At 60.8% G+C, this 47,484-nt stretch carries 43 protein-coding genes; 28 read left to right on the plus strand and 15 right to left on the minus strand.

What is annotated here, in order from left to right; all coding sequences use genetic code 11:
• Nucleotides 1-78: 78 nt before the first annotated feature.
• The 13 genes from cmk to ACTO5E_RS01625 all read left to right on the plus strand — a co-directional run bounded on the left by cmk (nt 79) and on the right by ACTO5E_RS01625 (nt 13,391).
• Nucleotides 79-762, plus strand: a complete 684-nt coding sequence (gene cmk / locus ACTO5E_RS01565) for a (d)CMP kinase (RefSeq protein WP_482300970.1) — start codon at nt 79-81, stop codon at nt 760-762.
• Nucleotides 763-765: 3 nt separating this feature from the next.
• The gene (locus ACTO5E_RS01570; RefSeq protein WP_482300971.1) at nt 766-1,467 is read left to right on the plus strand and encodes a lysophospholipid acyltransferase family protein; all 702 of its coding nucleotides are present in this window, start codon (nt 766-768) and stop codon (nt 1,465-1,467) included.
• A complete protein-coding gene (locus tag ACTO5E_RS01575; RefSeq protein WP_482300973.1) occupies nt 1,464-2,471 on the plus strand; it encodes a S66 family peptidase in 1,008 nt (335 codons plus the stop codon). Before ACTO5E_RS01570 ends, ACTO5E_RS01575 begins: the two co-directional genes overlap by 4 nt.
• Nucleotides 2,472-2,502: 31 nt before the next feature.
• Nucleotides 2,503-4,500 (plus strand): bifunctional 4-hydroxy-3-methylbut-2-enyl diphosphate reductase/30S ribosomal protein S1, encoded by a 1,998-nt coding sequence (locus ACTO5E_RS01580; RefSeq protein WP_482300975.1) that lies wholly within the window; start codon nt 2,503-2,505, stop codon nt 4,498-4,500.
• Between the two features lie 143 nt (nt 4,501-4,643).
• Nucleotides 4,644-6,992 carry a protein translocase subunit SecF gene (gene secF, locus ACTO5E_RS01585; RefSeq protein WP_482300977.1) on the plus strand — a complete coding sequence of 783 codons (2,349 nt, stop codon included), beginning with the start codon at nt 4,644-4,646 and terminating at the stop codon, nt 6,990-6,992.
• Nucleotides 6,993-7,189: 197 nt separating this feature from the next.
• A complete protein-coding gene (locus ACTO5E_RS01590; RefSeq protein ID WP_482301044.1) occupies nt 7,190-7,411 on the plus strand; it encodes a DUF378 domain-containing protein in 222 nt (73 codons plus the stop codon).
• A 295-nt stretch (nt 7,412-7,706) separates the two neighbouring features.
• Nucleotides 7,707-8,147, plus strand: coding sequence for an acyl-CoA thioesterase (locus tag ACTO5E_RS01595; protein WP_482300979.1), 441 nt, complete (start codon nt 7,707-7,709; stop codon nt 8,145-8,147).
• A complete protein-coding gene (locus ACTO5E_RS01600) occupies nt 8,148-8,627 on the plus strand; it encodes a P-loop nucleotide/nucleoside kinase family protein (RefSeq protein ID WP_482300981.1) in 480 nt (159 codons plus the stop codon).
• A 131-nt stretch (nt 8,628-8,758) separates the two neighbouring features.
• On the plus strand, nt 8,759-9,787 hold the full coding sequence (pheS, locus tag ACTO5E_RS01605; protein ID WP_482300983.1) for a phenylalanine--tRNA ligase subunit alpha: 1,029 nt from the start codon (nt 8,759-8,761) through the stop codon (nt 9,785-9,787).
• A gap of 13 nt (nt 9,788-9,800) precedes the next feature.
• Entirely contained in the window at nt 9,801-10,076 is a 276-nt protein-coding gene (locus tag ACTO5E_RS01610) for a hypothetical protein (protein WP_482300984.1), read from the plus strand.
• Nucleotides 10,077-10,269: 193 nt separating this feature from the next.
• Nucleotides 10,270-12,633 (plus strand): phenylalanine--tRNA ligase subunit beta, encoded by a 2,364-nt coding sequence (pheT, locus tag ACTO5E_RS01615; RefSeq protein ID WP_482300986.1) that lies wholly within the window; start codon nt 10,270-10,272, stop codon nt 12,631-12,633.
• Between the two features lie 152 nt (nt 12,634-12,785).
• Nucleotides 12,786-13,037 (plus strand): IreB family regulatory phosphoprotein, encoded by a 252-nt coding sequence (locus ACTO5E_RS01620; protein ID WP_482300988.1) that lies wholly within the window; start codon nt 12,786-12,788, stop codon nt 13,035-13,037.
• A 21-nt stretch (nt 13,038-13,058) separates the two neighbouring features.
• Nucleotides 13,059-13,391 carry a hypothetical protein gene (locus ACTO5E_RS01625; RefSeq protein ID WP_482300990.1) on the plus strand — a complete coding sequence of 111 codons (333 nt, stop codon included), beginning with the start codon at nt 13,059-13,061 and terminating at the stop codon, nt 13,389-13,391.
• Between the two features lie 65 nt (nt 13,392-13,456).
• Here the strand turns inward: ACTO5E_RS01625 and ACTO5E_RS01630 are convergent, their stop codons facing one another.
• The 3 genes from ACTO5E_RS01630 to ACTO5E_RS01640 all read right to left on the minus strand — a co-directional run bounded on the left by ACTO5E_RS01630 (nt 13,457) and on the right by ACTO5E_RS01640 (nt 15,975).
• Nucleotides 13,457-13,699 (minus strand): hypothetical protein, encoded by a 243-nt coding sequence (locus tag ACTO5E_RS01630; RefSeq protein WP_482300992.1) that lies wholly within the window; start codon nt 13,697-13,699, stop codon nt 13,457-13,459.
• Nucleotides 13,700-14,038: 339 nt separating this feature from the next.
• The gene (locus ACTO5E_RS01635) at nt 14,039-15,424 is read right to left on the minus strand and encodes a cadherin-like beta sandwich domain-containing protein (protein ID WP_482300994.1); all 1,386 of its coding nucleotides are present in this window, start codon (nt 15,422-15,424) and stop codon (nt 14,039-14,041) included.
• Nucleotides 15,425-15,507: 83 nt separating this feature from the next.
• Nucleotides 15,508-15,975, minus strand: coding sequence for a metallophosphoesterase family protein (locus tag ACTO5E_RS01640; RefSeq protein ID WP_482300996.1), 468 nt, complete (start codon nt 15,973-15,975; stop codon nt 15,508-15,510).
• A 318-nt stretch (nt 15,976-16,293) separates the two neighbouring features.
• On the opposite strand from ACTO5E_RS01640, the gene ACTO5E_RS01645 reads away from it, so the two are divergent.
• The 3 genes from ACTO5E_RS01645 (at nt 16,294) to ACTO5E_RS01655 (ending at nt 17,514) form a co-directional block, all read left to right on the plus strand.
• A complete protein-coding gene (locus ACTO5E_RS01645; RefSeq protein WP_482300997.1) occupies nt 16,294-16,557 on the plus strand; it encodes a hypothetical protein in 264 nt (87 codons plus the stop codon).
• 71 nt (nt 16,558-16,628) lie between these two features.
• The gene (locus tag ACTO5E_RS01650) at nt 16,629-17,081 is read left to right on the plus strand and encodes a hypothetical protein (RefSeq protein ID WP_482300999.1); all 453 of its coding nucleotides are present in this window, start codon (nt 16,629-16,631) and stop codon (nt 17,079-17,081) included.
• 28 nt (nt 17,082-17,109) lie between these two features.
• Nucleotides 17,110-17,514 carry a hypothetical protein gene (locus ACTO5E_RS01655; RefSeq protein WP_482301001.1) on the plus strand — a complete coding sequence of 135 codons (405 nt, stop codon included), beginning with the start codon at nt 17,110-17,112 and terminating at the stop codon, nt 17,512-17,514.
• A gap of 304 nt (nt 17,515-17,818) precedes the next feature.
• On the opposite strand, the gene mnmA is transcribed toward ACTO5E_RS01655, so the two are convergent.
• Both mnmA and ACTO5E_RS01665 read right to left on the minus strand, forming a co-directional pair.
• A complete protein-coding gene (gene mnmA / locus ACTO5E_RS01660) occupies nt 17,819-18,925 on the minus strand; it encodes a tRNA 2-thiouridine(34) synthase MnmA (RefSeq protein ID WP_482301003.1) in 1,107 nt (368 codons plus the stop codon).
• A complete protein-coding gene (locus tag ACTO5E_RS01665) occupies nt 18,922-20,421 on the minus strand; it encodes a phosphohexomutase domain-containing protein (protein WP_482301005.1) in 1,500 nt (499 codons plus the stop codon). Before ACTO5E_RS01665 ends, mnmA begins: the two co-directional genes overlap by 4 nt.
• A 468-nt stretch (nt 20,422-20,889) precedes the next feature.
• On the opposite strand from ACTO5E_RS01665, the gene ACTO5E_RS01670 reads away from it, so the two are divergent.
• The gene (locus ACTO5E_RS01670; protein WP_482301006.1) at nt 20,890-22,023 is read left to right on the plus strand and encodes a DHHW family protein; all 1,134 of its coding nucleotides are present in this window, start codon (nt 20,890-20,892) and stop codon (nt 22,021-22,023) included.
• 121 nt (nt 22,024-22,144) lie between these two features.
• Here ACTO5E_RS01670 and ACTO5E_RS01675 read toward each other — a convergent pair whose 3' ends face one another.
• From ACTO5E_RS01675 to ACTO5E_RS01705, 7 genes are all read right to left on the minus strand, one after another.
• On the minus strand, nt 22,145-23,029 hold the full coding sequence (locus ACTO5E_RS01675) for a GNAT family N-acetyltransferase (protein ID WP_482301008.1): 885 nt from the start codon (nt 23,027-23,029) through the stop codon (nt 22,145-22,147).
• Nucleotides 23,026-23,541 (minus strand): CHAP domain-containing protein, encoded by a 516-nt coding sequence (locus ACTO5E_RS01680; RefSeq protein ID WP_482301010.1) that lies wholly within the window; start codon nt 23,539-23,541, stop codon nt 23,026-23,028. Before ACTO5E_RS01680 ends, ACTO5E_RS01675 begins: the two co-directional genes overlap by 4 nt.
• Nucleotides 23,542-23,544: 3 nt before the next feature.
• A complete protein-coding gene (locus tag ACTO5E_RS01685) occupies nt 23,545-24,111 on the minus strand; it encodes a DUF3795 domain-containing protein (RefSeq protein WP_482301011.1) in 567 nt (188 codons plus the stop codon).
• 31 nt (nt 24,112-24,142) lie between these two features.
• Nucleotides 24,143-25,042 (minus strand): radical SAM protein, encoded by a 900-nt coding sequence (locus tag ACTO5E_RS01690; RefSeq protein ID WP_482301012.1) that lies wholly within the window; start codon nt 25,040-25,042, stop codon nt 24,143-24,145.
• Nucleotides 25,039-26,751 (minus strand): peptidoglycan editing factor PgeF, encoded by a 1,713-nt coding sequence (gene pgeF, locus ACTO5E_RS01695; RefSeq protein ID WP_482301013.1) that lies wholly within the window; start codon nt 26,749-26,751, stop codon nt 25,039-25,041. The genes ACTO5E_RS01690 and pgeF overlap by 4 nt, the downstream gene beginning before the upstream one ends.
• A 51-nt stretch (nt 26,752-26,802) precedes the next feature.
• Nucleotides 26,803-28,632 (minus strand): translational GTPase TypA, encoded by a 1,830-nt coding sequence (gene typA / locus ACTO5E_RS01700; RefSeq protein ID WP_482301015.1) that lies wholly within the window; start codon nt 28,630-28,632, stop codon nt 26,803-26,805.
• A 514-nt stretch (nt 28,633-29,146) separates the two neighbouring features.
• The gene (locus tag ACTO5E_RS01705; RefSeq protein WP_482301017.1) at nt 29,147-30,547 is read right to left on the minus strand and encodes an NCS2 family permease; all 1,401 of its coding nucleotides are present in this window, start codon (nt 30,545-30,547) and stop codon (nt 29,147-29,149) included.
• 349 nt (nt 30,548-30,896) lie between these two features.
• Between ACTO5E_RS01705 and ACTO5E_RS01710 the strand changes: the two genes are divergently transcribed.
• Nucleotides 30,897-31,859, plus strand: a complete 963-nt coding sequence (locus tag ACTO5E_RS01710; RefSeq protein ID WP_482301019.1) for a PHP domain-containing protein — start codon at nt 30,897-30,899, stop codon at nt 31,857-31,859.
• Nucleotides 31,860-31,997: 138 nt separating this feature from the next.
• Here ACTO5E_RS01710 and ACTO5E_RS01715 read toward each other — a convergent pair whose 3' ends face one another.
• The 3 genes from ACTO5E_RS01715 to ACTO5E_RS01725 form a co-directional block, all read right to left on the minus strand.
• Nucleotides 31,998-32,813 carry a sugar phosphate isomerase/epimerase family protein gene (locus ACTO5E_RS01715; RefSeq protein WP_482301021.1) on the minus strand — a complete coding sequence of 272 codons (816 nt, stop codon included), beginning with the start codon at nt 32,811-32,813 and terminating at the stop codon, nt 31,998-32,000.
• A gap of 281 nt (nt 32,814-33,094) precedes the next feature.
• Nucleotides 33,095-33,568, minus strand: a complete 474-nt coding sequence (locus ACTO5E_RS01720) for a GNAT family N-acetyltransferase (RefSeq protein ID WP_482301023.1) — start codon at nt 33,566-33,568, stop codon at nt 33,095-33,097.
• A 59-nt stretch (nt 33,569-33,627) separates the two neighbouring features.
• Nucleotides 33,628-36,711, minus strand: coding sequence for a glycosyltransferase family 39 protein (locus ACTO5E_RS01725; protein WP_482301024.1), 3,084 nt, complete (start codon nt 36,709-36,711; stop codon nt 33,628-33,630).
• 227 nt (nt 36,712-36,938) lie between these two features.
• On the opposite strand from ACTO5E_RS01725, the gene ACTO5E_RS01730 reads away from it, so the two are divergent.
• The 10 genes from ACTO5E_RS01730 to nusA all read left to right on the plus strand — a co-directional run bounded on the left by ACTO5E_RS01730 (nt 36,939) and on the right by nusA (nt 47,447).
• Nucleotides 36,939-39,953, plus strand: coding sequence for a glycoside hydrolase family 2 TIM barrel-domain containing protein (locus ACTO5E_RS01730; protein ID WP_482301026.1), 3,015 nt, complete (start codon nt 36,939-36,941; stop codon nt 39,951-39,953).
• A gap of 169 nt (nt 39,954-40,122) precedes the next feature.
• Nucleotides 40,123-40,548: an RNHCP domain-containing protein gene (locus ACTO5E_RS01735; protein ID WP_482301027.1), complete on the plus strand. Its 426-nt coding sequence runs from the start codon at nt 40,123-40,125 to the stop codon at nt 40,546-40,548.
• 152 nt (nt 40,549-40,700) lie between these two features.
• Entirely contained in the window at nt 40,701-41,609 is a 909-nt protein-coding gene (locus ACTO5E_RS01740; protein WP_482301028.1) for a sugar phosphate isomerase/epimerase family protein, read from the plus strand.
• 132 nt (nt 41,610-41,741) lie between these two features.
• Nucleotides 41,742-41,912 (plus strand): 4Fe-4S ferredoxin, encoded by a 171-nt coding sequence (gene fdxA / locus ACTO5E_RS01745; RefSeq protein WP_482301030.1) that lies wholly within the window; start codon nt 41,742-41,744, stop codon nt 41,910-41,912.
• A gap of 72 nt (nt 41,913-41,984) precedes the next feature.
• Nucleotides 41,985-42,725, plus strand: coding sequence for a tRNA1(Val) (adenine(37)-N6)-methyltransferase (locus ACTO5E_RS01750; RefSeq protein ID WP_482301033.1), 741 nt, complete (start codon nt 41,985-41,987; stop codon nt 42,723-42,725).
• A complete protein-coding gene (gene rsmI / locus ACTO5E_RS01755; RefSeq protein WP_482301034.1) occupies nt 42,718-43,572 on the plus strand; it encodes a 16S rRNA (cytidine(1402)-2'-O)-methyltransferase in 855 nt (284 codons plus the stop codon). Before ACTO5E_RS01750 ends, rsmI begins: the two co-directional genes overlap by 8 nt.
• Nucleotides 43,569-44,378 (plus strand): phosphorylase family protein, encoded by an 810-nt coding sequence (locus ACTO5E_RS01760; protein ID WP_482301036.1) that lies wholly within the window; start codon nt 43,569-43,571, stop codon nt 44,376-44,378. The genes rsmI and ACTO5E_RS01760 overlap by 4 nt, the downstream gene beginning before the upstream one ends.
• Nucleotides 44,379-44,906: 528 nt before the next feature.
• Nucleotides 44,907-45,446, plus strand: a complete 540-nt coding sequence (locus ACTO5E_RS01765; protein ID WP_482301039.1) for a stage V sporulation T C-terminal domain-containing protein — start codon at nt 44,907-44,909, stop codon at nt 45,444-45,446.
• Nucleotides 45,447-45,613: 167 nt separating this feature from the next.
• The gene (gene rimP / locus ACTO5E_RS01770) at nt 45,614-46,123 is read left to right on the plus strand and encodes a ribosome maturation factor RimP (RefSeq protein ID WP_482301040.1); all 510 of its coding nucleotides are present in this window, start codon (nt 45,614-45,616) and stop codon (nt 46,121-46,123) included.
• Between the two features lie 172 nt (nt 46,124-46,295).
• Nucleotides 46,296-47,447, plus strand: coding sequence for a transcription termination factor NusA (gene nusA, locus ACTO5E_RS01775; RefSeq protein ID WP_482301042.1), 1,152 nt, complete (start codon nt 46,296-46,298; stop codon nt 47,445-47,447).
• Nucleotides 47,448-47,484 lie beyond the last annotated feature (37 nt).

The following is a 47,484-nucleotide window of genomic DNA, read 5'->3' on the forward strand; positions in this document are numbered from 1 at the left end:
GCAAAAAGACGGTGTTTTCGATTTTTCAAACGAGCCCTAGTTTATTACAGTATACAAAACGAAAGCGAGGAAACCGCCATGTTTGCCATTGCGATCGACGGACCCGCCGGAGCAGGGAAGTCCAGCGTTGCCAAGGCCGCGGCCAAGGCCCTGGGCTTTACCTATGTGGACACCGGCGCCCTGTACCGCACCATTACCTTATATATGCTGGAAAACGGGGTGGAGCTGAAGGACCCTGCCGCCGTAGCCGCAGCCCTGCCGGGGCTGAAGGTCTCGTTGGAATATGGGGACCAGGGCCAGCGCACCCTTTTGAATGGCCGGGACGTGTCAGAGGCCATCCGCACCGAGGAGGTGTCCATTGCCACCTCCCGGTGGGTGGCCCATGTGCCGGCAGTGCGGGCCTTTCTGCTGGACCTGCAGCGGGAGCTGGCCGCGCGCAGCAATGTGGTGATGGATGGCAGGGACATTGGCACGGTGATTCTGCCCGGGGCCCAGCTAAAGGTATTTCTCACTGCGTCGGCAGAGGAACGGGCCAGGCGGCGGACCCTGCAGCTGGAGCAGGCCGGGGAGTCTGCGGACTTTGCCCGGGTGCTGGAGGAGGTGGAGCGCCGGGACCGGCAGGACGCCCCTCAGCTGGAGCAGCTTCCCCCGGACGGCGTGACCCTGGACACCACAGGGCTGAGCTTTGACCAGGTGGTACAGCGGCTGACCGGCATGGCCCAAGAGCGGATGGACCGGAAGACGGAAGGGGAGGAGGGGTAAGAGGTGGCAAAAAAACCAGCGGTACGGCGCAAGGGACTTCTCTATATTATCGGCTGTTTTTTTCTTACTCTGTTCTATTATCCTGTGTTCCGGCTGAAGGTGGAGGGCCGGGAGAACATTCCCAAAACCGGGCCGGTGCTGCTGTGCAGCAACCACATGGCCAAGCGGGACCCGGTGATGCTGGGGGTGGCCGCGTCCCGGCGGCAGGTCTGCTATATGGCCAAAGAGGAGCTGTTTGAAAACTGGTTCATCGGCGGCCTGCTGCGGAGGCTGGGGGCCTTTCCCGTGCGGCGGGGCAGCGGCGGGGCCGACGCTCTGGCAGACGCCTATCGGATTCTGGACGGGAACGGCATGGTGGGGGTGTTTATTGAGGGACACCGCTCTAAGGACGGGCTGCTGCAGCGGCCCAAGACCGGCGCGGCTCTGCTGGCCTACCGGACCAAAGCCCCGGTGGTGCCGGTGTGCATCACTGCCGGGGACGGAGGCCTGCCCAAAAAATTCAAGCGGCATGTGGTCAAGTTTGGCAAGCCCATCTCTGCCAGTGAGCTGAACATTCCCGACGATTCCAGCATGCAGCTGCGCCGGGCCAGCCGCGTCATTATGAGCGGCATTTCAGCCCTGCGGGAGGAGACCCTTAAGGAGCTGGGCCTGCCCTCTCAGCTGGCGGAGACGGAGGAAAAGCCGCCCCGTCCCGCAGCGGAATGAAGGGGAAGGCTCTGCCTGCGCTCTGTCCCCCTCCTCTGCGGCCCGGGGACACTATTGGCCTGTTTACCTCCTCCTATCCCCTGGCCCAGGAGGCTCCGGAGGCCGCAGGGCTGGCCATGTTCCGGCTGCGGGCTTTGGGATATCAGGTCAAGCCGGGCATTCTCATGAACAGCAGGGACTGCTACCGCTCCGGCTCCATTCAGGAGCGGGCCCAGGAGCTCAACGCCCTGCTGGCGGATGACTCGGTGCAGTGCGTTATGGCCACTGTGGGGGGCATGGCGTCCAACTCCATTCTGCCGTATATTGACTATGAGCAGATCAGAAGAACGCCCAAAATCATCATCGGCCATTCAGACGTCACCGCCATTTTGCTGGGGGTGTACGCCATGACCGGGCTGGTCACCTACTACGGCCCCAACCTGGTGACTACCTTTGGGCAGTATCCTCCCCTGCTGGACGCTACGGAGCGCTGCTTTTCAGAGGTGTTGGGAGGCTATACGCCGCCTTACAGCTACCGAAAGCCTGAGGTCTACTCTCAGGAGCTGACCCTCTGGTCCCAGGGGCCTACCACTAAGGAGCCCCAGCCCAACCGCTGGGTCACCGTCAGGGGCGGCCGGGCCAGCGGGCGGCTGATCGGCGGGAACCTGAACACTCTCACCGGGATTGCCGGCAGTCCCTATATGCCGGAGATCAGACAGGGGGACATTCTGTTTTTGGAGGACACGGAGAAATTCGCCGCCCATGCGGAGCGTTACTTCTCCTGGCTGAAGCTGTGCGGGGTGTTCCGCCGGGCCGGCGGGCTGATTTTGGGCAAACACCGCCAGTTCGACAGCCAGGGGACCGGCAGAACGCCTGCGCAGATCCTTTTGGAGGTGATTGGCCAGCCGGATTTTCCCATTCTGGCGGACTTTGACTGCTGCCACACAGTCCCCATGCTCACCCTGCCCTTGGGGAAGCGGGTTCAGCTGGACGGGGACAGCCAGACGGTCACGCTTTTGGAATAGCTGAAATATTTTTTCAAAAAAGGAGGACGCTATGGAGATTGCGCTCGCTCCCTCCGCCGGGTTCTGTTTTGGGGCCCGGCGGGCGGTGGAAATGGTCTACAGCCTGGTGCATCAGGGAAAAAAGGCGGCTACTCTGGGGGCGCTGCTCCACAACCCCCAGCTGGTAGAGGACCTGAAGTCCAAGGGGGTGCAGGTAGTCTCCTCCCCCCGGGACACGCCCCCCGGCCATGTGCTGGTGCTGCGGTCTCACGGGGTGACGGTTCAGGTGGAGGCGGAAGCCAGGGCCCTGGGCCTGGAATGTGTGGACGCCACCTGTCCCTTTGTGAAAAAAATACACCGCCTGGCCGGGCAGGCAGGGGATGAGGGGCGGGTCTTTCTTCTTATGGGAGACCGGGACCACCCGGAGGTGCAAGGCGTTGTCAGCCACTGCAAAGGCCCCTGCTTTGTGTGCCGGGACCGGGAGGAACTGGAAAATTTGCTTCAAAAACACCCGGAATGGAGGGCTGAGCCTGTCGCGGCGGCGGCGCAGACCACTTTTTCGCTGGATGAGTGGCAAAAATGTTCGGAAACTCTGAAAAAAGTATGTACAAACGCCGCGGTTTTTGATACAATATGTAATGCAACAGCGAAACGGCAGAAAGAGGCGCTGGAACTGGCCCGCCGGTGTGACGTGATGCTCGTCATCGGGGGCAGGGACAGCTCAAACACGGCAAAGCTCCAAAGCATCTGCGCGGGGCAATGCACGACCTATCTCATCGAAAAGGCGAGCGAGCTCAGCAGTCTTCCCGCTTTTTCCGCCGGCCTGAGCGTTGGCATCACAGCGGGGGCCTCCACGCCCCCAAGTATAATTAAGGAGGTACTTGATACCATGGCGGAAGTGAACAGCACGGAACTGAATTTTGAGGAGATGCTTGAGGAGTCGCTCAAGAGCATGAATACAGACGAAAAGGTACATGGCGTAGTCGTTGGCATCTCCCCCACCGAGGTCTATGTGGACGTAGGCCGCAAGCAGGCGGGCTTTATCCCCGCTGCAGAGCTCTCTAACGACCCCTCTGTCAGACCCGAGGACGTGGTGAAGATGGGGGACGAGCTGGAGCTGCTGATTATGAAGACCAATGACCAGGAGGGCACCATTATGCTCTCTAAGCGCCGGGTAGACGCCATGCGCGGCTGGGACGACATTCAGGCAGCAATGGACAACAACGAGATTCTCGAGGGCAAGGTCATTGAGGTGGTCAAGGGCGGCGTGATTGTGCTGAAGGACGCCCTGCGCATTTTTGTGCCCGCCTCTCAGGCCACGGCCAACCGGGGCGACGACCTGAACGTGCTTCAGGGCCAGGAGGTCCGTTTCCGGGTGATTGAGGTGGACCGCAAGCGCCGCCGGGCCGTGGGCTCCATCCGCAGCGTGCTGCGGGAGGAGCGCAAGGCCGCTCAGCAGAAGTTCTGGGAGCAGGTGGAGGAGGGCCAGGCCTTTACCGGAAAGGTGAAGTCCCTCACCAACTTTGGCGCCTTTGTGGACCTGGGCGGTGTGGACGGCATGGTCCACATCTCCGAGCTCAGCTGGAACCGGGTGAAGCACCCCAGCGAGGTGGTCAATGTGGGCGACACGGTGGACGTGTATGTAAAGGGGCTGGACCGGGAGAACGGGAAGATCTCTCTGGGCTACAAGCGTCCTGAGGACAACCCCTGGGTGAAGCTGGAGCAGGAGTATCCCGCCGGCACAGTGTGCGAGGCCAAGATTGTGGGCATGACCGCCTTTGGCGCCTTTGCCAGCGTCATTCCCGGCATCGACGGCCTTATCCATATCTCCCAGATTGCCGACCACCGTATCGACAAGCCCCAGGATGTGCTGAAGGTGGGCGATATGGTAAAGGTGAAGATCACCGACGTGGACCTGGAGCGCCATCGGGTCTCCCTGTCCATCCGCGCGGCGCTGGAGGACGAGCAGGCTGCTGCGGACGAGGCTGCGGAGAACGCGCCTGAGGACGCGGTGGTGTTCAGCACCGAGGAGCCCGCTGCTGAGGAGTAATGCTGAATTTGAATCGTACAGACAGGGTAGTTTGTGCTGCCCTGTTTTGTATGTATATGGTCCTGTGACCAGAAAGTTTTTTTCTCAGCCGGGTAAATTGTGAAATCTGTATGAGGCGGCTGAGACATTGGAGGAATGTCAACATGAGGCGCGTTAAGAAACCTGTATTTTTTGTGGTGCTTGTTCTAATCGCCGCCCTGGTTTATACGTCCCTGTTCGGCGTATACGGGCAGAACGGCGATTTTAAGGTCACCTGGCTCAAGGGCGCCAGCGATATCCGCTGGGGCATCGACATCCGGGGCGGCGTGGAGGCCACCTTCAGCCCGGCGGGCGGGGTGGAGGCCACTGCCAGCGAGCTGGAATCTGCCAAGCAGATTATTGAGACCCGCATGGTCTCTCAGAACATCACCGACTATGAGCTCTACACCGACGAGGCCAACAACCGCATTATTGTGCGCTTCCCCTGGAAGTCGGACGAGACGGACTTTGACCCGGAGAAGGCCATCAGCGAGCTCTCCGCCACGGCCATGCTCACCTTCCGGGAGGGGGGCGAGTATGAGACCGAGACCTATGACGAGAACGGCAACCCTGTCTATATGACCCCGGCAGGCACTACCGCCGAGACCATTATTCTGGAAGGCTCCGACGTAGTCAGCGCCCAGCCCGGCGTGCAGCAGGACCCCACCTCTGGCGCGGCCCAGTATGTGGTGCAGCTGGAGTTCAGCGAGGCGGGCAAGGAGAAGTTTGCCGAGGCCACCGAAAGGCTGGTGGGCCAGACGATCTCCATCTGGATGGACGACGTGCGGCTCTCGGCCCCCACAGTCAACTCGGTCATCAGTGATGGCAAGTGCATTATTGAGGGCAACTTCACCAGCGAGAGCGCCACCACCCTGGCGGCGCAGATTCAGGCGGGCGCCCTGCCCTTTGCCCTGGAAACCTCTAACTTCAACTCCCTGGCCCCCACCCTGGGCAGCCAGGCCCTGAACGCCATGCTTATGGCGGGCCTTATCGCTTTTGGGGTGATTGCCCTGATGATGATTGTGGTGTTCCGCCTGCCCGGCGTGGTGGCGGTCATCTCTCTGGCGGGACAGATGGGCATCTGCTTTGCAGCGGTGTCCGGCTTCTTCCCCAACATGAACTCCTTCACCATGACCCTGCCCGGCATTGCGGGCCTGATTCTCTCCATCGGCATTGGCGTGGACGCCAACGTAATCACTGCCAGCCGGGTGCGGGAGGAGCTGAACAACGGCAAAAGCCTGGATGGGGCCCTGCAGAGGGGCTTCCAGAGCAGCTTCTGGGCCATTTTTGACGGCAACATCACCACTGCCATTGTGGCCGTTATGCTGATGATGGTCTTCGGCCCCAGTAATATTCTGTCCATGATCTTCGGCCAGTCCACCACAGGCTCTATTTTCTCCTTTGGCTTCACCCTGCTGGTGGGCATTATCGCCAACTTTGTCATGGGTGTGTTCGCCACCCGGCTGATGACCCTGTCTCTGGCTGGCTTTAAGTGCTTCCGCAAGCGCTGGCTGTTTGGCGGCACAGAGGAGGGGACTGCTCCCAAAGCAAAGCAGTTCAATTTCTTTGGCAGCAGCAGGACCTATTTCATGATCTCCGCCGTTATTCTGGTGGTGGGGCTGGTTGCCAGCATGGTCATGGGCCCCAAGCTGGACATTCAGTTTGCCGGCGGCGCCATGATCCGCTATTCTGTGGACGGCACAGGCTATGACGCGGAGAGCATTGCGGGCACCATCTCAGAGCAGATGGGCCTGGACAGCTCGGTCTCTGTTAACCAGGACATGGCCACTGGCCAGGAGAATGTGACGGTCTCCTTTGCGGGCAACAAGAGCCTGACCCCGGACCAGCAGGCCCAGGTAGCCACTGTGCTCAGCGACGCCTTTGACCAGGCCACCTTCACTCTGCTGGAGTCCAACTCGGTAGACGCCACTATGGGCGCGAAATTCTTCCAGAAGTGCATGGTGTGCTTTGTGCTCACCGCCATTCTGCTGCTGGTGTATATTGCCCTGCGCTTCAAGAAGATCGGCGGCCTCTCCGCTGGTCTGACGGCCATTGTGGCGCTGCTGCACGACGTGCTTATCGCGTTCTTCGTGTTTGTCATCTTTGGCATGTCCATCAACGACATTTTCATTGCCGTTGTGCTGACCCTGCTGGGCTACTCTCTGAACAGCACCATTGTGATCTACGACCGGGTGCGGGAGAACAAACGCAAGAACGGCCCCCGGGCCAATTTTGCCGACACCATGAACGAGAGCCTGAACCAGACCCTGGGCCGCACGCTGCTCACCTCTCTCACCACCTTCCTGGCGCTGGTGGTGGTGCTGGCTGTGGCGGGCGTGTTCTCCATCAGCACGGTGGTGTCCTTCTCGCTGCCCATGCTGGTAGGCGTGGCCGCTGGCTGCTTCTCCTCTCAGTTCATTGCGCCCAACCTGTTCGCCCTGTGGCAGGTGCGTCAAAAGAGCAAGCAGGCCTGAAAATTCCCATAAAATGAAAATCCAAAAGCCCTGGGAGGGATGCTCCCGGGGCTTTTTTGTTTTGCAGGGCATATTTTTTTGACGAACCGCGCAAAATATCGTTGACGCAGCTTGGCCGGCCTCGCCTAAGCAGGGCCGGCTGTGCGTTCACTATGGGATAGGGCGGAAGAAGCCTGGAAGGAGGGAACGGAATGAATATCATTGACCGGATCGCGCTGGCGCTGATTGTGATTGGCGGCGTAAACTGGGGCCTGGTAGGCGTGTTTCAGTTTGACCTGGTGGCCTGGATCTGCGGCGGTCAGGGCTCCATTGTGTCCAGGATTATCTACACGCTGGTGGGCGTGTCGGCGCTGTGGTGCCTGGCGCTGCTGTTCCGGGACTGGGACAGCGAACGGCATGTAGCCGCCAGCACCCGGTAGTCAAGCCGGGAAACGAGGAAGAAAAAAGAGCTGACTGACACTGGCTTGCCGCGCGGGAGAACCCGGACGGCAGGCCGGATTTTTTATTAGCCCCTGCCCCAGCGGACTTGCGCCGCAAAGCCTCTCCATGGTATAATGTGTTCTGGCGAACACAAGGAGAAGCCCTGAAGCGCGAAGCGCTTCTCTTTTGCTTCGCATGACTTGGCAATGCCAAGTCACAGTACCGGACCAAATAGATTTTATGGTATCATGCGCTCTCCGCTTCCCTACTCTAATCAAGAAAGCAGGTGCTTTCATGCCTACTATTATTTACACCCGGCCTGTCTACTATTATGAGACCGACCGCATGGACTGTGTCCACCACTCCAACTACATCCGCTGGTTCGAGGAGGCCCGTATTCAGTTTATGAGCCAGCTGGGCTTTCCCTATGAGGGTCTGGAAGCCGCAGGGATTGTCAGCCCTGTGCTCAGTGCCGAAGCCCATTACCATACCATGTGCCGTTTTGGCGACACCGTGGAGATTCTCACTGGGCTGGAAGGCTACTCCCGCACCCGCATTGCCTTTTTCTATCAGGTGCGGGACAAGGCCACGGGCCAGCTCCGCTGCGACGGGCGGACCAATCACTGCTTCCTCCTCCAAACCGGCCAGCGGGCAGGCCGGCCGGTCTCGCTGCACAAGGCCATGCCCGCCTATCATCAGCGCGTCATGGAACTGCTGGAAAAGGAGGAGAACTAAATGGCAAAGGTCATGTTGATTTGCGGCAAGATTGCCAGCGGAAAAAGCTTTTACTGCCGCCGGCTCCGGGAGGCCTCTCCGGCGGTGCTTCTCTCTGTGGATGAGCTCACCGCCCGGCTGGGCCCTCTGGGCGAAAGCCACGACCAGGCCAGCGCTGCCATACAGGACTTTATGCTGGAAAAGGCTGGGGAGATTGCTGCCGCCGGGGTAGATGTGATTCTGGACTGGGGCTTCTGGACCCGGGCATCCCGGCAGGAGGCCTCTGCCTTTTTTGCCGCCCGGGGCATTGAGACCCAGTGGCATTACATTGATGTGCCTGAGGAACGCTGGCGGGAGAATATCGCCCGGCGCAACGCCGCTGTGCTGGCAGGGGAAGACCCCAGCTATTATGTGGACGAGGGACTGCTGCAAAAGCTGAAGGAACGGTTTCAGCCCCCTGCGCCTCAGGAGATCGACGTTTGGTATTGTCTGGAACCGTAAGCCGCTTTTCTTCTGTGCCACGGTACTCCTCATTTTGACATTCCCCTTGAAACCAATGGCTGAAAGTGGTATAATCAGCAATTAAGGACTGTAAAACGATCACAGCGAATGCTTTGAAAGGACGTTGGAAAATGAAGGAAAAAATCGACAGCCTGCGCCAGGGCTTTGAGCAGGAGCTTGCCAAAGCCGCCAGCAGCGAGGCCGTGGAAAAGCTGCGGGTAGCTTATCTGGGCCGCAAGGGCTCTGTCACCGAGCTTTTGAAGGGCCTGAAGGACGTGGGCGCCCAGGAGAAAAAGGAGCTGGGCCAGCATATCAACCAGCTGAAAAAGCAGGTGGAGGAACGGCTCTCTCAGCAGGTAGAGGCCATCCGCGCCGCCGAGGAGCAGCGGGAGATCGACTCTGCCCAGCAGTATGACGTGACCCTGCCTGTGGGCGGGGCTCTGGGCTCTTACCACCCCATTACCGTGGTGCAGCGGCAGCTGGAGGAAATTTTTGCCTCCATGGGCTTTATTGTGGAGGATTATAACGAAATCGTCACGGACTACCAGTGCTTTGAGGCCGTGAACATCCCCAAGGACCACCCTGCTCGGGACATGCAGGACACCTACTATCTGGAAAACGGCCAGCTGCTGAAAACCCACACCTCCGCCGCCCAGAACTTCATTCTGCAAAAGTACGGTGCGCCGGTGCGGGCCATCTTCCCTGGCCGGTGCTTTCGCAACGAGGCCACCGACGCCAGCCACGAGACCACCTTCTTCCAGATGGAGGGCATTATGGTGGACAAGAACATCTCTATCTCCAACCTTATCTACTTCATGAAGACCATGCTCTCTGAGGTGTTTGAGCGGGACGTGAAGGTCCGGCTGCGCCCGGGCTTCTTCCCCTTTGTGGAGCCTGGCTTTGAGCTGGACATCAACTGCCTCATCTGCGGGGGCGAGGGCTGCTCTACCTGCCATCACTCCGGCTGGGTGGAGCTGTGCCCCTGCGGGATGATTCACCCCAATGTGCTGAAAATGGGAGGCGTGGACCCAGAGGAGTACACAGGCTTTGCCTTTGGCCTGGGGCTGACCAGACTGGTGATGATGAAGTACGGGGTCAAGGACATTCGGGACCTGAACAGCGGCAATCTCAAGGCTCTTAGCCAATTCCGGCAAGCGTAAAAAGGAGAACACGATGCAGATAAACAACCAGACCATCACGGAAAATATGGGCCAATACCAGCCCCAGGCCCCGGCCGGCAGATCCGCCGCGGGCATGAACCAGCTGTTTGCAGCAATGGTGGAGAACATGAAGCGCGCCAAGGACATGCGTCAGCTGATAGAAGAGGACGAGACCCTGAGAATCCTATATGAAACGCTGGACAAGCAGATGGGTGAGGACAACGGAAAGTCCACTGCCCAGCAGCTGCAGGAGATTTTGGACAAGCTGGCTCCTAAGGCTGCCGGATGAATTTTTAGGGCGGCATCGTATATAGGAAACACGCGGGCAAACCGGCAAGGCCGGATTTCCAGCTAGGCGGCACAGCGATCCCAACGCCGCCTGCTTTAAAAGAATCTTTTGAAGACTATAAAGCTTGTGCGATGCTGCCTCAGGCATGACAGTCATTCGTTTCGACACATGAAGTGAGGAAAGAAGGAAAACTATGTTAATCTCAATGAACTGGATCGGCGATTTCGTCGACCTCTCCGGCCTGGACCTGCCCGGACTGATCCAGCGCTTCACCCTTTCCACCGCCGAGGTGGAGGAGGTTATGGAGATGGGCCGGGACCTGCGGGACGTGGTGGCCGGAAAAATCCTCTCGGTAGAGAACCATCCTGACTCTAAAAAGCTCCACCTGCTCAAGGTAGACGGAGGAGATAAAATTTACGACGTGGTCTGCGGCGCACCCAATGTGCGGGAGGGCCTGATCGTCCCCTTTGTAAAGGAGGGGGGCATGGTGGCCGGGCAGGCCATCCGCTGCGCCAAGCTGGCCGGGTATGAGAGCCACGGCATGTGCTGCTCTGAGAAGGAGCTGGGCATCTCCGCCGACCACGCGGGCCTGATGGAGCTGCCGGAGGACACTCCCGTGGGCCGGGATATTACCGAGCTCTATGCTATTCAGGACACGGTGTTTGAGGTGGACAACAAGTCGCTTACCAACCGGCCGGACCTGTGGGGCCACTACGGCATTGCCCGGGAGTTCGCCGCCCTCACCGGCCGGGAGCTGAAGCCTTTGGAGACCGTCTCTCTTGCCGCCTTTGACAGCCTGGACCCCATTGACATTCAGGTGGAGGACCAGGAGCTGTGCTACCGCTATACAGGCCTGAAGGTGCGGAACATCACCAAAAAGGTCAGCCCGGTGGACATGCGCATCCGGCTGTTCTACTGCGGCAGCCGGGCCATTAACCTGCTGGCGGACCTGACCAACTACCTGATGCTGGAAATGGGCCAGCCCATGCACGCCTTTGACTGCGCTAAGGTGGACAGCATCCAGGTCAAGCGTTTTGACGCGCCCTTTGTCTTCACCACTTTGGACGGTGTGGAGCGGAAAATTGACGAGAACACCCTGATGATCTGCTCCCAGGGCCAGCCTGTGGCCGTGGCGGGCATTATGGGCGGTCTGGACTCGGAGATTGAGGACAGCACGGACAGCCTGCTGCTGGAATCCGCCAATTTTGACGCTTCCAGTGTGCGCAAGTCCTCTACACGGCTGGGCCTGCGCACCGACGCCTCTATGCGCTATGAGAAGACCCTGGACCCGGAGATGACGGACCTGGCCATCCAGCGCTTTATGAAGCTGCTGCTGGACATTGACCCCCAGGCACAGGTCATCTCCCGGTTGACCGATGTGTATGTCAAGCATTACCCGGCGGTGGAGCTCACCTTTCATAAGGCCTATGTGGACCGCTACACCGGCATTGAAATAGAGGATGAACGCATTCTCAGCACCCTGCGCTCTCTGGGCTTTACAGCCCGGCAGGAGGGGGAGCAGTTCACCGTGCAGGCCCCCAGCTGGCGGGCCACTAAGGACGTGACCATCAAGGCGGACATTATTGAGGAGATTACCCGCATTTACGGGTATGACAATTTCAACATCTCCACCACCCTCAGCCCTCTGCATCCCCAGAAGAAGTCGCAGGAGAACCGGGCGGACAACACGGCCAAGGATATTCTGGTGCGGACCTATGGCCTGCATGAGGTGCACTCCTATCTTTGGGCTGACGCCAAAAAGTGCCGGGCTCTGGGAATCGGATTGGAGGAGAATGTAAAGCTCGTCAACGCCCAGACCCCGGACCACGAAACCCTGCGCCGGAGCATGGGCCCCACCCTGCTGTCCATTCTACAGGAGAACCGGGCCTTTGCCCCGGAGTTCGGCGTGTTTGAAATCGGCCGGGTAGTCGAGGGAATAAAGGAGGACGGCCTGTGCAGCGAGCGCAAAAAGCTGGGGCTGGCCCTTTACAGCCGCAACACCGGCGAGCGGGAGCTGTTCTACCGCATGATTGAAATCGTGAAGGCCCTGGGCAGCGGCGTCAAGGGCATAGACCTTCAGCTGGCCAACTGCGCCCCCCAGGCGGACTGGCAGCATCCTCGCAACACCGCGGTGGTTATGGGCAGCGGGCAGGCCTTGGGCTGGGTCTGCGCCCTGAGGCCCTCAGTGGCCCGGGCCATTGACCGGAAAGCCGCTGTGATCACCGCCCAGCTGGACATGGCCGCTCTGGCCGCTCTGCCTGCCGGAGCGCTGACCTACCAGGAGCCCTCCCGGTTCCCGGGCATGGACATGGACCTGTCTCTGCTGCTGCCCGAGGGTATGCGCTTTGCGGACATGGAGCCCGCCTGGGCCGGGGCCGGCAATACCCTGAAAAGCGTGAGCCTGATTGATTCCTTTGAACAGAACGGCAGAAGGAGCCTGACCCTGCGCTTCGCCTTCTCCTCCCAGGAGAAGACCCTGTCCAAAGAGGAGGTTCAACCAATTGTAGACGGGATTGTGGAAAAGCTGAACGCCGCCGGAGCCGTGCTGAGAACCTGAGCCAGGCTGAATTTTGTCCCGCAGGTGAAAAAAGCTTGCATTTCCCGGCGGTTTCGAGTATGATAATAGAATAGAAGAAAACGGACGGATGCCGCGCAAGGCATTCCTGTGCCGTAAGCTTCACAAACGACGACAAGATGGAGGTGGCAGCTATGCCGGAGGACCACAACACCATAACCTTCTCTCTGGACGAGGTGCGGGAGGCAGACATGAAGCGTATTCTGCTGACGGTTTATGACGCGCTGAAGGAGAAGGGCTACAACCCCATCAGCCAGATCGTGGGCTACCTGCTGTCGGAGGACCCCACCTATATCACGACCCACAACAATGCCCGCAGTCTGATCCGCCGGGTGGACCGGGACGAGCTGCTTAAGGCCATGGTGCGGAGCTACCTGGGGGAATAAGCCCCGGGAGTCAGAAAATAAATGGAGAAGCGTGGTGACTGGATGAGCGAACAGAAGAAAAAAACGTCTGCAGAGACACAGAGCTTTCCCACCTATAAGGGCAAGCCGTTGGTGCGCAGCGGCGACACCCTTTACTACGGCAATATGACCGACAAATATGTGGTGAAGCTGGACATAAAGTCGAAAAAGCAGGTTGGCGACCTGGATGTGGCGGACAAGGTGACTGTCCAGCTGATGTACACGGACCCGGAGATTCGGACCCGAAAGGCCATTGTGAAAACCAGCGAAAAGGAGGGCCTCTATCTGGCCCTGGACATTGCGGAGGCCTGGCTGAACAAGGCGTTGACCACCTGACCAGAACAAACCAAAGGGTACGGGCGTATTTTGCCCGTACCCTTTTCTTTTCCCCTGGCTTTTCTCTACTTCTCCGGCCTGCAGCCGCCCTTGGCCCTGGGCTGCCTGGGAGCGGCCCCCTCCTTGGGGATTGCCATGGAAAAAAGCCCCCTGCCGCTTTCCAGCTCCCCTTGGTTGACAGGGGACCGGTACAGCAGGCCGGTGCACTCCTGGGCGGAGGCCACGCTGGAGGTCTCCGGGAACTTGTCCCGGGGCAGGTCGTCGTGCTCGTGGTACTCCATTTTTTTCGTCAGGTCCGGTTTTTTCATAGCCGCCTCCTGGGTGGATTTGAGGCCTGCTTATGGCAAGGGTCTTTGGGCCCCAGGAACGACAGGCCCGCCGCCTCTTTCCGGGCGGCATTCCCTGGCTCAAAGCAGGCCACAGAGTTAATGTGCCCAGACAGGGCCAAAAGTTGCGGACATCTGGCTGCAGTCCCTTGCCCGTTCAAACAAGCGCAACGAATGGCGGGCCGGCTACTTTGTTTCGCTTTTACTGTCTTATATAGTAAACACACTTGAAAATCGGCATGTACCGATTTTCAAGCAAGGCAGCGCGAGCTCGCCCGCGCAACTGTGTTAACTATAGAAACAGTTCTTCCGTTGGGGTGGTCAGGGTTCCTTGTCCTTCCCGCTATCCTTGTCCCCGGCCTTCTTTTTCTCTATGACCCAGTCCAGCGCTCTCTCAGCCAGCAGCACTACTGCCGCCCCGCCCAGACTGCCTGCTGCCAGCTCCCAGCCGCTTTCGGTTCTGCCTGTCAGCACCGGCCCCCGCAGCCTTACCTGTGGCTCCATAGAGCTCTCTGGGCTTGCCTCCGCCTCCAACAGCGGCAGAGGCTCCGGCGTACTGGTAGGCTTTGGCGTTTTTGTGGGTTTGGGGGTAGCTGTGGGCTTTGGCGTTCTGGTGGGCTTGGGTGTGGCTGTAGGCTTTGGGGTTTTTGTCGGCTTGGGAGTGGCCGTGGGCTTCGGCGTAGTTGTAGGTTTTGGAGTCTTCGGCACGGCAGTAGGCTTGGGCGTAGCCGTGGGTTTTGGGGTCTTTGTGGGCTTGGGTGTGGCTGTGGGCTTTGGCGTTTTTGTTGGCTTGGGTGTGGCTGTAGGCTTTGGCGTTTTTGTTGGCTTGGGTGTGGCTGTAGGCTTTGGCGTTTTTGTTGGCTTTGGGGTGGCTGTAGGCTTTGGCGTTGGGGTGGGCGTGGGGTCAGCCTGGGGCTTTTCCTCCCGATTTACTGTGACCGTATAGACCTGCCTGGTCTTTCCGTCCTGGGCAATGGCGGTAATATAAAAGAGAGTGCTGCTGCCCCCTGACCCCAGGTTTTTCCGGTTGACTGTCCACCTGCCCCCTTCCGCCGCCTGGGCCTGAAACTCGATCCAGCTTACCTCGTAAGGAACGCTCAGCTGGTACTGGGTAATGTCTGGGGAAAAGGCCGGGACCAGACTGCCCTGAGAGGGTTCCAGCTCAGTCAGCTCTGCCAGGCTTCCCAAGGGCTGCTCCACCTGATAGAGGAGCCGGAGCTTCCACTCTGACTCATCCAGCCCATTTTCCGCCACGATCTGCCCAATATTCACCCAAAGCTCCTGCTGTCCCGGCGGCGCGTCCTTTGCCAGGCGCAGCTCCAAGTCCAGCACTCGGCCCGGGCCCATGCCCTGGCTGCCCTCCTGCCGGATGTACACCCAACGCCAGCCTCCCTCGCTGCCGGAATCGTAGAGATACCCCTCCTGCTCCCCGCTATGCTTGGTAAGGGTCCAGGCCGGGTCAAAGCCGGCCTCAATCAAAAAGCCAGAGAGCTCTCCCAGACTGCCGTCATAATCCACTGTCACCCGGACAGTGGAGCCCGCCAGACCCTGGTCTCTACTGATGTCTGCCTGAAAGGCCCCCTCTGCCGGAGAGGCCCCACTGCCTGCCAACAAAAAAAGCAGCGCCAGAAAGCCCAGCCCTGCTCCCAGCAGGCCCAGCCAGCCTTGCCGCCGGACTCGTCCTGTCCTTCCTCTCCCAAACGGCAAAGCGGCCCGCCTCCTTTCTTAACGCTTCGGGGTCACTGACATTCTGCCAGCCCCAAAGCTTGTCTTAAGTACGCCTGGCCCCGTCAAGGCAGTCTGACCACGTTCAGCACAATGCCCTGGGGCGTAATGTCGATAACGCCGTAGCTGGGCTCCCAGCCGCTGAGCCGTCCAGGGTTCATGATATACAGGCCGTCCTCATAGTCCTCTCTGGACTGATGGGTGTGCCCAAAAAGTAAAATATCCGCCTTGCGCTCTCTGGCGGCGGAAATAATCGTCTCATCTCCCGATTTCACCCCATAGGCATGGCCGTGGGTATAAAAAATGCGGGCACCCTCTGCCTCATACTCTCCCACAGTGGGCAGAGAGCTGCCCCAGTCGCAGTTGCCCCGCACCCGCAAAAAGGTTCTGTCTGAAAAAGAGAACCGGACCTGGTCCAGGTCCTCCTGACCGTCTCCCAAGTGGATGACCACCTCTGCCTTTGGCTGCGCCAGCAGGGCCCGGCGCAGGGCTGCGGCGTCTCCGTGGGTGTCTGACATAACAAGAATACGCATGGTTTGCCTCCGAATTCTGACTTTCGCGCAGCTTGAACGAAAATAATTCATCTTTAAAATTTATTATACTACAAAACGCACTTGTTTTCAACCGCTTTTGCGGGAAATCTCCACCAATTTTTCCACTCCGCCTTTGTTCTCTTTTGATAGCTGCGGGCCGGATTTCCCCTGGAATTTCCGTAAATGACATTTTGATAGAGGAAGCCCCGCCAGTCCGACCTGTAACGGCAGGTGGAATCAAGCGGGGATGAGGCGCATAGTATAGAACAAGGGCGCGAAAAGCGTCCGGCCCAGAACATTGGTAAGGGAGGTCTCCCTATGGACCATAATGACGGAAAAATGGACAACAGCAGGCTGGAAGCCCTGCTCAAGCTCACTGCTCAGCGCATGGGCTCAACCCCCGAGGCACTGAAGCAGGCCGCGCAGAACGGCGATTTGTCTCAGGTAATGGGCGGCATAACCAGCGGAGAGAACCAGGCCATGCAAAAGGTGCTCAGCGACCCGGAGGCGGCCAAAAAGCTGCTCTCCACCCCCCAGGCCCAGGCATTGCTGAAAATGCTGCAAGGGGGCAAAAACAGCTGAAAAGGAGCCATGCAGCCCCTGTCCGCCCGCCTCATACAGTCTGCTGAACCCCACCGAAAGGAGGACCGGCCATGGACGATTTGAACCAACAGATCTCGCAGCTTTTGTCTGACCCGAACAGTATGCGCCAGCTGCAAAATGTCATGAGCTCTCTGGGACTGGGGGGAGGCGCTTCCCAGCCTCAGGCGGCTCCTTCTTCCCCCGCGCCCCAAAGCGCTCCTTCCGGGCCGGACCTTTCTGCCCTGGCAGGGGCCCTGGGGGCCTTGGGCGGGGGCGGGCAAAGCCAAAGCCAGGCCCCGTCTCCCCTTGGGCTGGGAACGGACAGCCTGGCTATGGCGGCAAAGCTGGCCCCGCTGCTGGGCCAGCTGAACCAGGAAGACGACTCCACCCGGCTGCTGCAGGCCCTGCGGCCCATGCTCAGCGAGGCGCGGCAGCAAAAAATCGACGAGGCTATGAAAATTTTGCAGCTGATGCGGCTGCTGCCTATGCTCCGGGAGCTGGGCGGTCTGCCGGGGCTGTTCTGAACGGCCTGCCGGGAGAGGAGAGAAGCCAATGCCTGATATGGACATGAGAAAAATGCAGGAGGAAGCCGCTCGCCGGGCCAGAGAGATGCAGTCCCGGGCCAGGCAGGGGAGGCCCCGCCAGCCCGGCCCCTCAGGGCAGAACAGCCAGCAGGCCAGCCAGGCCGGACATAGCCATAACCACAGCGGCCCTCCCCCTGCCGCTTCCCCGGCGGAAAAACCGCCGCCGGTTCTGCCCCTGCCAGAGCCCGCCCCCACCCCGCCGCCTCAGCCGGAGCCCCCGGCAGTCCTCAGCGCCAGCGGCAGCACCCGGGGGCTGCTGGAGGAGCTTTTTCAGGACCGGGAGCGCAGCCTGCTGCTGGCTCTGCTCATTCTGCTGGGAGGCGAAGGGGGCAATCACGAGCTGATGTTTGCGCTGCTGTTTTTGCTTATGTGACAGGAGGAACCAAGAGCAATCTATATTCAACAGAAGGCCTGCCGCAGTCTGAAAGTATGGGAGACTTTTTCAGGCTGGCGGCAGGCTTTTGGTTTTTGGTGACGCTTTGGAGTGGGAGCGTTCAGACGGAGGCTCTCACTGAATAGACTGGGGAAAGAGGCCAGCTTTTCAAAGTGAGTGCCGGAGTGCCCTGGGTCTGCTCCCCTTTGTGAGCCCGACTGCCGGGGCAGGCTTCTTCTACCCAGCCCCGCCAAGCAGAAGAGCGGGAGCCCCGGCGGTTGACTTGGCCGCCGGCTCTGTGAAGTCAAGCCTCCCCCACCTGCGCAATGCGGCCGCCGCCCACCACGGTCTCCCCGTCATACAGCACCACTGCCTGCCCCCGGGTGATGGCCCGCTGGGGCTGGTCAAAGGTTACAAGCAGCTGGTCCGGCCCAGTCTGTTGGACTGTGGCGGGCTGCTCCTTCTGCCGGTAGCGCACCTTTGCCTGCACCCGCACTGGCTTTGAAAGCTCCTGAGCGGCAATCAGGTTCAGGTCCTGAGCTGTCAGTTGCCGGGCAAACAGCTCCTCCTGCCTGCCCAGAACCACCTGGTTCTCCTCCGGGTCGATGCCGCACACATACATGGGCTGGGGAAAAGACAGCCCCAGGCCCTTCCGCTGTCCCACCGTATAGTGTATGATACCCTTATGCCGCCCATACATCTGTCCATCCGTACCTACAAAGTCCCCTGGGTGGGCAGGCCTGCCGGTCCAGCGTTCGATAAACCCGGCGTAGTCTCCGTCCGGCACAAAGCAGATGTCCTGGCTCTCCCGCCGGTGGGCGTTGACAAAACCGGCCTCCTCTGCCAGGGCCCGCACCTGAGGCTTGGTCAGCCCCCCCAGGGGCAAAAGCAGCCGGGAGAGCTGGTCCTGGGTCAGGTCGTAGAGCACATAGCTCTGGTCCTTGTTTTCGTCCAGACCCTTTTTCAGCAGCCAGCGGCCAGAGGCCGGCTCCCGCTCTACCCGGGCGTAGTGGCCGGTGGCTACATGGCCGCAGTCCATCTCCTGTGCCCGGCGAAAAAGCTTACCCAGCTTTACATACCGGTTACAGTCAATACAGGGGTTGGGGGTCTCCCCCCGCTGGTAGGTCTGTACGAAGCGTTCCATCACCTCCCGGCGGAAGTCGCTGGCAAAGTTGAACACATAAAAGGCCATGCCCAGCCTATAGGCCACCGACCGGGCGTCCTCCACGCTCTCCAAGGAACAGCAGGCCTTCTCCCCCTGGTCCGCGCCCAGGTCCTCGTTGTCAAACAGCTTCAGCGTGGCCCCCAGGGCCTCATACCCGGCCCGCTGCACCAGCAGCGCCGCCGCGCTGGAATCCACCCCGCCGCTCATGGCCACCAGCACCCGGCCCTTTTTTGTCTGCTCCGTCATAGCGTCCGGCAGTCCAGGCCCTGGCTGTGGGACTGGAAAAAGGCCCGCAGCTTCTCCCGGATGAGCTCCGCCCCACCGGGCACGTCGCTCTCTATATTGACCGGCAGAATGGGGTCGTGGACAGACAGCCGCACCAAAAACCACCCCTGCCCCTCCCCCTGGGGAAAGGACACCCGGATGCCCTCATGGTTGTCCGGGGCGATCTGCCAGCCCTGCTCCCTGGCGTGGGCCTCCAGGGCGGCAATGACCGCCTGTCCCCGGGCTCGGAAGTCCTCCTCTACAATGGGGACGCGGACCTCTATGGACTCCGCCGGCTCCCCCAGGGGGGCCAGCAGGTCCTCAAGACCCTTGCCCTGCTGGCGGAGCGCGGCCAGCTTGACAATAATTCTGGTGACCAGATAGGCCCCGTCGTCCAGGAAATAGTTCTCCTGAAAAGCGGCGTGGCCGCTGGTCTCAATGGCAAGAGGACTGGGGACGCCCGCCCGGTTCAGCCGCAGAGACTCGTTGATGACATTTTTGTAACCCCGCTGAAAACGGTGATGTCTGCCGCCCAGTGTGTCCTCAATAAAGCTGTGCAGCCCGTCGGAGGTAATGGAGTCGGTGACAATGGCGCCGCCGGGGGCCCTCTCCAAGGCAATGGCCGAGGCCACGGCCACCAGGCGGTTCCGGTTGATCTCCCGGCCGGCCGCGTCCACCACACCGGCCCGGTCCACGTCTGTGTCGAAAATAATGCCCAGGTCTGCCTGCGCCTCTGTTACCATACGGCAGGCAGAGGCCATGGCCTCCTTGTCCTCCGGGTTGGGGATGTGGTTGGGAAAGCTGCCGTCCGGGTCCAGAAATTGACTGCCGGACACATCCGCGCCCAGGGGGGCCAGCACCTCCCGGGCATAGAAGCCCCCGGCCCCGTTGCCCGCGTCCACGGCAATGCGGAAGCCCTTGAGGGGGTGTTCGTGGTCCTCGGCGCGGATGCCCTCCTGAATGAGCCGGCGAAGATGGGCGGCGTACTGGTCCATGTGGGCGGAGGGCTGACAGCTGCCCCCCTCTGCCAGGGGCGGGCAAGCCCCCTGCTGGGCCAGGGTGAGGATCTCGGCAATGTCCGGCCCGTCCAGTCCTCCGTCGGGAGCAAAGAACTTCAGGCCGTTGCGGTGCCAGGGGTGGTGGCTGGCCGTAATCTGCACCGCACAATCACAGGGCAGGTCCAGCACAGCCATGAACATGGAGGGGGTGGAGGCCAGGCCGCAGTCAAAGCACTGCACCCCGTGGCGGAGGAAGGCCCGCTTCACTGCCTCCCCGATCCGGGGGCCGGAGAGCCGGGAGTCCCGGCCCAGGGCGGCGCGCAGGGTGCTCGCGGGTATATTCCGGCGTTTTTCGCACCAGACCAAAAAGGCGGCGGCAATGGCCTCTACCGCCTGGTCCGTGAGCTCCACCGGTACGCCGGGTATTTCCATGGCAGCGCCCCGAACGTCGGTGCCGCTTTTCAGCTTCAAAAAATCCATAGGACAAGCTCCTTTCTTTTTTGGTATTGTATCAAATTTGGGGAAGAGAATCAATCACTTTGAAGAAAAAGCGCTGGCGCAGGGGGAATTCCCCATAACCGCCCATGCTGCGCTGCCTCAGGCCGGGGGGCAGCCTGGCACTGCCTATGTCAAAGGGACATTCGACAGAGAAAGGCCCCGGGCCGACAGTCCAGGCCCTTATTGCGAAAAAACTGTTGGACGAACACCCCATAGCCACGCTCGCCTCATAAATGTATTTTAACGCAAAAATGGTGCAGAGGATAGAAAAGGACAGGCCCTGACGGCCCTCTTTCCATCCTAGTCCACTCTGTTTTCAGAGCGGTAAAGCAGCCTGTGTAGGTTGCCGGTTTATGAGATGGGCGTGACCCCATGGCCCAGATCTATAGACTTTTTCCGGCTTTTCTGCTATGATATGCTTAACCCATTCCCCATAAGGAGCTGATACCCATGCCCGGCAAGCATCACGCCCCCTCGGCCCGCCGCCCCTGGCTGCTGCTCATTCCCATTCTGCTGGCCCTTGCCCTGGCCGGCGGCGCGCTTCTCTTCTGGCAGAGGCCCGACCCTGTCCCCACTGCCTCTCAGCCCTCCTCTGCCCCCTCGTCCCCAGCGGCCACAACGGCCCCTACTCCCGCGCCCACGGCAACGCCCACACCCACCCCTGTTCCCAGTCCCACACCGCCGCCCATTGCTGACAACGGAGAGGACGGCTATCTCTCGGAGGGGCTGTACATCTGGAACAACATGGCCTTTGAGCTGTTCTACGGCTATAACGAGGCCTCTGACCCCTATATCGAGGCTATTTCCAGCTTTGCCCAGCAGCTGCCTGGGATGCGGGTGTTCAACATGGTGGTGCCCAACCACTGCGAGTTCGGCCTGCCCCAACGCCTGCGGGACAGCCTGGGCTGCGGCTCTCAGCGGGAGAACACGGCCTATATTTACAGCAATCTCTCCGGCGTCACCCCGGTGGACATTTACGACGCCTTGGACCAGCACAAGGACGAGTATCTCTACTTTAATACGGACACCCACTGGGCCGGGCTGGGGGCCTATTATGCCTATGTGGAATTCTGCGCCGCTGCCCGGGTGGAGGCTGTCCCCCTGGAGGACTTTACCAAAGAGTCCTACGAGGGATTTTTGGGCTATCTCTACCAGCTGTGCGGTGAGGACTGTCTGGCCCAAAACCCGGACCGCATTGACCTGTATGAGCCAGGCTATGCCTACACGGCAGAGCTCAGCTATGACGGGGAGAGCTTTTTTGAGGTGGACGGCATGAACAGCGGGGACAGCTCCATGGGCTACAGCATGTTTCTGCGGGGAGACAACCCCTGTATGCAGATTGTCAACCAGGACCACCACACCGGGCGGAAGCTGGCTCTGGTAAAGGAGTCCTACGGCAATGCCATCGGCCCCTTTCTGGCGGCCAGCTACGACGAGGTCTTTGTTGTGGACTTCCGCAGCTTTGAGGGGAGCCTGCCGGACTTCTGCCAGGAGAACAAGGTAACGGATGTGCTGTTTCTCAACAGTACCATTGCGGCCAACACCGGCGCACGGGTAGACGACCTCTGGACGCTGTTCCCCTGACCCGTCGACTGGTAAAAAGAACCGGCGGCTGATCACAAATCGTCTGAAAACCGGGTCTGCTTGTTCTCAACAGAAAAAGGAGGGAGGCCTTTTGGGGCCTCCCTCCTTTTCGTCTGCCGCGCTATTCCATCCACATGTCCATGGCCGGGCCCGCGTCCTCATCGGGCAGCCGGGTAAAGCCGAACCTCTCGCAGAAGCCTTCTTTTCCCTTGCCCGCCAGCAGGTGCACCTTGAACCGCCACCCTGGCCGCAGCTGCACCCGCAAAAACAGCATACAACGCTCGATCAGCTGGGTGCCAATGCCCAGGCCCTGGTACTCCGGCAGCACCATCACATCGGCCAGGTAGGCAGTATAGCCCCCGTCCCACAAAAGCCGGGCGCCGGCCACAGCCCGAGGGCCGTCGTAGCAGCCCAGCACATAGGCTGAGCCCTCCAGGCTGGCCTGGGCCTGGGGGATGCAGACGCTGTCCAGCTCCACTGCCTCCCGCAGGCCGCAGTAATCCTCTGGGGAGAGATAGCTGCGGTATTTCAGGTTCTCGGTGCCCATCACCAGGTAGCTGTCTCCCGTAGCTGCGTGGACCACCCTGCGAATGCTGAAAAAGCCGCAGCGGCTGTAGACCTTCCGGGCCCGCTGGTTGAATTCCGCCACAGTGAGCCGCAGCTCCCCGGCCCCCAGCTCCTCCCGGGCAAACTTCATGCCAGCCTCCGCAAAGGGCTGGCCCAGCCGCAGGCCGCACAGGTCCGGGCGCAGGCCCAGGCCCATGTCCAGAGGGCCGTCAGGGTAGGCCCCCTCCTCTGCCGGCACGCGGGCCTCTTTGCCAAACTGGTAAAAGCCCACCAGATCCCCGGCAATGTTCCGCACCGCGTAGCTGCTGCCGTCCAGCAGGTCGTCCAGGGAGGTATCCGCTTCCCGGTTATACACCGCATACTCGCCGGGGTACTCCCAGGCGGCGATCTCCTCTGCCAGCTCCTGGGTCATGGGTATGATCCTTGTCGCCTCGCTCATGCTTCCCCTCCATACTCAAAATGGTCCGGCAGACTGATGTAGCCCCGGATATGCCCGTCCCGGGGACGCTCTACCACGCCGGACATATTGCCCAGATTCCCCTCTGCCGCCAGAATCGAGCTCTCCCTGACCTCTACCACAATGCCAATATGGTCGTGGACCTTATTCTCGAACACCTTGTCGTAAATCACAATATCTCCCGGCTGGGGCAGGCAGGTGTTGGCAAGCCAGCCCACCCGGTTGTCGGCCTTGGCCCACTCCTCCCAGGCCCCGCAGCCCGCCAGATTGCAGGAGACGCACTCCTTGGGCCGGATGGGGAAGCGATACCCCGCCTGCATACAGCAGTAGTACACAAACGCCGCGCACCACAGGCCGTCGGCCTCCTTCAGCTTCCATTTGGGAAAGGGCTTGATCAGGGGCTGTATATTGGGCTTCAGCCCCATCACCGCGCCGTGCCAGGCCCTCATTGCCTCCGCCCTGGCCACCTGGGCCAGCCATGCTTTTTCTGCCATTACCTATGCCTCCTTTGGCTTTTTCTTCCTTCGCAGCTTCAGCTCCACCCCGCTGCGTTCTGCCGCCCTTCGCAGCGCTTCTACCGCTTGGGCGGCTCTGGACTTGGGGTCTGGCAGCTGGTTCAGGGCGGCCCGGTCTATGGCAGAGCAGACCGCCTCCCACTCCAACAGCTCCAACGCCAGGCAGTAGAAGCTCTTTCTTCTGCCGTCATTACAGTGGTCCAGCAAATACCCCAGCAGTTCCTTCTTTTCCCGCTGCAGGGCCTGATATGCCTCCAAACCAGCCTCCTGCGCCGCCTGAATATTCCTCTCCCGCCTCTGGTGGCTGAGGAAGGAGTCATACTCGTCAAACCCCGCGTATTTTTCGCAGGGATATGCCTGGCAGGCGAAGCAGTAGGCCACGCCCCGGCTCTGGGCGCACCGGGCAAACCGGCAGGGCTGGTTGCCCGCGCCGCCTCCGCAGCCGGGGCAGTATCCGCCCGCCTGCATGGGACACAGGCCGCAGTTCAGTCCGCACAGAGAGAACAGCAGGTCCTCCCTGAGAAATTTCTTTTTGGATTCTCCTCCCATGCGTCCTCCCTCTATGAAAATCGACTCTCTGTCAGGCCTCTGAAAGGGGCTCCTCCATGTCCCAGGCCGGGATAAAGTCCCCGCCCATCGCCTTGCGGGACTGGACAAAGCCACCCAGGTTCAGGCTGAATAACGCCTCCTGGACCTTGTGGAGCTCCCGCCGGGTAATGGGCCGGGACAGCTCCGGATAGCCGGGGACGCCTCCGGGCTCTCTGGCCTGGCCCCAGGGGGTGTATTGGGCCATCAAACTCACGGGGACACCGGGGAAGTCCCGGGCGATGCGCTCCAATACCGCCATGGAGTTTTTGGTGTGCCCTGGCAGAATCAGGTGGCGGATGAGCACGCCCCGGGTCATCATACCCGCCCCGTCGTAGACCGGGGGGCCTGTCTGGCGCAGCATCTCCCGAATCGCCTCCACCGCTGTCTCCGGGTAGTCCTCCGCCCCGGACAGGTCCCGGGCAAGGGCGGGCTGGGCGTACTTAAGGTCCGGCAGGTACACGTCCACCAGACCCTCCAGGCTTTTCAGGGTCTCCGCCCGCTCGTAGCCCGAGGTGTTGTACACCACCGGGACAGGGAGCCTTTTGTGCAGCAGCGCCCGGCGGATACCCGGCACAAAATGGGTGGGCGTTACCAGATTGATATTGTGGGCTCCCTGCTCAATCAGCCGGAAAAATATCTGACTGAGCTCCTCCGGGGTCACTGCCCGGCCAGGCAGTAAACCCGCGCTGATCTCATGGTTCTGGCAGTACCGGCATCTCAGGGGACACCCGGTGAAGAACACCGCCCCCGACCCGTTTTTGCCGCTGATGGGCGGCTCCTCCCAGCGGTGCAGAGCGGCTCGGGCAATGCGGAGTTCCTCTGTCGCGCCGCAGGGGGTGTTTCCGTTTCGGGGGAGGCCGCAGAGCCGGGGGCACAGGCGGCAGGCCGTCATGGCTCCAGGGCCAGCATAGCGCAGTTGCTGCCCCGTCTGCCCCGGGTCTTTCGGTGGGAGAACAGCAGGGTGCTCTCCTCCATGGTGCACACCCCGCCCAGGGTGATGCTCTCCTGAGGCACCCCGGCCCTGAGCAGAGACTGGCGGCAGCACTCCCACAGGTCCACATGATATTTTTCATGCTCCGGCCCGGCGACAAAGTCCTCTGCCCCTGGCAGCGACAGAAATTCCTTGGCCACGGGCTCATCCACCTCAAAGCAGTCCTTGCAGATGGAGGGCCCGATTGCCGCCAGCAGCCTTTGGGGGTTGCTGCCGAACTCCTCTCCCATGCGCTCTACCATCACTGCGGGCATACCTGCGGCAGCCCCCCGCCAGCCCGCGTGGGCCAGGCCAATGGCATGGTGCTCCGGGTCGTAGAAGTAGACGGGCACGCAGTCCGCCGCGAACACCACCAGCACAGTCCCGGGCACATTGGTGCACAGGCCGTCCGCACTGGGCGTATCGCCGCGGTTCCAGATGCCCTGCCCCCCGTGGCTCCGGTCCACCCGAAGGACGTCCGTCTTATGCACCTGGGCCCCGCACACCAGGGCCTCCGGGTCAAAGCCCGCTGCGGCGCAGAACCGGCGATAGTTTTCCGTCACATTTTCGTCGCTGTCCCCCCGGCCAAAGCCCAGGTTCATGGCAGCGAACTCCTGGCCGCTGACGCCCCCCAGCCGGGTGGAGAAGGCGTGGCGCACCCCCTTCAGGGTCCTCCATTGGGGAAAGCGCAGCAGGCCCACGCCGTCTTTTACCTCCAGGTCCATATGGCCCACAGGACCGGGCAGGGCCTCCCGAGGGGGCTCTACCACGGGCACGATAAAGGTCTTTTTCGTCACCATAACACCCTCATACTTTTCTTTTATCATAACCCGGCCCACAAAACGGTAGCCGCAGTCCTTACATTGAAACTCTGTCTGAAAGCCCCGGTTCCGGGGAAGCCACTGGCCGTCCTGGCCGCAGTCCCCCCCGCAGTGGGGGCAGGAGAAGCGCAGGTACTCTGGCTTTACCCGCAGGTCGTCCAGTTCCCGCACATAGCTGGTGCGAAAGGTCATTTTCCGGTAGAATTCCTCGTCGCAGGCCTGGATGAAGGGCTGAATGGCCTTGGGGTCGAATATTTTCTCCAGAATGCGCAGGGTGACCAGGCTGTCGTCCAGGGCCCGGTGCTGCTCCATCTGAGAGACGTCGATTCCCAGCAGCTCAGCGGCCTTTTCCAGGCCCAGCTGCTTTGCCGTGTCCAGCCCCAGGCGTTCCTCCGCATACCGCTGCAGGTCGCAATAGCTGGTGAGAAAGGGCACCCGGGCCTGGCCGGTGTAGTACCGGCAGTTCTCGATCAGGGTGAGAATGTCAGAGGAGCCCCAGGTCATAAGCACCGCCCCGCCCAACCACTGGCGGAACTGCCGCACCGCGCTCATGTAGGACATGCCGCCGGCCAGGTCCTCCTCCGTCAGGTTGGTAAGGCTGGCTGTGACCGAGTTCAGACGCTTGCCCACCTTGGGGCGCACAAAGCAGCTGAAGGCGTCCTCCGGGGGCAGGCTGCCGGGGCAGAGGTCCTGGGGGGTGCGCACGTTCTGGCGCCTGACAGCCCCGAACTCAATGATCTCGTTGATATAGCCCTTCCATTTCCAGGTGTAGGCGGCGTTCCATTCCAGGTCCAGAACCGCAATGTCCAATGGCAGTCCCTCCTTTTCAGTATATTCAGCGGCTGCCCTTATGGGCTGCTGTTATCCGTTCTTTTTGCGGCTCTGCTGCTTCATCCTCTGCTCGTGAGACAGCACTGCCTTGCGCATACGCACGCTTTTGGGGGTGACCTCCACATACTCGCCCTCCCCGATGAATTCCAGACACTGCTCCAAACTCAGCACAGAGTGGGGCGTCAGCTTCAGGGCCTCGTCCGCCCCGGAGGAACGGGTGTTGGTGGCGTGCTTCTTTTTGCACACATTCACCACCAGGTCCTCGCTTTTGGGGCTGGCCCCTACAATCATCCCCTCATACACCTCCACGCCGGGCCCTATGAACATCCGGCCCCGGTCCTGGGCGTAAAACAGGCCATAGGCTGTGGCGGCGCCGGTCTCAAAGGCCACCAGAGAGCCCTGCTGCCGCTGGGCAATGTCCCCCTTATAGGGCTCGTAGCCCTCAAACACATGGTTCATAATACCGTTGCCATTGGTGTCGGTGAGAAACTCTGAGCGGTAGCCCATCAGCCCCCGGGCGGGAATTTTAAACTCCATGTGGGTCATGCCGCCCTCCCGGGCGCCCATGTTGATGAGCTCCGCCTTGCGGGGGCCCAGCTTCTCCATCACTGCCCCCACATAGCTGTCCGGGGTCTCAATCATCAAAAGCTCCATGGGCTCCTGCTTCTGGCCGTCCTTCTCCTTCAGAATGACAGTAGGGGGGGACACCTGGAACTCGTAGCCCTGGCGGCGCATCTGCTCGATGAGAATGGACAGATGCAGCTCTCCCCGGCCCGAGACCTTGAAGGCGTCCATGCTCTCCGTCTCCTCCACCCGCATGGCCACATTGGTCTCCACCTCCTTGAACAGCCGGTCCCGCAGGTTCCGGGAGGTGACATATTTGCCCTCCTGCCCGGCAAAGGGGGAGTCGTTCACCTTGAACAGCATAGCCACGGTAGGCTCGTCAATTTTTACAAAGGGCAGGGGCTCGATGCAGTCCGCAGCGCAGGCGGTCTGGCCGATGTTCAGCTCGGCAATGCCCGACACGGCAATAATGTCGCCCACCCCGGCAGACTCATGGCCCACCCGCTTCAGACCCTCAAACTGGTAGAGCTTGGTGATTTTGGCATTCCTGTGGCCCTCCTCTCCGCCGCCGCAAATCGCCACCTGCTGGCCGGTCCTGATCACGCCCCGCTCGACCCGGCCAATGCCAATGCGGCCCACATACTCGTCGTAGTCAATGTTGGAGAAACGCACCTGCGTGGGGCCGTCCAGGTCCCCCTCTGGGGCGGGGACCTCTCGGAGAATCATCTCAAACAGAGGGGTCATGTCTGTGCCGGGCTTCTCCGGGTCCAGCGTGGCGTAGCCCACCCGGGCAGAGCAGTAGGCCACGGGAAATTCCAGCTGGTCGTCGTTGGCCCCCAGCTCAATGAACAGGTCCAGCACCTCGTCCACCACCTCGGCAGGGCGGGCGCCAGGACGGTCGATCTTGTTCAGCACCACCAAGGGCTTTTTGCCCAGGCCCAGGGCCTTTTTCAGCACAAAGCGGGTCTGGGGCATACAGCCCTCAAAGGCGTCTACCAGCAGAATGACCCCGTCCACCATCATCAGCACCCGCTCCACCTCGCCGCCAAAGTCCGCGTGGCCGGGGGTGTCCACAATATTGATTTTTGTATCGCCGTATTTTACGGCCGTGTTTTTCGAGAGGATGGTAATGCCCCGCTCCCGTTCCAGGTCGCCCGAGTCCATCACCCGCTCGGCCACAGCCTCGTTCTCCCGAAAGATGCCGCTCTGGCGCAGGAGCTGGTCCACCAGCGTGGTTTTGCCGTGGTCTACATGGGCGATAATCGCCACGTTTCTCAAATCGTTTCTGATACCCATTTTACTGACATCCTTTCTCCATGAAAGCGCGTTTCTTCATTTTCTAATCGTTTATTATAACACGAAAACACCGGTTTGAAAAGCCCCTAGTTGTACGGGGGAGTGTCCTTTCGCGCATTTTATAGCGGGACTGATTTACAGGGGCAGTTCCCTGTAATTACCCATTCATCCGGAGTTCCCGGAACGGAGACCTAGGCAGGACCTCTATATAAAATCTGCAAAAGGGACACTCTCTTGAAACGAAGATTTTTTGTCGGCTCTCCAACGGCCGAGTGGAGGGACGAAGCACAAAAGTCATCCTGCCTGACTGATTGCATAACAGGCCCTCTGAACACTCCCGGCATGGGCTCTCCCCAAGTCCAATATCGACTCCCACCAAGCCTGGCATTGCTTTCACCAGGCCAGCATCCACGGCTTCCCTCAAGCTCTGCCAGAGCACCCCGCCGCTCCCCGGCAAAGCAAAAGGAGGGAGCAGCGGCTCCCTCCTTCTCAGGCGATGAAATATTTCAGTCCCTTACATGGGCAGAATCAGCGTGACAATGCGCAGCGCAAACAGCCCAAAGGAGACCCACATGACCGGATGAATATCCTTTACCTTGCCGGTGCAGAGCTTCAGGATGACCCAGGCCACAATGCCAAACATAATGCCGTTGGCAATAGAGTAGGTGAAGGGCATCATCACCAGGGCCAAAAAGCCGCCTACCACGTCGGCAATGTCCCCGTCAAACTTCATTTTCAGCACAGACTTCATCATCAGCAGGCCCACAAACAGCAGGGCCGGGGTGGTGGCAAAGCTGGGGATGGCCAGGAAGATGGGGGACAGGAACAGCGCCAGCACAAAGAAGATGGCTATGGAAATGGCCGTGAGGCCGGTGCGGCCCCCCTCGGCCACGCCTGCGGTGGACTCCACATAGCTGGTGACTGTGGAGGTGCCCAGCACCGCGCCAGCCACTGTGCCAATGGCGTCGCTCATCAGGGCAGGGCCCGCGTTGGGCAGCTCGCCCTTTTTGTTCAGCAGGCCGCCCTGGTCGGCCACGCCGATGAGGGTGCCCACTGTGTCAAACAGGTCCACAAACAGGAACGCGAACACAATAGCCGCGAAGTTGACAAAATGCCCGGCCACAAAGCCAAAGTCAAACTGGAAGAAGGTGGGGGCCAAGGAGGGGGGCAAAAAGCCGCCGCTGAAGTCAGGAATCAAAGAGAAGCCCTGATACCAGCCGCACAGCTGGGCAATGATGCCCAGCACCCAGGTGGCCAGAATCCCCCACAGGATGGAGCCCTTGATTTTGAAATGCCACATAACGCCAATGAGAATGAGCCCCACAAAGGCCAACACCACCTCGGCGCTGCCCAGGTTGCCCAGAGCCACCAGGGTAGAGGAGCTCACTGTGGCGGCGCCGTCCTCGCCCACAATGGCAAAGGCGTCGGTGGTGACAATGCCCGCGCCCTTAAGGCCCACAATGGAGATGAACAGGCCAATGCCCGCCGAAATGCCGTACTTCAGGTTGGCGGGGACAGCGTTCACCAGAGTCTCCCGAAACTTGAAAATGGACAGGATGATGAAGATGACGCCCTCCACCAGAATGGCGGTGAGGGCCACCTTCCAGGGGTCGGTGATGCCCATGCCCGTAAGCATAGGGCACACGGTGTAGGCAAAGTAGGCGTTAAGCCCCATGCCAGAGGCCAGCGCCACCGGGTAATTGGCAAACACACCCATGATGATGGTAGCAATGGCGGCGGACACGGCAGTGGCGGTAAACACCGCTCCCTGGTCCATGCCGGCGTCGGCCAGCATACTGGGGTTCACCGCCAGTATGTACGCCATGGAAAGGAAGGTGGTAATGCCGGCAATGACTTCGGTTTTTCCGTCGGTGCCATGCTCCTTCAGCTTAAAGTGCGCGAGTAATTTTTCCAAATCTTTCGCCCTCCTTAAAATGATTGGGCCCCGGAAACCTGTTCGGGGCACGCTATTAGTATAACCGCATATTCAAAGAAAATCAACCGTTTTGTTACAATTTATTCATAGATTTTCTTGGTTCTCCGAAAGAAATTTTTAAAATTGATGATTCTCCCTCTCTGTTTATGTTCAACAAAAGAATTCGCCCTGCCCGCCTCTGATGGGGAAAGCCTGAAAATGCCGGGGCCCCTCTTGACTTCCCCAGCCCCCCGTGGTAAGATTAGGAAAATTCCCGGCGTCTGGCTCCAACGGCCCCTGCCCCTTGCCGGGCCAGCCGTTGAAAACAGAACCGCAAGGAGGTGGAAAGATGCTGAAAGATCAGGTGCTTTTACCCAAAACCGGCTTTTACAAGGCCAATCTCCACAGTCACACCGTTGTCTCAGACGGACGCTTTACCTCGGAGGAGGCCAAGGCCGCTTATCAGAAGGAGGGCTACTCTATTGTGGCCTTCACCGACCACCGGAAATATGTCTGGCATAAGGAGCTGGACAGCGAGGACTTTCTTGCCCTGGCGGCAGTGGAGGTTGACCTGACCGAGCAGGGCAAGGACTGGCCGGTGAGCAAGACCTACCATCTGAACCTGTTTGACACCGCCCCCTCCCCTCGGCGGGAGGAGCTGGACCTGCTGCCCCACTTTGCCTATGACGATAAGGAGGCCCTGAACCAGTACATTGCCCGAATGAACGAGCTGGGCTTTTTGGTGTGCTACAACCACCCCTACTGGTCCTTGCAGAATTATGACGACTACAAGGATCTGCGGGGCCTGTTCGCCATGGAGATTTACAACCACGGCTGCGAGGTAGAGGGGCTTTACGGCTTCAATCCCCAGTCCTATGACGAGATGCTCCGCGCGGGCCAGCGGCTTGGCGCCCTTGCCACGGACGACAACCACAACGCCTACCCCCTGAACGGCCCGGAGGGCGACTCCTTTGGGGGCTTTGTCCAAATTGCCGCCCAGCGGCTGGACTACCCCAGCGTGATCCAGGCCCTGCGGGAGAACCGCTTCTACTGGTCCATGGGCCCCCAGCTGAAGGGGGTGGAGATTCAGGACGGGCTGCTGAAAATCCACAGCTCTCCGGTGGAGAAGATTTTCGTCAAGCTGGAAAACCGGAACTACTACCGCAAGCAGGTGCTTCCCGGCGAGAGCCTGGAATACGCGGAGTTCCCCCTGACCGGCAAGGAGGGCTGGCTCCGGGTGGAGGTAAAGGACAGCCGGGGGCTGCTTGCCGGCACCAGCGCGTTTTTTATTGACCAGCTGGCTGCGGACTGAGAACCCCCTCTGCCGCCAGCCGGCCAGAGATTTACTCCTACATTCTCTGGTTGACAGACGATGAAAAAGCCAGCCCGGCGGAAAGGCTTCTCCGCCGGGCTGGCTTTTTTATGTTGGACAGAGCCGGGGACAGGCCCCTCAGTCCAGCCGCTCCCGCAGCCAGACCATGGACTGCCTCAGACAGTCCAGCATGTCCCGGGCATTGTAGTGCTCCACCGTGTAGACTCCGCTGTAGCCGTCCTGCTTCAGCAGCTCCAGCACCTGGGAGATTTTGATCTCCCCCTGGCCCACTGGGCAGGCGTAAAGGGTCACGCCGTCCACTGCCTCAGGCCCCTCGTCCCCATGCACTGGGGTGAAAAGCCGGTCCTTCAGGTGCACATGGGTGATCTTCCCCCGCAGCGCCTCATAGGCCGAGAGCTCGTCCTCCGCCATAAACCGGAAGTTGCCGGTGTCAAAGCAGGCGGACAGCTGAGGGCAGGCCTCCAGAAAGCGCAGCATCCCGGCGCTGGTGGCAAAGGGGGCGGCGGCCCCGTCAAAGTCCTCCATCACCAGGCTCAGGCCGGCCTTTTCGGCCAGCTGGCCCAGCCGGGCAGTGCCCTCAAGCATGTTCCGGGTCTGAATCTCCGTCTCCTCCGGGGTCCCCTGGGTGAACCCGGGGATTACCAGCAGCCGGTCCGCGTTCAGGTCCTTGGCCAGCTCAAAAATGGGCCCGGCCTGGCTCTCTATGTCCGTGTTGCGGCCAAAGTCGAAAAACACGGGAAGAGAGGAGATGGTCATGCCCAGCCCGGCCAGACCCCTGGTGAGGGCGTCCATATGCCGCCGGGCAGTGGCCGCGGAGACCTCCACCTGGGTGACCCCCAGAGCCCGGGTCTCCTCCAAAGCCTTGTCAACAGAGATATCGCGCTGGCGGGCCATGTCAAGAATGTGGTCGAAAAAGGTTGCAAATACGGCCATAGAGATGGCTCCTTTCAATCAAAAAATATTAGAGCCTGAAATTATCCGCACACAGATTGCTCGCGTATTTTGCGCTATCACACACAGCCTTCGCCTGTCAACCGCAGGGCTGACCGCGCTCAATCGCACGTCTTATTTCAGGACCAGGCGCTCAAAACCTGTACCAACAGAATATTGCGCCGCCGTTTCGGTAATTCTGCCGCTGACTGCGCTGCCACCGGCAAAATATTGCTCTATCATCCTGGCGCAAATTCTATCAGTACAAGCTCTTGGAATCTGCTTCAAAATCTTGGGACACTGTCTTTTTTCATCTTAAAGAATTCCGCCCTGCCGTCTGGCACTGCCATTTCGTAGGGGGGGCCGTCTATTCTGAACCCAGCCCTCTGATAGCATCGGATGGCGCGGAGATTCCATGTGCGCACCACCAGAACAATGGGCTTTGCGGGGAACCGCCTGTGTATCAGCTCGCAGGCTTCGTTTAAAATCCGGGAGCCATAGCCCATTCCACAGAGCTCCGGCCGGACCCCAATCCCGATGAGGACCTGCGCAGGCGTCTCCATAATATGGACAAATCCGGTCAACAGGCCGTCCACCAGAAAAGCCAGGTAGCCCGCTTCCTGCTCGGGGTCCATAAAGCCGCTTCTGGATTCCAGCAGCTCCTCATAGGAGGGAAGATTGTAGACAGCGTATTCGCCCGCATAGCGCCAGGAGCAGAGCTCTCTTTTGTCCTCATCCGTCAGCCGCCTGTGGAACATCTAACGCCCCTCCTGTCCTTGGGTTTGACAGCTTTCAGGTGCCTGCCGTTTTCCGCCGGTCAGCCGAAATACCAGGAGGTGAACAGCTCCAGAGAGTCCACATACTCCCGGGTGGTGCCCGCGCCGGAGATCACCGGGAAGTATATTGCGAACAGCACCAGGCTGGCCGCGGCCAGCAGGCCCAGGGCAAGCTGCACCGGCTTCACCTGCACCGGCCCCAGGGCCACCGGCTGGGTCAGCCGCCCCTTCTCCTGCCGGGACATGTACCCGAACGCCGCCAGCAGCGCCACCAGCAGGAAGGGCACCGCAGTAAAGTAGTGGTAGATAAAGGTCAGCCGGGGCACCAGCACCCAGGGCAGGTATACCGACAGAAAGCCCACCAGGGCCACGCCGCAGGCCAGCTCCCGCTCCTTGAACCACTGCCGCACCGCAAACACCGCCGCAGGCAGGAAGGACCACCACAGCAGCGGGTTGCCCATAGAGGAGATGGTGCTGTAGCTGCCGTCCGCCGACTCGCCCCCAAAGTACCAGATGGGGCGGCTCACCAGAGGCCACTCATACCAGGTGGAGGCGAAGTCGTGCTCCGCCACCAGCTTGGAGTGGTAGTTGAACATGGTGCTCTGATAGTTGCCAAAGGCCCACATCATGCGGTCCGCGTTGTGGGGCAGGGTGGTCATGGGCAAAAAGGCGCAGAAGTAAATGCCAAAGGGGATGGCGACAAACAACAGACAGCACCAGCCGCACAGCTGCACACAGCGGCGCATCACAGGGGCAGTGGACCTGTGCCCCTTGGCCTCAGACCGCCAGGAGGCAATGAGCTTGCCGAAGAACAGCGCCGCCAGCCCCGCCGCGCCATAGGCGGCGGTCCACTTGCTGGCCACGCCCAGGCCCATAAAGACGCCGCTGAGCCCCAGGGGAATGAGCAGAGACTTCATGCTGTCCTTGACAATGTCTTTGTAGAGGAAGCACACCATCGCGTCGTACATGAGCAGCAGGAAGAACACCGAGTAGGTGTCAATGGTGGCAATGCGGGTCTGGGTGAAGTGCATAAAGTCAAAGGCGAACAGCAGGACGCCCAGGCCGCACAGCCAGGTTTTGCCCAGCAGCTGCTTGCACAGGTGGTACAGCACCGGCAGCATCAGCACCCCGAACAGCGTGCCCATAAACCGCCAGCCAAAGGGGTTCAGCCCGAACATGCGGATGCCCAGGGAGATGATATGCTTACCCAGGGGCGGGTGGGTGTTCTCATAGGGCTCCAGGCCCAGAATATGCTCATAGGCTGTGCGGGCGTGGTAAATCTCGTCAAAGTAGCTGGAATTCTCATAGGTCTTGCGCACAGGCACTGTGTCCTGCTCGTCGCACAGGGCCTGGGCCCCCGGCCCTTCGGCGGTAATTTCCGGGGCGCTGTCAGCCCCTGCGGGGAAGAGCCCCGCCTCGCTGATGGTCACCGAGCCGTCCAGGGCCGTGAGGCGTACATAGCTGCCCGGGGTATCCAGCCAGAAGGTCTTCCAGGCGAACACATAGCTGTTCTTCGTCTCACCGCAGTCTGTCCAGTTTTCCCCGTCCTCGCTGGTCTCCACCTTCATGGTAGAGCCCACCCGGGCCGCGTAGTGGTTGGCGTCGGGAGACAGGCCCGGCAGGAAGATCAGGTTGTTGGCTGTCTCCTTGCAGTGGAGCACCACGCTCTCCCCCTCGTTGGGGGTCCAGTTGGTGGTGGGCAGCACAGCGCCCCCCAGATGCCAGAAGGCCACCACGCCATAGACCAGCGTGACCCCCGCCATGACAATCCAGTCCAGCCGGGTCATTTTCCGGTCCTCCGGGGCCAGAGCGGCAGCGGCTTTGGCCTTGGGCTGGGGAGGCTCCGCCTCGAATACCCGGTCCCGCACATACACCTGGAAATAGGCCCACAGCATATAGGCCAGGGCCCCCAGCTGCAAAAGGGAGATGAGCTTAAAGGGCATGGCGTTGGGGTCGTAGCTGCCGCCCAGCTCCCGGAACAGCCAGAGCACATAGCTTACATTAAGGTAGTTTGCCGCGGTAAAGAAGCCGTAGGCCCGCAGCATCCTCTTGTCCTTGGTAAAGAGGAAAGCAATAAGCAGAAACAGAAACGCCGGGAACAGGTAACGCTCGTGCATTTTCACCGCGAACAGGTACACAATGCCCATGAGCACCGGCACAGCGGCAAACACCGCGTCCTTGCGCTTGGAGAGGAACATGAGCGCGCCGCAGGCAGCGGTGGCCAGCACAGGGGCCAGCAGGGTGTAGAAGGTTCCCATGGAGCCCTGGGGCATACCCTGCCAGTTGCGGCCGATAAGCGTCCAGAAATTGCAGGCGTTTACCGAGAAATAGTCATAGTAATTCATGGTGGACTGATACTTGGTGATCAGCCACCAGTAGTTGAAGTTGTGGGTGAAGGGGGCGGCGGCAACCAGAATAGCGGCCAGAGCGCAGCCCACGCCCAGTCCCAGTCCCAGCCATTTTCTCCGTTTGACAGTAAAGCATAAGTACAGAGGGGCGAACACCAGCATCTGGGGCTTGCAGAGAACCGCCAGCCCGTAGAGCAGCCCCGAGAGAGGGTACTTCTCCTGATACAGCAGAACCACCGAGCCCAGCAGAATCATGGTGCAGAAGGAGTCCGCCTGCCCCCACTGGGCCGAGTTGACGAACACCGCCGGGCAGAACAGGTAGGCGGCCGCTGCCAGCAGCGCGCCCCGGTCCCCCAGCTTTCTGCGGCCCAAGACCAGCAGAAAGCCCCCGCAGGCCAGGTCCGCGAAGATGGAGGGCAGCTTCATCACCAGGGTGTGGGCCTGGCCCTGTATGGCAAGGCCCAAGGTCCCCCGGATGATTTCCAGCAGCCGGAGCACATAGAGGTACCCCGGGGGATAGTCCAGGAACATGTCCTGCTGGTAGATCTCCTGAAAGCCTACCTGGTGGACTGTGCTGGCCCAGGACTTGAAGGTGCCCATGTCCACGCTGAAGCCCTCGGAATTGTAGCCCAGCAGCAGCCGGAGCACCAGAGCCGCCAGCAGCAGAAGGCCCGCCAGCACAGGAAAGCTTTTCTCCCGGCGGCTGGAAAAGCGGCGCTGGGCGGCCCAGAGGGCGCAGCCGCAAAAGGCCGCGCCCAGATAGATGTCGGGGATCATGATCCATCTCTCCTCACATACAAATAGATTAGCAGCTTTTTGAAAAAAGACACGGCCAGGAGGCTGTCAACAGGGAAGAAGAAAAATAATTATAATATTTGTTCTCATTTTGCAAAAAAACTATTGACTATTCCAGCCCCGCCATGTTAAGCTAAGGGTAGCTTATATAGTATAGTGCTTTCCGAGCGGAAAGTCAAATTTTGAGCAAAAAGAAAGGATCATTTTTTATGTGCAAGCTGACTGCCTGCTACCACGAGGACCCCTCGGTCCTGCACCTGGGCGCCTGCCCCTCCCGGGCCTATTACCTGCCCACGGGAGACAGCCCCCGGGTACTGGACCTGAACGGCGAGTGGGGCTTCCGCTATTTCGACTCCTTCCTGGACGCGGTGGATGAGGACGGCAATGTGGCCGCCGGAGACCTGACCGCCATCCAGGTGCCCTCCTGCTGGCAGTGCTCCGGCTGGGGACGGCACATGTACACCAATGTCCGCTTCCCCATCCCCTGCGACCCGCCCTTTGTGCCGGAGGAGAATCCCTGCGGCCTCTACCAGCGGCATTTCACCCTGGACGAGTCCGAGGACCGTTACTTCCTGAACTTTGAGGGCGTAGACTCCTGCTTCTACCTGTGGGTCAACGACGGGTTTGTGGGCTACAGCCAGGTCTCCCACAGCACCTCTGAGTTTGAGATTACCAGCCAGGTAAAGGCCGGAGACAACACCGTCACCGTGCTGGTGCTCCAGTGGTGCGACGGCACCTATCTGGAGGACCAGGACAAGCTGCGCATGAGCGGCATCTTCCGGGACGTGTACCTGCTCAAGCGTCCTGCCGCTTTCCTGCGGGACTTCTTTGTCAAAGAGAGCTTCAACGAGGACTTCTCCCACGCGGATATTACCGTGGAGCTGGAAGCCGACGGCCAGATTAAGCTGAAAGCCGTTCTCACCGCCCCGGGGGGCGAGGCAGTGGGCGAGGCCTCCTTCTCCGGCGGCTCCGGGGCCCTGAGCTTCTCTGTGGAAAAGCCTGTGCTGTGGAACGCCGAGCAGCCCCATCAGTACACCCTCACCCTCTCCGCCAAGGAGGAGACCATCACCCAGAAGGTGGGCCTGCGGAAGATCGAGGTCAAGGACGGGGTGGTGCTGCTCAACGGGGTGGCCATCAAGTTCCGGGGCGTCAACCGCCACGACAGCGACCCGGTCACCGGCTACACCATCAGCCGGGAGCAGGCTGTGCGTGACCTGCTGCTGATGAAGCAGCACAATGTCAACGCCATCCGCACCAGCCACTACCCCAACGCGCCCTGGTTCAACCAGCTGTGCAGCGAGTACGGCTTCTATGTCATTGGCGAGGCGGACCTGGAGAGCCACGGCTTCGCGGTGAAGTATGCGGGCCACAGCATGGAGAACTACGCGGACTCCATGGACGACCCCCAGTTCAAGGAGGCCATTGTGGACCGGAACCAGCGGAATGTGCACCGGGACAAGAACAACGCTTCGGTGGTCATCTGGTCCCTGGGCAATGAGAGCGGCTGGGGCGAGAACGGCGAGGCTGCGGGCCGCTGGGTGAAGGACTATGACCCCAGCCGCCTGCTGCACTACGAGGGCTGCATGGTCTACCACAAGGTCCGCAAGCCCGACTTCTCCATGCTGGATCTGTACAGCAGCATGTACACCCACACTGTGCCTGCGGGCGAGGCATGGGGCAAGCGGGTCTCTCTGACCGAGTATTTTGAGGGCGCGGAGATTGACGAGAACTGGAACGGCCGCCGCCCTCCCTACATTCTGTGCGAGTACATCCACGCCATGGGCAACGGCCCCGGGGACGCGGAGGACTATCAGCAGCTGATTATGAAGCACGACGGCTTCTGCGGCGGCTTTGTGTGGGAGTGGTGCGACCACGCGGTCTACGGGGGCCAGACCCCGGACAACCGGCCCATCTACCGCTACGGCGGCGACCATGAGGAGTTCCCCCACGACGGCAACTTCTGCATGGACGGCCTGGTGTACCCGGACCGCACGCCCCATACGGGCCTCAAGGAGTTCAAAAACGTCATTCGTCCTGTCCGGGCGGTGAAGACAGGGGAGAACAGCTTCACCCTGCACAATTACCGGGACTTTACCGACGCCAAGGACTTTGCCTGCCTGCGCTATGAGGTGATGGAGAACGGGAAAATCACCCGCACCGGAGACCTGGAAATGCCCTCCATTGCCCCCCACGGCGAGGCGGCTGTCACAGTGGACGGCCTGCCCACCACTGGCGACAGCACCGTTACCTTTATCTACACGGCCCGGCACGACGGCCCCTTCTTTGCCGCAGGCCATGAGCTGGGCTTTGACGAGATTGTCCTCAGCGAGGAGAAGCCGGCCCTGGCCGCGCCCGCTGCCGGCAAGGTGGAGATCGCCTCCGCCCGCCGGGAGATCGTGCTCACCGGCGAGGGCTTCCGCTACAGCTTCAACCGGCAGACCGGCCTGTTTGGCGAAGTCTGCTGGCACAATATGAGCTTCCTCACCCGTCCCATGGAGTGGAACCTGTACCGGGCTCCCACAGACAACGACCAGTATGTGAAGCTCAAGTGGCACGAGGCAGGGTTTGAGCGGCCCACCGTGCGGGTGTACTCTGTCACTGCGGAAAACGACGCCTCGGGCGCTGCGGTGGTCAAGTGCCACCTGGGCATTGCCGCACTGGTCTCCGCCAGGTTTGTAGAGGTGGAGGCTCAGTGGACCGTGGACGCCCAGGGCCGCATCCAGTGCGCCCTGAAGGGCCAGCGGGATACGCACTTCCCCTACCTGCCCCGGTTCGGCGTGCGCATGTTCCTGCCCAAGGGCTTCGCAAAGGTGGAGTATTTCGGCTACGGACCCTTTGAGAGCTACATCGACAAGCACCGGGCCTCCCGCCTGGGCGTGTACGGCGGCACGGTAGAGGGCCAGACCGAGCACTATCTGAAGCCCCAGGAGAACGGCTCCCACTATGGCTGCCGCTGGGCTGCGGTAGAGGGCCAGGGCTTTGCCCTCAAGGCCGAGAGCCCGGACACCTTCTCTATGAACGCCTCTGTCTACACCCAGGAGGAGCTGGCCAAGAAGATGCACGACTATGAGCTGGAGCCCTGCGGCGAGACCGTGTTCTGCGTGGACTACAAGCTCAGCGGCGTGGGCTCCAACAGCTGCGGCCCCATGCTGCTGCCTGAGTATCAGCTGAATGAGGAGGCATTCTCCTTCCAATTCGGTCTGACTCCCTGCGAGAGCAAGTAAACGGCACAACAGCCTGATGGCAAAGGAGCACTCTGCGTCCCCGCAGGGTGCTCCTGCTTTTGGGGAATTTTTCCCCTTCCGGCCCCATTCCCCTCTTGCAAGCAGCGGAAAATTCCGCTATAATAAAATAAGCCGTACTGCCGGAAAATTTTGGTAGGAGGATGGTCATTTGAACCGGGAAAACAAAAGAAGGCAATTTGAAAAAGGCTATTACCAGAACCACCCCTGCAACGACAGCTTTACCTGCAAGCACTGCGGGCGGCTGGTGACGCCGGAAGCGGCGGGCACCCAGCACCGCAACCACTGCCCCAACTGTCTGACCAGCCTGCATGTGGACGAGGAGCCCGGCGACCGGGCCGCAGACTGCGGGGGCCAGATGGAACCCATCAGCGTGTGGGTGCGCAAAAACGGCGAGTGGGCCATCATCCACCGGTGCAAGCGCTGCGGAGCCCTCAGCTCCAACCGGGTGGCTGCGGACGACAACCCCATGCTGCTCATGTCCATCGCCCTGCGGCCTCTGGCCCAGCCTCCTTTCCCCTTGGAGCGCATCCAGGAGCTGACAGACTTGATGGCCGGAGACGGCAGAATGGAGTAACCAGAGCAACCAGCCCGCAGGCCGGCGGCTCTCTCTCAGCACAAGCCCAAAACGAGAAGAAAGAGACCGGAGGACGCTGTCCTTAACCCTGTCAGACCCAGTCAGAAAGCATCAAATTATAAAATAGAAAACCATCAATAGGAGGAATCATTATGAAGCTTGGAATCATCGTGCCCCCCAAAGCTGAGAGCTTTGACCGGGCCAAGGCGTTGGGCCTGGACTTTGTGGAGTTCGACTGCAATCCCCCCGACTTTTTCGGCGTGCCTGTGGCAGAGCTCACCGCTGTCCAGGAGGAGCTGAAGACCGCCAGCCAGCGCACCGGCGTGGAGGTGGGCGCGGTAGGCCGCTGGGCCAGCCATATTCTGGACGAAAAGGGAGAGGTAAAGCCCGCCGAGTGGGAGGACGTGAAGGCTGTTATTGACTTTGGCGCCTACCTGGGGGCAAAGCACTACCTGTGCAGCGTCAACTATGTCCAGGAGCTCAGCTACTATCAGAACATCACCGCGGCCATTCATGTGCTCAACGACATTGTGGCCTATGCCAAGGAGCGAGGCATGGAGACCGCCATTGTCAACTGCTGCATGGGCGACAACTACATCCGCACGCCTGAGCAGTGGAAGCTGGTGCTCAGCGAGGTGCCGGGCCTGGGCATCAAATACGACCCTTCCCACAGCTTTGTGCATGGTGGCCAGAACGGGGCCTACCTGGAGGAGGGCCTGGAGTGGGGCGCACACTTCCAGTACTGCCATGTAAAGGGCGTCATCCAGCGGGGAGACTCCCGGGAGCCCCAGCAGTGGGCCATGATGGACTTTTTGAAGACCCATCCCGAGCTCAAGGACGAGCTGCTGGCCAAGGCCTTTGCCGGCAACAACTGGTACGACAATCCCCCCGCGGGCATTGATGTGATCAACTGGCGGGCCTTCTTCGCCATTCTCTATAAGTATGGGTACGACGGGTATCTGGCCATTGAGCCCCACTCTCCCACCTGGCAGGGCGAAAAGGGAGAGAAGGGCATCCGCTACACCATCAAGTACATCCGCGACCTGATGCTGTTGGATTGATTCCCCGCCTCCGGCAAAAAATCCCGGACAGGAATTCGTAAAAACAGTTGCAATTTCACAGAAATATGGTAGAATAGAAGCAAGCGCGGCGTGGACTTGCTCCGCCGCCTAAATTACATGGAGGTGTTCCCTATGCCTTATACCATCAATGACGAGTGCATCGCCTGCGGCGCCTGCGCCGGCGAGTGCCCTGCCGACGCCATCACCGAGGGCGACGGCAAGTATGTGATCGATCCTGACAAGTGCCTGGACTGCGGCGCTTGCGCCGGTGTCTGCCCTGTTAGCGCGCCCCAGGAGGGCTAAACGTTAAACAGCAGAAAAGCGGGGCCCGAATGAAAATTTCGGGTCCCGTTTTTTCGTGAAAGGAGAGCCCCCATGGAACACTGGGAACCCCTGGGAAGCCGCCTGCGGGTGCTGGTAAGCCCCAGCCACGGCTTCACCACCGACACCCTGCTGCTGGCCCATTTCTCCCTGCCCCGCCCCGGCGAGCGCTGCGCCGAGCTGGGCTGCGGCTGCGGAGCCATCTCTCTGCTGTGGTGCGCCCGGGCCCGGCCCGCCCATGTGGCCGCCATTGAGCTGCAGCCCCAGGCGGCGGCGCTGGCGGCGCGCTCTGTCAGAGAGAACGGCTTGGAGGAGCTGGTCACAGTCACCCAAGGGGACGCCCGGGACTACCGGCAGCTTTTGCCCCACCAGGGTCTGGACCGGATTGCCTGCAACCCGCCCTATTACCCTGCCGGGGCAGGCCTGCCCTCTCAGGACCCCAGCCGCCGGACCGCCCGCCACAGTCGGGATCTGACCCTGGAGGACCTGGCCGCCGCTGCCCGGTATGGGCTGAAATTCGGGGGGCGGCTGTGCCTTTGCCTGCCGGCCTCCCGGCTGGCGGAGGCGGCTGCCGCTTTAAGCCAGAGGGGCCTGGAGCCCAAACGCCTGCGGCTGGTGCAGCAGCGGCCGGACAAGGCCCCCTACCTGTTTCTGCTGGAATGCCGTCTGGGGGGCAGGCCCGGGCTGACAGCGGAGCCCACCCTGTTTATGCAGGACGGGGAGGGGCATGTCACCCGGGAAATGGAAGAGATATACGGAGATTACACGGAAAATGGAGGGAGCCGGCATGAATAACCAGCTGGAAAAGGGGGCGCTCTATGTGGTAGGCACCCCCATCGGCAATCTGGGCGACTTTTCCCCCCGGGCCGCTGAGACCCTGGCAGGGGCGGACTTTATTGCCGCCGAGGACACCAGAGTCACCCAAAAGCTTTTGAACCATCTGGGACTTCACAAGCCCCTGCTCAGCTATTTTGAGCACAACAAGCGCAGCCGGGGCGAGGCGATTCTTCAAAGACTGCGGGAAGGAGAGACCTGCGCCCTGGTGTCCGACGCGGGGATGCCCGCTGTGTCCGACCCAGGGGAGACCCTCATCGCCGCCTGCGCCCAGGAGGGCCTGCCGGTGTATGTGGTGCCCGGCCCCACAGCCGCCATATCTGCCCTGGCGGTCAGCGGCCTGCCCACCGGCCGGTTTACCTTTGAGGGCTTTCTCTCTATGAACAAGCGCAGCCGCCGGGAGCACCTGCGCCAGGTGGAGCACGAGCCCCGGACCATGATCTTTTACGAGGCGCCCCACAAGCTCCGGCGCACCCTGGGAGACTTTGAAAAGACCTTTGGCGGAGAGCGGCGGATTGCCCTGGTGCGGGAGCTGACCAAGGTCCATGAGGAGGTATGGCGCACTACCCTGGCCGAGGCCGCCGCCCACTACCGGGAGCAGGAGGCCCGGGGGGAGTATGTGCTGGTGGTTGCGGGAGCCGAGGCCCCGCCGGTCGAGGAGGGCAATACGATAGAAGACGCGGTGGAGCTGGCCCGGCAGCGGATGGAGGCAGGGGAGTCCGCCAGCGAGGCGGCAAAGCAGGCGGCAAAGGAGACCGGGGTGCGGAAGTCGGAGATCTACCGGGCCCTGGCAGAAGCGGAAGAATGATCAAGGAGGAATCGGACATGCAGTGGTTTTTTGAGGACGACCATACAGCCCCTGTGTTCACTGCCCAGCAGCATATTGAGAGCAAGAAAGCGGAAGGGGCCATTCAGGCCCTGCCCCGGCGAGCGGTGGTCTTCTGTTTGGGCCGGGGCCTGCCGGTGCTGGAGGAACGCTATGAAACCCGGCTGCTGAGCCAACGCCTGCCGGGCTTCATCACCTACAGCCCGGTGTACGCCATAAAAGACCGGGAGGACCTGTGCTTTCTGGACGGCGGCAGGGGCGCACCCCAGGGAGCCTGTACGGTGGAGTCCCTTCATGCTCTGGGGGTAGAGGAGCTGCTGGTAGCAGGCCTGTGCGGGGCCTTTGCGGAGGAGGTGGACGTGTGCGACGTGCTTCTGCCCTCCCGGCTGCTGGCGGAGGAGGGGGTCTCCTGCCATTACCTGGCAGACCCGGCGTGGGCTGTGCCCGACCTGCCCTGGGACCTGGAAGGCTTCGGGGGTTTTCTGGCCGGACGGGGCTTTGCGGTGAAGCCCCTGGACACTGTGACCACCGACGCCCCCTACCGGCAGACCTACTTTAAAGAAGCCCGCTGGCGGGGGCTGGGCTCTGCCGGGGTGGACATGGAGGCCTCGGCCATGGTGAATGTGTGCAATTATTATAACATGAAGTGCGCCGTGGCGTTGATGGCCTCAGACAAGCACCCCCTCACCCCCTACAGCCCGGCCTGGGCCTGGGGCAGCACAGACTTTAAAGAGCGGCAGGACAGCTTCATCGCCGCCTGTGTAGACTGGATGCTGCAAACGCCCTGAGCATGGCGGTCCCCAGGGCCTGTTTGAAAACCGGAGAAATCTTGGTTTTTTGGCCAGGAACGAGTGCTTCAAAGAAAAAACGCAAGAAGGACTGCCGTATTTCCAGGCTTTTTGACGCCGAAACCACCGTTTCTGGTCAAAACAGACCATGTTTCGGCATTTTCAAGCAGAATCTTAAAGCCTGCCCCTGTAAGCGGAGCGCAGTCTGGTTGTCAACCTTTGCTTGACAGCTTAGCAGCCATGCCTCTTTGTACCCGCGCAGGTCAATATTTCCACCCAGAAACAGCCGGCCGTCTGTCAAAGGAGGGCCGGCGTTTCCCTTCCTTTTGCGGACAAGGCTGTGAAGCTTTTCAAAATCTTGATAATAAAAGGAAAATGTCCGCAAATACTAATGGCCGTAAGCGACGGCGGACCGGAGCGGCAGGGAAAAGCGCAGCCTGGAATGGGAGGCGGACGCGAGGCCGGATAAAAGGGCCTGACAGCCCGGACCGTTTATTACTACTATTATGCGTGAAGGGGACGAGAAATATGAAAGCAACGGGAATTGTTAGGCGCATCGACGACCTGGGCCGGGTGGTCATCCCCAAGGAGATCCGGCGGACGCTGAAGATCCGGGAGGGGATGCCCATGGAGATCTTCACCGACGTGTCCGGCGGAGTCATTCTCAAAAAGTATTCTCCTGTGGGCGAGATGTCCCAGCTGGCCCAGTCCTATGCCGAGACCCTGGTCAACCTCACCGGCTGCGCGGCCGCGGTGTGCGACACCGAGCAGATCATCGCCGTGGCCGGGCCGGTAAAAAAGGACCTGCTCCATAAGCCTGTTTCGGTGCAGCTGGACGAGCTGGTGCAGGGCAAGCGGTGGTTCCTCACCAACGGAGAGAACACGGTGCTCGCCGCCCAGAACATGCCCGCGGCGGCCATGGCCGTGTTTCCGGTGGTGTCCTCCGGCGACGCCATGGGGGCGGTGCTGCTGCTCAAGGGGGAGAAGTCCTCGCCCAAGGTGAGCGGCGAGGCAGCGGAGAGCGTGAAGGCGGCGTCCATGTTCCTCTCCCGGCAGCTGGAGGCTTAAAAAGCCGGGAAAAGCGCAAAAAGCCCTTGATTTTCCAGCGCCAGAGTGCTATAATATCAATTAGTATGGTAATAGAAGGTAGACTGAGAGAGTGGGGCGACCCGCTCTTTCGTCTTGTTATGACGGTTGCGGGCCCCGGCGGGGGCATTCGGAAGGGGGAGAAGGGTATGAGCGAGGAGAAAAGGCCAAAGACAGGCGTGGCCCCACGGGTGCGGGCGTTGGCAGAGCCCCTGGCGGCGGAGCTGGGTCTGGAGGTTTGGGATGTCCAGTATGGAAAAGAGGGCGCCGAATGGGTGCTGAGAATCATTATTGACAAGCCCGGCGGCGTGGGCATTGACGACTGTGTGGACATGACCCACGCGGTGAACCCTGTTCTGGACCAGGAGGACCCGGTGCCCCAGGAGTATGTATTGGAGGTATCCTCTCCCGGACCGGACCGGAAGCTGACCCGGCCGGAGCACTATGAGGCCTACATGGGCCAGCCGGTGCGGGCCAGGCTCATCCGCCCCTTGGAGGACGGGACCAGAGAGCTGGAAGGCCTGCTGCTCCACTATGAGGAGGGCCGGTTGGAGCTGCAGCTGGACGAGGAGACCAGCTGCACCCTGGAGAAGAAGGAGCTGGCCTGGCTGTGCGCCATAGACGGCCCCTGGGAGGGACTGGACCAGGAGGAGGGCTGACAGCAGGCGGCGCGCCCGGCTGCAAATTCCCGGGGCTTTGCCTGCACGAAAGACGGACCGGGAGAGCCGCCATTGGGGAGGCCCCCCGGGAAAGCGGCGGGAAGGAGTCAACCGGAGCAAAAGGAAAACACAAGCATTCATATAGAGAATACAGTAAGGAGTGAGCGGAAAAATGGTACGCAAGAAGAAAAAGGAACCCGAGCAGCAGGGGAATGAAGAGCTGTTCCTGGCCCTGGGCCTGCTGGAAAAGGAGCGGGGTATTCCAGTGGACTTTATGCTGGACCGGATCAAAAAGGCCATTGCCAGCGCCTGTAAAAAGATGTATGACAATGAGGACGTGGAGGTGTCGGTAGACCCGGCTGCCGGAAAGTTTGAGGTATACCTGAACAAGCAGGTGGTAGAGGAAGTGGAGGACCCCAACAGGGAGATGCTGCTGGACGCCGCCCGGGAGATTTCCCGCATGGCGGAGGTGGGGGGCACGGTGGGCATTAAGCTGGACACCCGGCAGTTTGGCCGGGTAGCGGCCCAGACCGCCCGGAACATTATCCGCCAGGGCATCCGGGAGAGCGAGCAGGGCCAGATGCTTCAGGAGTTCCAGGAGAAGCACCAGGAGCTGGTGACAGCTCTGGTCGAGCGGGTCGACCCCCGTTCCGGGGCCCTGTCCCTGCGCATTGGCAAGGCAGAGGCCGTGCTGCCCAAAAGCGAGCAGATTGCCGGCGAGGCTGTGCGGGAGGGGGACCACATCAAGGTGTTTGTGGTGGGCATCAAGGAGGAGGAGAAGGGCCCCCGGGTCATTATCTCCCGCACCCGGCCAGACCTGGTGAAGCGCATGTTCGAGCTGGGCGTGCCGGAGATTTACGACGGCACCGTGGAGATCAAGGCTGTGTCCCGTGAGGCGGGCTCCCGCACCAAGCTGGCGGTGGTCAGCCGCGACCCGGAGGTAGATGCGGTAGGCGCCTGCATCGGCGCCCGGGGCGACCGGGTCAACCGGATTGTAGAGGAGCTGGGGGGCGAGAAGATCGACATTATCGAGTACAGCGAGGACCCCCAGAAGTTTATTGCCGCGGCCCTGTCCCCGGCCAATGTGCTCTCTGTCCGGCTGGAAGAGGGAGAGAAGCAGGAGTGCCGGGTCACTGTGCCGGACAGCCAGCTCTCTCTGGCCATTGGCAACAAGGGCCAGAACGCCCGCCTGGCCGCCAAGCTCACAGGCTGGAAGATCGATATCCGGCCTGAGAGCGGCTTCTTCGGCGAGGAGGAAGAGGAGAAGGAGGAGGCCGCCCCTCCTGCCGGGACAGAGGAGCCGGCCCCGGAGACAGAGGAGTAAGAACCTGTATTCACAGGCGTTGAACGCCGGAGGGACG

Source organism: Acutalibacter sp. (assembly GCF_056800975.1).

What these genes read in the sequence shown, in the direction of transcription:
- cmk (WP_482300970.1), top strand. Translation starts at nt 79, where the DNA reads ATGTTTGCCATTGCGATCGACGGACCCGCCGGAGCAGGGAAGTCCAGC.
- rsmI (WP_482301034.1), top strand. Translation starts at nt 42,718, where the DNA reads ATGAATAACCAGCTGGAAAAGGGGGCGCTCTATGTGGTAGGCACCCCC.
- ACTO5E_RS01640 (WP_482300996.1), bottom strand. Translation starts at nt 15,975, where the DNA reads ATGCGTATTCTTGTTATGTCAGACACCCACGGAGACGCCGCAGCCCTG.
- pheT (WP_482300986.1), top strand. Translation starts at nt 10,270, where the DNA reads ATGTTAATCTCAATGAACTGGATCGGCGATTTCGTCGACCTCTCCGGC.
- nusA (WP_482301042.1), top strand. Translation starts at nt 46,296, where the DNA reads ATGGTACGCAAGAAGAAAAAGGAACCCGAGCAGCAGGGGAATGAAGAG.
- rimP (WP_482301040.1), top strand. Translation starts at nt 45,614, where the DNA reads ATGAGCGAGGAGAAAAGGCCAAAGACAGGCGTGGCCCCACGGGTGCGG.
- ACTO5E_RS01600 (WP_482300981.1), top strand. Translation starts at nt 8,148, where the DNA reads ATGGCAAAGGTCATGTTGATTTGCGGCAAGATTGCCAGCGGAAAAAGC.
- ACTO5E_RS01715 (WP_482301021.1), bottom strand. Translation starts at nt 32,813, where the DNA reads ATGGCCGTATTTGCAACCTTTTTCGACCACATTCTTGACATGGCCCGC.
- ACTO5E_RS01765 (WP_482301039.1), top strand. Translation starts at nt 44,907, where the DNA reads ATGAAAGCAACGGGAATTGTTAGGCGCATCGACGACCTGGGCCGGGTG.
- ACTO5E_RS01725 (WP_482301024.1), bottom strand. Translation starts at nt 36,711, where the DNA reads ATGATCCCCGACATCTATCTGGGCGCGGCCTTTTGCGGCTGCGCCCTC.
- ACTO5E_RS01610 (WP_482300984.1), top strand. Translation starts at nt 9,801, where the DNA reads ATGCAGATAAACAACCAGACCATCACGGAAAATATGGGCCAATACCAG.
- ACTO5E_RS01655 (WP_482301001.1), top strand. Translation starts at nt 17,110, where the DNA reads ATGCCTGATATGGACATGAGAAAAATGCAGGAGGAAGCCGCTCGCCGG.
- ACTO5E_RS01750 (WP_482301033.1), top strand. Translation starts at nt 41,985, where the DNA reads ATGGAACACTGGGAACCCCTGGGAAGCCGCCTGCGGGTGCTGGTAAGC.
- ACTO5E_RS01575 (WP_482300973.1), top strand. Translation starts at nt 1,464, where the DNA reads ATGAAGGGGAAGGCTCTGCCTGCGCTCTGTCCCCCTCCTCTGCGGCCC.
- ACTO5E_RS01690 (WP_482301012.1), bottom strand. Translation starts at nt 25,042, where the DNA reads ATGACGGCCTGCCGCCTGTGCCCCCGGCTCTGCGGCCTCCCCCGAAAC.
- ACTO5E_RS01760 (WP_482301036.1), top strand. Translation starts at nt 43,569, where the DNA reads ATGATCAAGGAGGAATCGGACATGCAGTGGTTTTTTGAGGACGACCAT.
- ACTO5E_RS01595 (WP_482300979.1), top strand. Translation starts at nt 7,707, where the DNA reads ATGCCTACTATTATTTACACCCGGCCTGTCTACTATTATGAGACCGAC.
- mnmA (WP_482301003.1), bottom strand. Translation starts at nt 18,925, where the DNA reads ATGACGGAGCAGACAAAAAAGGGCCGGGTGCTGGTGGCCATGAGCGGC.
- ACTO5E_RS01685 (WP_482301011.1), bottom strand. Translation starts at nt 24,111, where the DNA reads ATGGGAGGAGAATCCAAAAAGAAATTTCTCAGGGAGGACCTGCTGTTC.
- ACTO5E_RS01675 (WP_482301008.1), bottom strand. Translation starts at nt 23,029, where the DNA reads ATGAGCGAGGCGACAAGGATCATACCCATGACCCAGGAGCTGGCAGAG.
- ACTO5E_RS01670 (WP_482301006.1), top strand. Translation starts at nt 20,890, where the DNA reads ATGCCCGGCAAGCATCACGCCCCCTCGGCCCGCCGCCCCTGGCTGCTG.
- typA (WP_482301015.1), bottom strand. Translation starts at nt 28,632, where the DNA reads ATGGGTATCAGAAACGATTTGAGAAACGTGGCGATTATCGCCCATGTA.
- secF (WP_482300977.1), top strand. Translation starts at nt 4,644, where the DNA reads ATGAGGCGCGTTAAGAAACCTGTATTTTTTGTGGTGCTTGTTCTAATC.
- ACTO5E_RS01740 (WP_482301028.1), top strand. Translation starts at nt 40,701, where the DNA reads ATGAAGCTTGGAATCATCGTGCCCCCCAAAGCTGAGAGCTTTGACCGG.
- ACTO5E_RS01625 (WP_482300990.1), top strand. Translation starts at nt 13,059, where the DNA reads ATGGAGAAGCGTGGTGACTGGATGAGCGAACAGAAGAAAAAAACGTCT.
- ACTO5E_RS01710 (WP_482301019.1), top strand. Translation starts at nt 30,897, where the DNA reads ATGCTGAAAGATCAGGTGCTTTTACCCAAAACCGGCTTTTACAAGGCC.
- ACTO5E_RS01650 (WP_482300999.1), top strand. Translation starts at nt 16,629, where the DNA reads ATGGACGATTTGAACCAACAGATCTCGCAGCTTTTGTCTGACCCGAAC.
- ACTO5E_RS01580 (WP_482300975.1), top strand. Translation starts at nt 2,503, where the DNA reads ATGGAGATTGCGCTCGCTCCCTCCGCCGGGTTCTGTTTTGGGGCCCGG.
- fdxA (WP_482301030.1), top strand. Translation starts at nt 41,742, where the DNA reads ATGCCTTATACCATCAATGACGAGTGCATCGCCTGCGGCGCCTGCGCC.
- ACTO5E_RS01730 (WP_482301026.1), top strand. Translation starts at nt 36,939, where the DNA reads ATGTGCAAGCTGACTGCCTGCTACCACGAGGACCCCTCGGTCCTGCAC.
- ACTO5E_RS01645 (WP_482300997.1), top strand. Translation starts at nt 16,294, where the DNA reads ATGGACCATAATGACGGAAAAATGGACAACAGCAGGCTGGAAGCCCTG.
- ACTO5E_RS01620 (WP_482300988.1), top strand. Translation starts at nt 12,786, where the DNA reads ATGCCGGAGGACCACAACACCATAACCTTCTCTCTGGACGAGGTGCGG.
- ACTO5E_RS01665 (WP_482301005.1), bottom strand. Translation starts at nt 20,421, where the DNA reads ATGGATTTTTTGAAGCTGAAAAGCGGCACCGACGTTCGGGGCGCTGCC.
- ACTO5E_RS01680 (WP_482301010.1), bottom strand. Translation starts at nt 23,541, where the DNA reads ATGGCAGAAAAAGCATGGCTGGCCCAGGTGGCCAGGGCGGAGGCAATG.
- ACTO5E_RS01630 (WP_482300992.1), bottom strand. Translation starts at nt 13,699, where the DNA reads ATGAAAAAACCGGACCTGACGAAAAAAATGGAGTACCACGAGCACGAC.
- ACTO5E_RS01720 (WP_482301023.1), bottom strand. Translation starts at nt 33,568, where the DNA reads ATGTTCCACAGGCGGCTGACGGATGAGGACAAAAGAGAGCTCTGCTCC.
- pheS (WP_482300983.1), top strand. Translation starts at nt 8,759, where the DNA reads ATGAAGGAAAAAATCGACAGCCTGCGCCAGGGCTTTGAGCAGGAGCTT.